This window comes from Flaviaesturariibacter aridisoli (assembly GCF_004343705.1).
GTDB lineage: Bacteria > Bacteroidota > Bacteroidia > Chitinophagales > Chitinophagaceae > Flavisolibacter > Flavisolibacter aridisoli.
Window position 1 is genome coordinate 1 of the sequence record NZ_SKFH01000020.1, and the last position, 44316, is coordinate 44316.

Sequence of the window (44316 nt, forward strand, 5' to 3'; positions counted from 1 at the left end):
CGCCCCCTATGGCCGCACTTTCTTTCCAGCTCCATCAAACCGATGCCCAGAGCGCCGCCCGCGCCGGCACGATCACAACTGACCACGGGGTCATTGAAACACCCATCTTCATGCCGGTGGGTACGGTGGGTTCGGTGAAGGCCCTGTCGCAGCAGCAGCTCAAAACCGAGGTGGATCCCCGCATTATCCTGGGCAACACCTACCACCTCTACCTGCGTCCCGGCATGGAAACGATGGAAGCGGCCGGCGGCCTCCACCAGTTCATCAACTGGGACCGTCCCATGCTCACCGACTCGGGTGGCTACCAGGTGTTTTCGCTGGCCGCGAACCGCAAGATCACCGAGGAGGGCGTCACCTTCCGCTCGCATATCGACGGGTCGAAGCACCTGTTTACACCCGAAAGCGTGATGGACGTGGAGCGCACGATCGGCGCCGACATCATGATGGCGTTTGACGAGTGCCCGCCGGCCAATTGCGAATACCGCTATGCCCTCGACTCGATGAACCGCACCCACCGCTGGCTCGACCGCTGCTTCGCGCGTTTCAATGATACACCGGATAAATACGGGCACACGCAAAACCTGTTTCCCATCGTGCAGGGCGCGGTCTTCCACGACCTGAGAAATGCTTCCTGCGACTACATTGCCGCCAAAGGCGCCACCGGCAACGCCATCGGCGGCCTCAGCGTAGGTGAACCCGAAGCCGTGATGTACGAGATCGCGGCACTGTGCTGCGAGCGCCTGCCGAAAGACAAGCCCCGCTACCTGATGGGTGTGGGCACGCCCTGGAACATCCTTGAGAACATCGCCCTTGGCGTGGATATGTTCGACTGCGTAATGCCCACCCGCAACGGCCGCAACGCCATGTTGTTCACCACCCGCGGGGTCATCAACATCGACAACAAAAAGTGGGAGCGCGATTTCTCGCCCATCGACCCGGGGCTGGACTGCGAAACGAGCCAGTATTATACCAAGGCATACCTCCGTCACCTGTTTAAGGCCGGCGAATACCTGGCCCTCACGATCGCCTCCATACAGAACCTGGCCTTTTACCTCTGGCTCGTGCGCGAAGCGCGCAAGCATATATTGGCGGGTGATTTCCTGAGCTGGAAGAATGAGCTGGTTCCGGTGCTGAAAACACGGCTGTAATCTCTGTGTCCCGCCGCCTCAAAGACGCGTCGTTACCGGAAGTAAAGCCTCCGTGCCTGTCCCGCCTGCGGGACGCTTGAATTACGCAAGGCCACGAAGTGATGCCAGTCAAAGCCAAAAAGCGGGTAGCCCACACGGATACTCCTTTGTAGTCTCTCCTGTCTTTGCGTCAAAATGCTTTCTTCGTTTCTTGGCGTTTAAAAAACGCGGAGACAAAAAGAAAGTCCTTTGGACGCGGAGGAAGCAGAGGGCGCTACGTTCGCTTCCTCAATGGGTGAATGCATTGCCCGCACTGGCGCAACTGCCGTCGTAGGCGGAGCGTTCTGCTACGCAGAACAGGCGCGGAGGCCCTCCTAAACTGCCGGAGCTTTCAGTTGTACGTAAGGTTTTTCACGGCATCCCCGCAAATCCCATCCAGTAATCCACGCCTGTATTGCCGGCGCCATCGGGGTCGATGCGGAAGAATTCGGGGATGATCTCGTAGTCGTGCAGCCGCTGCTTTTCCTGCAGGTAGTGTGTCATGCATTCAAGCAGCTTCGGGAAGGAGGAGAAGATAACGGGGCCGAGTCCCTTCAGGTCGCCGCCGTATTCGTGGTCGTAGATGCGCACGGGGAATTCATTGCCGGGGGCCTCCTTGCGGCCGTCGAACACGAGCGGGCCGGCGTCGTTCCCGTCGTCGCCGAAGGGGTAGATGCGCTGGGGGGCGAGCCGCTCGGCCACGGGCCAGTCGAGGCGGTCTTCGAGCTCGCGGAGCGGCTCAGCGGGGTTGGAGGGCGGCAGGCGCAACAGGCCGCAGTCGGCGTCCATGAAGAAGCAGGAGCGGTGCCATTCGATGAAGCTCTCCGGGTAGCGCACGCCGAAGCGTGCTTCGAGGGCGGCATAATCCGAACGCTGCAGCGTGCCGGGCGCGGGCTTCCAGGCAACCCACCCGTCGGCATCCACTTCCGAAGCTTTCAGCGCGTCGGGGAAACCCGGTGTGTAGACGACTTTATCGAAAAGTGACAGCAGTGCATCAAAAAAAGGCCGGTAGCGTTCGTTCATGGGCTGAAAATTACACCGGTGCAGGCGAACATCCGCGACGGGGCGGTTTAACTTTGCTTGAGAAACCAAGCATATGGAACTCCGGGCCGGGATTTTTCTGCACAGTACGCCGTTGCTCGACGATACCGTTTTCGCGGACGTCGTTCTTTTCCTGAAAGAATACAACGCCAGCGGTGCCCTGGGCGTGATCGTCAACCGACCGCACGGTCGCTCGCTGCACGAGCTGGTGGAGTTCCGCCACAGCCGGCCGTTGCCCCTGTTCTACGGCGGCCCGGTAGCGGAGCAGCACCTGTATTTCCTGCACCGCCGCCCGGATCTCATTGGCGGCGGTGAACCAGTCGTTGACGGCGTTTATTGGGGCGGCGACTTTCCAAGCGCGGTGCGGGCCTACAACAACAAGACGCTGGATCTTTCCGGGATCAAGGTCTTTGTGGGCTATTGCGGTTGGGATGCCGGCGAGCTGGAAGCCGAGGTGGAAGAAGGCAGCTGGCTGCTCAGCGGGTTGCCGGTAGAAGTGGTATTCGAGCCGTAGAAATACGGGTTTTCAGCTCAATATACCCGAACGAAAGGGGCCTTAGTTTTCTTTCGGAACGTCGCCATGAAAAAGGCGCCACTTCCAGGTGCCGTTGCGGCGCACCAGCACGATCGATACCCGGTACGGTTCCTCTGCCACCGATCCGCCGCCGGCCACCCTGATCGTGCCTTCCACAAATACCCAGGCCGTATGGCCATTCCCGTCAATCCGGGCCCGGGACAGGTTGAGCACTACTTCCGAATAGTTGAGAAAGGCACTCAAAACCTTGCGGATGGCTGCCTTTCCCTGGAAGATCTCTCCCGGCGCCGAGCCTACCATGAGGGTTTGCGGGCTGTCGTCGAAAATGGCCAGGGCCTTGTCCAGGTTCTTTGCCTCCAGGGCCTTGTTCCAGGCGCGCAGGGTCGCCTTGATCGCCGTGGAGTCTTTGCCGGCTTGTGCCTGGGCGGACTGAAGGGAAAATGCAAGCAGCAGGAGGAGCAGGAGACGCATAGGCAGGTTTATAGTACAAAGGTGCCGGCTATTTCAACATGCGCTGCCGGCGTTTACCCAAAAACGGCTGCAGTGTCAGGGCTTCCGGATAAAAGCGACAATTGCCGGGATCACCTGTGGCGCCACCGGGAGCGTCGGGTCGCTGTAGCTTTTCTGGTTCGCCTGCGGGTCGTTGCTTTCCACCAGCTTGAGCACATGGTTCATGCCCTTTACCAATACGAATTGCGCTTTGGGCGCGGCGGCCCGGAGCGATTCGGCGTCGCTTACCGATACCTGCAGGTCGTTGTCGCCCTGCACGATCAGCACCGGTACCCGGAGGGCGGCAATCGCTTCGCGCGGATCGTGGCGGAACCAGGACACCAGATAGGGTTGCACGCTCGGCCGGAAGAGGCTGAGCAGCAGGATTGGCGGCTGCTTCACCAGGTGCCCGGCTTTGAGGCTGTCGAGTGTGGTCCAGGCGGCCTCTTTGAGCTTTTCAGGAAGCTGCGGCGCAAGTTGCTTGCGAAGCAGGCTGTCGGCGGGGATGCCCGCTCCGGCGAGCGATATTACGTGGTCGGCGCGGCCGGGTGCGGCCAGCATCCCGATGAGCGATCCTTCACTGTGTCCGATCACCGCGACGCGCGCGAAACGCCGGTCGCTTTTGAGGCGGTCCAGCCAGGCGGCGGCATCGGTTACATATTGATCGAAGCGCAGGTCTGCTTCTTTCACACCTGCTCCTGCCGAGGCCGCGATCCCGCGCTTGTCGTAGCGCAGCGTAGCGATGCCGGCGGTCGCAAGTTCCCGCGCCAGGTACAGCAGCGAGTTGTTCTTTCCGGGCAGCACGGTCGTATTGCCGTCGCGGTCGGTAGGGCCGGAGCCGGCGATGATCAGGGCTACGGGTACCTTGCCTTTTGCCTTTAGCGGCATCATCAATGTTCCGTACAGGTCGCCGGTAGCCGTGTGGAGCGTGTCGGGCCTTTCCGTCCAGGCGCTGTCGGCGGCAAAAGCAGGATGTAAGAGCAGCAGGGTGATCGCGAGCAGCAGGGTTCTCATGAGGTAAAGGTAGTTTCCGGGCAACGCCAAACCTACCGGTAGATCGGACCATACCGCTCCTGGTCGAGCACGGGACTCCATTGCTGGATGAGGCGCTTGAAGGCCTTGCCCACGGGGAGGATGTTGCGGTCGAGGTCAAAGAGCCCCACGGGATGCACCTCGTTCAGCTCTTCGCGCAGCGCCACCTGCCAGTCTACCTGGTGGGTGAGGCTGTACCAGGTAAAGCCGAGGATGGGCACGCCGTCCTGCTTGAGGCGATGGAGGTTGGCCCATTGCCGCCAGAGCCAGTCTTCGGAATCAAATGCCCGGTTCGTTTCCGTGTGCATGATGGGCAGTTTGTAGCGCGCGTAATACTGGTGGGTGATGACGTAATACCCAAAGATGTCGCCGGCGGCCTGCCAGGTGCCGTTGGGCATCACGAGGTGCTCGTTGGTGGCGTAATAGTCGTTGCCCATCACGCAGTGCGCCTGCACCTGGTTGCGGCTGAACCAGTTCAGTTCCTCTTTCGTCATGCCGTTGCTCAGCAGGTATTCATACATCACCACGCGGATGGGATAGCCATACGTCAGGTCGAGGGCCAGGAAGCGCTTCTGGTTGAGAAAGTCGGCCAGCCGCTGCACCTCGGGACGCACCGGGTGAAAATACTCCGACGACTCGCTTTGAATAAAGGTCGCGTTGGGCTGTATCGTCATGATCTCGCGCATCGCCATCACATTGGCTTTGCACAGGTGTTTCAGGGCGCGCACGAAGGCTTCATCGGAAGTAAGGCATTCGTTCCACCAGCCATACTGGGCCGAGAACATAGCGGTGATGAAGATCTCGTTGATGGGGGTATACAGGTGCAGGTCGGGGTAGCGTTTGGAGAAGGCGCAGGCATACTCGGCAAAGAACTGCGGAAAATCGGGGTTCTGGAAATTGCCCAGCCAGTCGGGCAGGCCAAAGTGGAGCAGGTCTACAATTGGGGTGATCTTGAGCGCCCGCAGCTGGGTGATGGCCTCGTCGCAATAGGTCCAGTCGTACTGCCCGGGGCCGGTATGCACCTTATAATAAGGAGGCCCCCAGCGGAGAAAGTCCACGCAGATATCCTTCGTCAGTTTGAAGTCGAGCGCCATGTTCTGGTAATGGCCGCACTTCTCCATTTCGTCGATGCGCTTCCAGCCGCCGTCGGGCGTCTTGATCAGCGGGTAAGAGTTCTCGATACCGGTTGCGAACATGAATTGGGATCCGATCATAAAAAAGCCTTTCGTTTAAAGTATGTCCAGCCGGCCGCCATCGGCCACCAGCGTTGTTCCATTGATAAAGGAAGCCTCGTCGGAGGCCAGGAAGCAGATGGCCGCCGCCAGCTCGACGGGCTCGCCCACGGCCCCGCTGACCATTTCGGCCCCGCTTTTCACGTTGGGGTTGTTCCAGAGCATGGGGGTGTTGACCGCACCGGGCGCCACGCAGTTGATCCGCAGCTTCGGCCAGGGGTATTCGAGGCTGACGCCGCGGGTAAAGGCTTCGAGCGCGCCCTTGCTGCTGGCATAAGGCACTACGTTGGCGGTGGTTTCGTGCGCGTGCACCGAGCTGATGTTGACGATCGCGCCGCGGTCGAGGTGGGGGATGCACTGCTTGCAAAAGAGGAACACGGAGCGCAGGTTAACGTGCAGCACCATATCCCATTCCTCCACGCTGAGGTCCACCAGCTTTTTGAAGGTCATCATCGCGGCGTTGTTCACCAGCACGTCGATGCGGCCCCAGGTATCGAGGGCAGTCTGCACGGCGGCGCGCACCTCCGTTTCCACGCCCACGTCGCAGCGGGCAAAGCCGGCTGAGCCGCCGTCGGCGGTAATAAGCCGCACGGTTTCGTTGCCGCCCGTCTCGTCGCGGTCGATCACCAGCACGCGGCCGCCTTCCTGCGCAAACTGCCGGGCGGCTGCCCGGCCGATGCCGGAGCCGGCGCCGGTTACGAGGCAAACCTTATCCTGAAAACGCATTCCTTTTTTACCGGTGGGGCGCAAACGCCGGGCCAGAGGAACGGCGGTTGGTAGTTTGAAGTTTGTAGTTTGGAGTTGAGAACCCAAGAAAAGCTTAAAACTCCCTTTACTACGGGACGCCCCACTACAAACCACCAACCACAAACTACAAACGGGTTATTTTCGCTATCCCATTCATGAAGAAACTCGACTGGTACATACTGCGGCAGCTGTTCCTGGCCTTCATCACCTGCATGCTGATCTTCACGGTCATTGCGGTGGCGGTAGACAGCTCGGAAAAGACCGACGACTTCGTGAAGTCGGGGCTTACGGGCCGGCAGATCATCCGGCAGTATTATATCGGCTTCGTACCTTATATATGGGGGATGCTGTACCCGCTCTTTGTGTTCATCGGCGTGATCTACTCCACGAGCCGTATGGCGATGCGTACCGAGATCATCGCCATCCTGGCCACGGGCACCACCTACAACCGCTGGCTGCGCACCTACCTCGCCGGCGGACTGTTCTTCGCCGTGGTGCTCTGGTTTGCGGCCCGCTACTACATCCCGGCGGCCAATGACCTGCGCAGCACCTTCCAGGCGCGCTACATCGACGGGAAGTCGCCCGATGAGCTGGCGAAGCCCGCGGCGTACTATATGCGCACCGATTCCAATACCTATATCGGGCTGAAGTATTTCGATACCAGCTCCAGGATGGGCAACAACTTTTTCCTCAACCGCATCAAGGGCCGCGACCTGGAGTTCAACCTGCGCGCCGACATGATCCAGTGGGATTCGGCCGCCCGCAAGTGGCGCCTCCGCAACGTTACCACCCGCACGGTGGGCCCGATGGGGGAAACGATCGGGCAGCAGGCCGAGATGCTGATGGACCTGCACCTGCAGCCCGCCGACCTGCGCCGCGACCAATACATCAAAGACAAGCTCACCACGCCCGAGCTCGCGCGCTACATTGCCGCCGAGGAGCTGCGGGGCAACGAAGGCGTCAATACGCTGAAGGTGGAGCAATACCGCCGTACCGCCACCTCGTATTCGGTGGTCCTGCTGACGCTGATCGGCGCCATCCTCGCCGGCCGCAAAACGCGGGGCGGATCCGGGGTGCACCTGGCGCTCGGCATCATCATTTCCGTGGTATTCATCATGTTCGACCGCTTCTCGACGGTCTTTTCCGTAAAGGGCAACCTGCCACCGCTGCTGGCCGCCTGGGTGCCCAACCTGCTGTTTACGTTCATCGCCATTTACCTGTACCGGAAAGCGCCGAAGTGAGGACGTGAGGCGTGAGCCGTGAGCTGTGAGCCGTGAGGCGTGAGCCGTGCGTGCGCCCGTCGGAAGGGCTTCGTTAGGCGCTCCGTGACGCCGCCGCTGGCGGGATCAGGCAAGCGACGCCTGGGGGCACGGCTCCGGTCTCCGGATCCGGTATGGTAACCCATTGACTGCCAGGTTTTTGTTGTAGCCGCAGCCCGCGGCGAGGGAAAAAACGCGTTTGTCAAGCCGCCGCAGTCCGCTGCGAGGGAAAAAACGCCTTGGAAACGCCGCCGCAGACCGCGGCGGGCAGAAAAACGGGTTCGAAAGCGCGCGGCGCGGCGGAGGCTATGGCGCGCGGTGCGCTGTGCCGGCGGCCTTCCCGGTTGTCCGTCCCCGGGGTTTCGCTAACCCGCAGGCAGATATTCGTTATTCGTTATTCCTCTGCCATGCCCTACCTTTAGGCCGCTTAAAAATCCTTTTCATCTTAAGAAACTTATATTTCTCATGGGTATCATTAAAGACAGGTTCAAAGCGAAGGCGGACAGCGTCGGGGCGGAGATCAAGGAGCTGGTCAAGGAACACGGAAACAAGGTCATCGGCGAAGTGCAGCTGGCCCAGATCTACCAGGGCATGCGCGGTATTACCGGGCTGGTAACCGAAACGTCGCTGCTCGACGCGCAGGAGGGCATCCGGTTCCGCGGCCATTCGATCCCCGAGCTGCAGGAACGCCTCCCCAAATACGAGGGCGGCTCTGAGCCCCTTCCCGAAGGCCTGTTTTACCTGATGCTGGTAGGCGACCTTCCCACCGAGGAAGACGTGCAGCACCTCACGGCCACCTGGCAGCGCCGCAGCCACGTGCCCAACCACGTGTTTGCCACCATCGAGGCCCTGCCCGCCACCACCCACCCCATGACCCAGTTCGTGGTGGGCGTGATGGCCCTGCAGACCGAAAGCCAGTTTGCCAAGCGCTACGCCGCCGGCATGGCCAAAAAAGATTACTGGGAAGCCGTCTTCGACGACTCCATGGACCTCATTGCCCGCCTGCCCCGCATCGCGGCCTATATCTACCGCCGCAAGTACAAGGGCGGCGACCACATCCAGCCCAACGGCCTGCTCGACTGGTCGGGTAATTTTGCCCACATGATGGGCTTCACCGACGACTCCTTCAAGGAGCTGATGCGCCTGTACATGACCATCCACGCCGACCACGAAGGCGGCAACGTGTCGGCCCACACCACGCACCTCGTAGGTTCCGCCCTGAGCGACCCTTACCTGAGCTACGCGGCCGGTATGAACGGCCTCGCCGGCCCGCTCCACGGCCTGGCCAACCAGGAAGTGATCAAGTGGATCTTCGAAATGCGCGAGGAGCTCAACACCGAGGCGCCCACGAGCGAGCAGATCGCCGATTACGTGAAAAAGACCCTCGCCGCCGGTAAGGTGGTGCCCGGCTACGGCCACGCCGTACTGCGCAAGACCGACCCGCGCTTTACCGCCCAGATGGAATTCGGCAAGAAGCACATGCCCAACGATCCGCTGGTGCAGACCGTCTGGAACATTTACGAGACCGTGCCCCCGATCCTGCAGTCGCTGGGTAAGATCAAGAACCCCTGGCCCAACGTGGATGCCCACTCGGGCGCCCTGCTGGTGCACTACGGTATGGTGGAATACGAATTCTACACGGTGCTCTTCGCCGTGAGCCGCGCCCTCGGCGTGCTGGCTTCGCTGTGCTGGGACCGTGCCCTCAACTTCCCGCTCGAGCGCCCCAAATCGGTGACCACCGAGCTGGTGAAGAAGTTCCTGAAGGGAGAAGACAACGTTTGGGGTGAGTAGACGTCCATCCCCAACCCCTTCCCGAAAGGGAGGGGAACAAAAAGCCCCTCGCACTGCGAGGGGCTTTTTGCTGCGCCGCATTGCGGCGGCACTTTATTGCCTCGGGCTTTAGCCCGGGGGCTTAAAAGAAGTTGTCCAGTGCTTTGAGGGAGATCGGTTTTTCCCAGATCGTCAGCTTTGCCTCATCGAGGTCGGGGGGAATGGTGGGGCGGAAAGCGCTGATGAGGTGATAGTTGATCGCCGGGTGCTTCCGGTACATCTCGGGAAGCTTGTCCCAACCGAGGCCGTCGGGCAGGTTGTAGTCGATGAACAGGTAATCGGGGATGATCTCGTCGAGGCGCTGCACACCGTCGTTGAGGGTGTGGGCGATGTATACCTCGTAGTTCTTGCGCAGGAAGTACGACTTCATCAGCAAGCATAAATCCACTTCGTCGTCTATAATCAATACCTTCTTCCGCAGTACCATAAGCTTTGATCCATTCGGTTTAACACTAAAATTATTATACCAATCCGTTGGGAAATTAACGGAAATCCACGTTCCCCCGCCGCGCGGGCTCTTTTTTCCCTAACGGCACAACTTCCGCGCCAGCTGCGCTGGTATGATTATTTCAACCATTTGGGTGCATTTGTAACTTTAAAAACAGGGATGATTATGACAACGAAATCGAAGATGGTCCTCGGACTTGTGGGCGCCGCTGCCGCCGGTGTGGCGCTGGGATTATTGCTGGCGCCGGAGAAAGGCACCGACCTGCGGGCCCGCATCGGCAAGACCGCCGGCGACTGGGGCGACTCGCTCACCGACCTGTTCGCCAATGCCAAGGGTGAACTCCAGAACCTGGCCCGAAAAGGACGCGATGCGGCCGACGATAGCCTTAGCAACGCCCGGGAACGCTTTAGCTAACTCCTTCGGAACAGGCTCCCGGAGCCTGTTCTTTTCTTTATCAACGAACCCCGCTTATGGAAGATCTGAAAACAAAGTCCGGCACCCTGACCCAAAGCGTCAGCGATTACCTCGACACGTATTACAAGCTTGCCCTCGTTACCCTTACGCAGAAGGCGACCAACGTCACCGCCGGTCTTGTGGCCGGTCTTTCGGCGCTGATCCTCACCATTTTCATCCTCTTCTTCCTCGGCATGGGCCTCGCCTGGTGGCTGGGCGGGTTGCTGGGCAGCACCGCGGCCGGCTTCTTTATCGTCGGCGGCCTCTTTATCGTGCTGGTGATCGTAGTGGTAGCGCTGCGCAAAAAGATTGTATTCCCCATCCTGAAAAAAGCCATCCTCAAAAAGATCTATGAGTAAGAAGATTGCCAGCTACGACGACCTGGTGGAGGAAAAGGCCCGCCTGGAAGAACTCCTCGGCCTCCAGAAAGCCGCCATCAAGGGCAGCCTTAACTCGCTGCAGGAAGATGTGCGCCCCGTGACCAACGGCCTGCTGGTGGTCACGCGCATCCTCACCAAGATCGGCAAACGCAACCGCCCCACCTCACCACTCCTCAACGTGGGTCTCGACATCGGTGTGGACATGGTGCTGCGCCGCTACCTGCTGCGCAAAGCCGGCTGGTTTTCGCGCACCTTCGTGCCGCTGGTGGCCAGCACGCTCATTGCCCGCTTCCTCAACAGCGAAAAGGAAACCGCCTTTACCAAAAAGATGAAGAACTTCTTCGCCAACCTGGGCAAGCACCCCGACACGCCGCCCGATATGACCAAGGCGGCCGATATGGAGCACGACGGAACGAACTGACCCTTCACCCAAAAAAAACAACCATATGAGCGATCGACCCCTGACCAACCACATGGGCCTGCCCAACGAGCCCGGTTACAGCAACCCCGCCGATGTGACGCCCCGCCGCGAAGGCGGCGACGACTCGTTGGCCGAAGCCAACCCCAGCGATCCCCGCAATGATGAGAAAGTGCTTACCCGCTCTGAGTCGGAGCGCACCCCGGCACCCGGCGACGCCGGCGCCAACAGCGCCCCGCGGAGCAACGAGGATTCGGACAGCTCGCGCTGAGATCGTGAGGCGTGAGCCGTCAGCCGGGAGCGTTGACACCGGTAACAAAGAAACGGGTGCCTGCGGCACCCGTTTCTTATTTTGTTGCATTGCGAGCTCACGCTGACGGCTGACGCCGCACGAATAAAAAAAGGAACGCAGGTGCGTTCCTTTTTTATTCAAAGGTTCCAGGCTTAGTCCACGCGACGGAAACCGCCGGCGATGAGGCTCAGCACGAAGAGAACCAGGAAAATAAAGAATAGGATTTTTGCGATGGAAGCGGCACCTGCGGCGATACCACCAAAACCGAAGATCGCGGCGATAATGGCCACTACCAGGAAGATTACTGTCCAACGTAACATAACAATAAGTTTTAGGAGTTAATAAATTTTCTGTTCTGTATAATCAAAGAATGGTGCCAAAAATGAATTTTCGGGCGCTCATTATTTTTCCCACGGTTTCCGGCGGTTGAGGAAAATGCTACACAGCGTCCGGGCCGCCCGGATGGACGGCAGGCGCCCCTATTATTGGTGCGGTTTTCGCTCCCGTAAAAGAAGAATTTTTGCTATGTATCCTTCCGATCGACGTACTGCTTTCAACAGCCCCGGCGCCGCCGGCCTGCACGCCCCGAAATCACCCGAGACAGTCCAGGCTTCTGTGGAGCGGCCCCGCCGCTTTGACCCGGCGGCCGCCTGCGGTGGTTCGAGTTACCCCATTCCCGCGCTTTCCGGGTACCGGGTGGAAGCCAGCAGCCGGCACTTTGCGTAAGGCTCCGGCGCACAGTAAGTGATGGGACGTAACCGGAGCGGTTACGTCTTTTGTTTTCCTGGAGGCCCTAAAGCCGGGCTTGTGGGGCCTAAATTCCACAGTTCAGCCGTAAAATCCCATAGCTGAGCCGGTTGCCCCAAACTCAACAGGAAAACGTAATTTTTAAGTGCATGATATTCAACGATTTGAAAAAAGTTGTGTTTTTGGTTCCACACTTGCCGTAGAGAATCCCGTACGCCAAAATCACCACAATGATCAACCAGCGTTTAGCCCAAAAGCAGCGCCTGAAAATTCTGCCCCAGCAGATTCAGTTGCTGAACTTCTTCCACCTCAATACGCTCGAGCTCGAGCAACGCATTTCGCAGGAACTGGAAGAAAATCCGCTCCTGGACGACAACAATTCCGAAATGGATTCGTCCATCGAGAAGTATAGTAAGGACAGCGTGCAGGATTACCAGGACTGGGACGAATACGGATACAACGACGTTCCTGATTATAAGACCGAGTATTGTAATTACCTGGCCGATGAAAAAATGCCGGAGCGCCCGATCACGAGCGGCTTCGACTTCCGCCCGCTCCTGAAAGAGCAGTTCAAGGTCGCCTCCACCGATGAGAAAGAGATCGAGATGGCCGAATTCATCATCGACTCGCTCAACGAGCACGGCCTGCTGGAGCAGGATGTGGAAGCGCTGGCCGAAGACTGGTCGTTCAAGCAGGGCAAATGGGTGGAGTCCGACTTCATCTCCCTGGTGCTGTCCAAGATCCAGACCCTGGAGCCCGTGGGCGTGGGCGCCCGCTCTATCCGCGAGTGCCTGCTGATCCAGCTGCGCCGCTACAACTCGAAGCGCCCCGACGTGAAAATGGCCATGCGCCTGCTCGAGCACCATTTCACGGACCTGCACAACCGCAACATGGACAAGATCAAGCACCAGCTGCACATCGACGACGAGGAGCTGAAGATCGTGCTGCAGCTGATCGCCACGCTGAAGATGAAGCCCGTGTGCGAGCAGGAAGATTCCATCGTGATCAACAAAAACATTCTCCCTGATTTCATCGTTACCCAAACCGGCGACGTACTCGACGTGCAATTGTACCGCAACCGCTCAGAGAACCTCGCCATCAACACCACCTGGAAACAGCTTGCCGAAGGCGGCGGCCAGGTAAACACCGACAAGAGCGCGCTTCAGTATATGAAGAACAAGCTGCAGTCGGCCCAATGGTTCATCAATGCCGTGCAGCAGCGCGAAGCCACCATGCTCAAGATCATGAAGGCTATCGTGCAACTACAGTACGAATACTTCCTCACCGGCGACATCAACCTGCTGAAGCCGATGATCCTGAAGAACATCGCCGAGATCGTAGGCGTGGATATTTCTACCGTGTCGCGGATCACCTGCAACAAATATGTGGAAACGCCCTTCGGCCTCCTGTTGCTGAAAGACCTTTTTACGGAAGGTATTGCTAACGCCGAGGGACAAGTGATTTCCAACAAGGTGATCCAGAGCGCGATCGAGGAGGTGATCGAAAGCGAGGACAAGCACAATCCCTACACCGATCAGCAACTCGTGAATATTCTTGCCCAGCGCGGCTTTTCAGTGGCCCGGCGCACCGTTGCGAAGTACCGCGAGCAGCTGCAGATCCCCGTTTCGCACGTGCGCGGTTTGTGGGCCTAACTCAGGCATAATAATTTTAACTTCGGAGAACAACTGACCTAAACGATATTACGAACCTTAACGACAACCCCTTATCATGCAAAAGATCCTGATTGTTGATGACGACCGTGACATGTGCCTGCTGCTGAAGCGTTTTCTCACCCGCCACAACTTCGAGGTGCTGGAAGCGTACAGCGGTAAAAAAGCGCTCGAGTTGCTGGAGACCGTAGAACCCGATTTAGTGATGTGCGACTTCCGCCTCGAGGACATGGAAGGCAATGTGCTCCTCGCCAAGATCAAGGACATTTACCCGCAGGTTCCCGTGATCATCATCACCGGCTACAGCGACATCAAGATCGCCGTGGAAGTAATGAAGATGGGCGCCTACGATTACATCACCAAGCCGCTGTTTCCCGACGAGATCCTCGTTACGATCAAGAAGGCCCTCGAAGCCGCTTCTTCGCAGGACACCGGCGCCGTGCACCAGCCCCAGCCGCGCCCCGCGGCAGGAGCACCCGCCCCTTCGGTTCCTTCGGTGAGCCGCCCCGCCAGCGCACCTGCCGCAACGGCCGGCGCCGGTCCGGTGGTCCACTCCGGCGACTACATCTTCGGCGACACACCCGTATTCCGCCAGCTGCTCCAGCAGATCGACCTGGTAGGACCAACGAATTACTCCGTGATCATTTACGGCGAAAGCGGCTCCGGTAAGGAAGCCATCGCCCAGGAGATCCATAAACGCTCGAAGCGCAAGAACAAACCCTTCATCGCCATCGACTGTGGCGCCCTGTCGAAAGAACTTGCGGGCTCCGAACTGTTCGGTCACGAGAAAGGCTCCTTCACCGGCGCCCTCAACATGAAGGTCGGCTCGCTCGAGCTCGCCAACGGCGGCACCATCTTCCTCGATGAGGTGGCCAACCTCGGCTACGACATCCAGGTATCGCTGCTGCGCGTGGTGCAGGAACGCAAGATCCGCCGCGTGGGTGGCCTCAAGGACATCGAACTCGACGTGCGCATCCTGGTGGCTTCGAACGAAAAGCTGTGGGACGCCGCCCGCAAGGGTAAGTTCCGCGAGGACCTGTACCACCGCTTCAACGAGTTCTCCATCGACGTGCCGCCGCTGCGCCAGCGTCCCGACGACATCATGCTCTTCGCCACGCACTTCCTCACGATCACGAACGCAGAGCTGGGCAAGCAGATCCACGGCTTCTCCGCCGAGGTCGAGCACATCTTCCGCAACTACGTGTGGTACGGTAACCTCCGCGAGCTGAAGAACGTGATCAAGCGCGCAACGCTGCTGAGCGACGGCGAGCTGATCGAGGCTTCCTCGCTGCCCTTCGAGATCTCGCACTACGACAAGCTGCAGTTCGACAAGGCGCCCGCCGAACCGGCTCCCGCCACGTTTGCACCGGTGATGCCCGCGGCATCGCGTCCGCCTGCCGAAGACATGTTCGACAGCTCCCGCCCTGTAGGCGACGGCACGCTGAAGAGCGCTTCCATCGACGCCGAGTACGACATGATCCTCAAGGCGCTGAAGAAAGTGAACTTCAATAAGAGCAAAGCGGCCAAACTGCTCAACATCGACCGCAAGACGCTCTACAACAAAATGAAGCAATACCAGGAGTTAAACAACCAGTAACATGCATGTAACTTCTGTTCATCCGGCTGAGAGGCTCCGCGGCAACGCGGAGCCTTCCGGCACTACGGACCTGAATACGCTGCTCGCCGGCCTGCTGGCCACGATGCCCGTGCCGGTGTCGCTTCGCTGCGATACGCTGCCGCCTGCCGCCGGCGCCGAAGAAGAATGGTGGCTGCTGCTGCAGTGGATCCTTCAGCCCCTGAAGCGACCCTGCCAGTCGCTCCGCTACGTGCACGTGCAATGCGGCGAAGACCCGGCCTCGCGCGACCGCCGCTATCTGCTCAGCCTGCGTTGCAACGACCTGGAGGGCGCCGCCACTCCCGGCCTCAGCAACCCGCAACTGTCGGCGCTGGCCGCACGCCTGCAAGTGCAGGTGCTCCCGCCCGCTTCCTACGACACCCATTGCCTTTTTATCCTGCAATTTGCCGGAAAGTAAAAACAAACATGCCCAGCAACAAGCCCACGATCCGCATACTCATCATCGACGACGACGAGGACGACTATTTCATCACTTCCGAATACCTGCGCCAGATCGAGGAATACAACCTCCAGATCAACTGGTCGTATAAATTCTCCGACGCCATCGAGCAGGTGCAGAAGCGCCAGTTTGACATTTACTTTGTTGACTACCGCCTCGGCGCCAAAACCGGCATCGACTTTCTCAAGGAGGCTATCCGTCTCGGTTGCGAAGAACCCATCGTGCTGCTGACGGGCAAGGGCAATAAAGAGATCGATATCGAGGCGATGCAGATCGGCGCTACCGACTACCTGGTCAAGACCGACCTCAACGCCGACAAGCTCGAACGCTGCATCCGCTACGCGCTGGAGCGCACGTCTTACCTGAAGGCGTTGCGGGCCAATGAACGCAAGTACCGCAGCATCTTCGAGCTTTCGAAAGACGTGGTATTCATTGCCGACAAGGACCTTTATTTCAAAGACGTCAATGCCGCCACTTCGGAACTGCTTGGCTTTGGTCCGGGCGAACTGCAGCAGCGCACGGTGTACGAGCTTATGGCGGACGATGTCGAGAAGGAACAACTTCGCCGCATCCTCGACGAGGAAGGCGAGGTGAACGACGTTGAACTCGAGATCAACACGGCCAATGGCGACCGCCGCATCTTCATCTTCACGCTGACGGCCCCGGCCGATGCGGAAGGTAATTTCTACTACCAGGGACTCATGCACGACATCACCAACATGCGCCGCGCTGAAAAGGCCAACCTGATGGTGGAGAAACTTGGCGCCACCGGGCGCCTCGTGCGCACGCTGGCCCACGAAGTGCGCAACCCGCTCAACAACATCAACATGTCGGTGGAGCAACTGGTAGGCGATGAGACCTTCAACGAAGAAGCAACGCTTTTCCTCGACATCATCCAACGAAACAGCAAACGCATCGGCGACCTCATTACTGAGCTGCTCGACACGAGCCGTCCCACGGAACTCACTTTCGAGCAAAGCACACTGCAAGCGGTGATCGATGAAAGCATCCAGGAAGCCCTCGACCGGATCACCCTGCAGCATATCCAGTTGAAGGTGCGGTACGAAGAGCAACCCTGCTACATCAACGCCAACAAGGAAAAGCTTCGCATCGCTTTCCTCAACATCATCATCAATGCCGTGGAGGCCATGCCCAACGACGGCAGTGGCCAGCTCGAGGTAACGATCACCCGGGAAGACGACCGCCACATTACCGTCATCCGCGACAACGGCTGCGGCATCCCCGAAGAAAACATCTCCCGGCTGTTTGAGCCCTATTATACGTCTAAGCGAAACGGCATGGGCCTCGGCCTCGCAGCCACGCTCAACATCCTGCAAGCACATAAGGCGCAGATCGACGTCAGTTCGGTGGTAGGCCAGGGCACGACCTTCACCATTTCCTTCCCCGATGCCGGGAATGAAACGAAGTGAACCTGCTGTGTTCTCAACGAACGGCTCGCCCTGGCGAGCCGTTCGTTTGCCGGTACTGCCGGAGCGCAACTGTCGAAGTGCCGTGCGCGTTAGCGCCTTACCGGCGCGCCGTTTTGAACTCGCCGCAGCGGTGTAAAATCAAATGCCCTTTTTCTAACGGTTGAACGAAAAGAGCGAAGCCCCCTGCGGCTTGTGGCCGTTGAACAGTCCGGCAATAATGTCGGCCGCCAGCACGCTGAAGAGGATGCCGTTGCCGCCGAAGCCCAGCGCGTAGACCGTGTGCGGTTGCCCAGGAACGGAGCCGATATAGGGCAGGCCGTCGGTGGTGCCGGCAAAGATCCCTGCCCACGACAGTGCCGGGCGAAACGGCAGGCCGGGCAGCAGGTGCTTCACGGACCGTTGCAGCGCCTTCGCCTTTCGCGACAGTGCCGGAAACCCCGGACGCCCATCGTACGGGTCGTCTTTGCCACCGATGATAAGGCGGTTGTCGGTGGTCGTCCGCAGGTATAAATACGGGTGCGCTGTTTCCCAGAGCAGGGCGCGGTCTTTCCAGAAAGCATCCGGCGGCAAGGGTTCACTCAGTTGCACGTAGGTTACGAACAGTTCCTCCACGGACTTTGGCAGGTAGCGTTGCGACTCGTAGCCGCAGGCGATCACAAGGCGTTGTGCTTCGATATGATGACCGGTAGACGTGCGCACGGAGATTCCTTGAGGGTGCCAGTCGATGTGGACGGCTTCGGTGTGCGTGTATACGGCGCCGCCATCGTCAACGATGCTGGCCAGAAGTCGGTGGGTCAGTGCAAAGGCGTCGATCTGCGCCGCTTTGCGGCTGAACAGGCCGCCGGACTTCTGCAGGAAGTAATCTTCGGCAAGTGCTTTGGTTCCGAGCAGTTCCACGTCGAAACCGATCGCCTTGCGCCGCGCCACTTCTTCGCGCAGTGCGGGCAGGTGTCGCCGTGAGGAAGCCCATTGCACACTGTTGCGCGGCTCAAACAGGTTGGCGGCGCCGCAGTCGGCACATACCTGCTCCAGCCCGTCGATGGCCTCGTAGCAAAGGCGGTAGCTTTCTTCGGCAGCGCGGTTGCCGATGCGGTCGCTCAGCTCGCAGAGCGAGGTGTCGAGCTCGTACTGGAGCAACGAAGTGGAGGCGACGGTGCTGCCCATCGCCGCACCGCGCCGGTCGATCAGGGTACAGTGAAAGCCGGCCTGCTGCAGCTTAAAGGCCGTGAGGGCGCCCGAAATGCCGGTGCCCAACACCAGCACCTCGCAACGCAGGTCGCGGTCCAGGGCCGTGTATCCGGGTACAGGGCCGGCGGCCCTGAGTGAGTAGGTATCGGGAGTGTGCAGGTACATGGAAGCATCACGCAGCGCTACTTTCTATGGAATAGCGGGCATCTGTTTGAAACAAAAAACGAAGGGGCTGGTTCAATTCGGGAGGTGCATTTTTCAGGCAGGTCGTCTCGCAGGTTTTTCTTCTGCTACGTATCGAGGTAAGAGGTGGGCACTTCTTTCGACTCGCGCTTGATAATAAATACCGCTGTGTCTTTGGGGCGGATGCCTTCGCCGTGGTGCAGCGCGTACATCTTGGTGAACTCCGCGCCGTAATACAGTATGAGCGCGCTGTAATAGATCCAGGAAAGGATGATAACGATGGAGGCGGCAGTGCCATAGGTAACGTCGAGATTGGACCGCTGGAGGTAGTAGCCGATGCCGAATTTGCCGAGCAGGAAGAGCAGCGCCGTAATGAGCGCGCCCGTCAGTGCGTCGCGCCAGGCGATGACTGCGTCGGGCAACACTTTGAAGATGACGGCAAACAGCCCGGTGATCACGATGATGATGATCGCTATGTTGATCCAGTTGAACACGTAGACCGTGAAGTGGGGGAACACGCGCGTGAGGCGTTCGCTCAGCAGGTTGAGCAGCGCATTGACCACCAGCGACACGAGCAGCAGGAAGCCGAGGCCCACTACAAGCGAGAAGGAGAGGAGCCGGTTGATGAGAAACTTGAGCCAGCTCTTTTTCGGCTTTGCACGCACCGACCAGATGTAATTGATCGAATCCTGCATCTCGGTAAACACACCGGTGGCGCCGATGATGAGGATGATGGCGCCAATGACGGCGCCGGCCATCGTTGCATGCGTGTGGTGGATGTTGCGGATGATGTCCTGGATCTGCAGGGCAGCTTCTTTGCCCACCAGTCCACTCAGTTGAACGTACAACTTCCCCTGCACGGCCTCGCGTCCGAAGAAGATCCCGGCCAGCGAGATGATGATCAGGAGCAGCGGGCCGAGCGCGAATACGGTGTAGTAGCTCAGGGACGCACTCAGCTTGAAGGCATTGTCGTGTACAAAGCCTTCGCCGGCTTTGTGGAAGAGGGCAAGAAAGCGGCGGATGCGTTGGATCATATTCGGTGGCATGTGGCCGGGGCGGCGCCGGCGCTGTGGAATTCGCTACCCATCACTGCCGGGCTCCGGCGGGTTTTGCCCCGCGAAGCAGCGGCGGTGAAGGGCAAGGGCGCGTGGCACCGGTTTTTTATTACAATCATCAGAGCGAATATAAACTTCTCATATACACGGTCCATTCTATCAGCAAGGCTGCAGTGTCCACTGCGGCCATTTTTTTTAAGCAGGCAAGTCGGGAGCGGGAAGTCGGAAGTACAATTCTGGAAGGAACGTCCGACTTCGCGCTTCTTACTTATTAACTGGTCTTCTGGAGGTCGCGGAGGCGCTTGATCTCGTCGTGGCCTACGCGCAGCTGTGTCTTCTGGCGCACGATCAGGTCGCGGAGGGAGGGCTCCAGGTTTTCATCCGTGTTGAGGGCGAGGTCATAAGCCTTTTGCGCGGCGTCTTCACCGAACTCGCAATTCTCCAGCACCGCTTTGCGGTCTTTACCGGCAACGACTGCTTTGAGGTCCATCCACACGCGGTAGATCTTGCCCGAGTTGGTGGTGCCTTCGCTGGGCGTGCCGCCCAGGCGGGTTACTTCGGAGCTCAGCTCCTGCGCATACTGGCGGCTTTCCTGGGCGTAGCGGACAAACAGCGGGCGCAGGTCTTCGGTCTCGTCTTTCAGTTCGTCGATGGCTTTTTCATAGCCTACGATGCGGTCGTGGTTGATGCGGATGAGATCGTTGAGCAGGTCGGCGACTTTTTCATAATTCGGCATAACAGAGGTTTTACCTAAGGTGGAAAAAATCATACCTCCGATGGTCTGGTACGAAAATTTTGCAACTTCTCCGCATTACTAACCCTAAACTTCAAACATTATGGCCCAGTATTCCAAAGGCGCCGGTTCCAAAGTAAAACGAGCGATGGAAGAGCGCAAGGAAGGCTCGCTGAAAAGCGGCCGCAGTGGCAAGAAGGTCACATCTCGCAAGCAGGCGATTGCCATCGGACTCTCCGAGGCCCGCGAAGCCGGCGAGAAAGTGCCCGCCAAGAAAGGCGCAGCCAAAAAGGCCGCACCGAAGAAAGCGGCGGCTAAAAAAGCAGCGCCCAAAAAGGCCGCGGCAAAAAAGGCTGCACCGAAGAAAGCAGCTGCTTCGAAAAGCAGCCGTTCCGGTGGCCGCAACAGCGCTCCCAAAAAAGCAGCCGCTAAAAAGGCGGCGCCGAAGAAGGCCGCCGCCAAGAAAGCTGCTCCCAAAAAAGCAGCACCGAAGAAGGCTGCCAGCAAGTCTTCCGGCGGCACCTCGGTCAGCCGCGCCGGTGGCTCCACGGCTCGCGGCTCCTCCAAGCGCGGTCTCGCTTCTGCCAGCGCCGCCACGAAAAAAGCAGTGGCGAAGAAGGGCGGCAAGGCATCGAGATAATGTGCTGGCCTGCTAAGGTGCTAATTTGATAAAATGACGAATGCCCCGACAAGGTCGGGGCATTCGTCATTTTAAAACGTCGGTAGCAGAAAAGATTAGCAGGCCAGCACATTAGCCGATCAGCACATTGTTTTCAGAATTTTCATCAGCACCCGCTCTTCGCTGGTCAGCCCGGACAAGTGGTCAGGTGTTTCGATGCTGTCCAGTTCCTTCAGGTAGCGGTGCAGGGCCCGCTCTTCGTACAGGCGGATGACGCCCGGGTGCACGTAGTACTTGCGGCAAACGGTACGGGTGTTGCCCAGCTTGTGGCTCACCTCATCCAGTACGGCGAGCGTATTCTTTTTGCAATCACTTTCATTATCTGCCGGGCCCAGCGCACTGAAGGCGCGCAGTGCGTTGAGCGTGCCCGCCCAGGTGCGGAAGTCCTTGGCCGTGAAATCGCCGCCCGTAGCGTCCTTGATGTACTGATTGACCATCCCCGAGTCGATCGGCTTGCGGTTGCCGTCGGCATCGTAGTACTGGAACAGCTCTTTGCCCGGGATGTCGCGGCAGGCCTGCACGGCCTTCGCCAGGCGCCGGTTGCGGAGCGAAATGTCGTGGTCGATGCCTTTCTTTCCGGTAAACGAGAACCGGAGCTGGTCGCCCTCGATCTTCACGTGCTTGTCTTTGAGCGTCGTGAGTCCATAAGACCCGTTTTGCTTCTCGTAGTCGCTGTTGCCGATGCGGATGTAGGTGCGCTCCATCAGCGAGATGACCGTGGCGATCACCTTGCGTTCGCAGAGCTCCCTGATGGCCAGGTCTTCTTCCAGCTGGAGGCGCAGCGACGGCAGCAGTTTACCGAATTCAAAGAGGCGATGGAATTTCGTTTCGTTGCGCAGGTCGTGCCACAACGGGTGGTAGCGGTATTGCTTGCGCCGGCGGCTGTCGTAGCCCGTGGCCTGGATGTGGCCATTGGCGTGCCTGCAGATCCATACTTCCGTCCATGCCGGAGGGATGGCCAGCTTGCGGATGCGTTCGAGTTCCGGTTTGTCGCTGAGTGGCGCGTCCTTCCAGGTATAGGAAAATCCTTTTCCTTTCTTGCTCCGGCGGATGCCCGGCCACTGGTCGCTTACATAAACCAGGTCGGCGGCGCGGGCCGCTTCGCTGTAGTCGCGGCCCAGCTTCAGGTATTCCTTATGGGTTAAGCTGCTTACTGCTTCCATTGGTCTGTTCATGTTGTTTTTTGCGCTCCAGTCGTTCCTGGCGGCGCTTTTCATGGTAGCTGTGTTTGGCGTGGTTCACGTCGGTGGCATCGTCTACCGAGTGGGAGGTATGCAGGTCGTCGCCCTCCTTGGCCAGCACCGCCAGCTTAACATAGAATTTCTTGAGCACGTCGAGCTCCTCCTGGCTGAGGTCTTCCACATCGATGAGCCGGTTCGATGCGCGCTCTTCGCAGGCAATGAGCTCATTGAGCTTCAGCTGCAAGGCCAGCGAATCTTTGTTCTGCGACTGCTGGATCAGGAACACCATGAGGAAGGTTACAATAGTGGTGCCGGTGTTGATTACCAGTTGCCAGGTATCGGACCAGCGAAAGATCGGGCCGGTGATGCCCCATACCACCACGACGAGCAGGGCCACGAAAAAGGCCACCGGCGTGCCGACGGCGCGGGTAACGGCTTCGGCAAACCGCTCGAATTTGGCTTTCACGCCTTTTTTGTTGGCCTGCAGGATCGATACTTCTTTCTGCAGGTCGCTGTTCAGAGACATATCAATAGGTTTCTACCAAACTATCGAAAAGCCGGGCCAAAAACGCTGGGGATAACCTGCCGGTGCTGCATTAACACCGAAATGACACAAAAAAGCGTCCCGCACGGGGTGCGGGACGCTTCGCAGGACAAAACGGGGCGCCTTATTCAGACTCCTGTTCAGCCGTGATGTTGATGCCCGATACGGCCAGCTCGGTGAGCAGCTGATCGGTTTCTTTTTCTTCTTCGAGTGTTTGCACCAGCAGGTCGGCTACTTCATTCTGACCCATGGTCTTGGCCAGCTGGGCCAGCGAGCCGTAAGCGGCGATCTCGTAGTGCTCAACCTTTTGCGCACAGATGATGAGGGCGGCATCGCGCACCGAAGAACCCTTGGGTGTGTCTTCAATGCCTTGCTGTGCTTCCTGCACGAGGCCTTCCATGGCTTCGCACTTCTTGGCCCGGGCGGGCAGGCCCAGGAGCTGGAACACCTGCTCCACGCGGCCGATCTGCTCTTCGGTCTGGCTCAGGTGATTTTGAAAAGCGCCGCGCAGCTCTTCGGAAGTGGCGGCCTTGGCCATTTTGGGGAGCGCCTTGGTGAGGTGCTTTTCCGCCCAGTAAATGTCACGCAGCTCTTCTACAAAAAGCTCGTGCAGGAGGGTGGCTTCGTCGAAGCGCTGGCCGCCTTTGCTGCTGCCATTGGCGCGTGAAGCGGCGCTTTTGCTGGCGCCGGCGGAGCGGGAGGCCGTGCTGCGGCTGCTGCCGTTGCTGCGTGCGGAGGAGGAGGCTGTGCGGGTGGAGGAAGACGTGGAGCGACCGTTGGATTTAGCGGCAGCTTTGGTAGCCTGACCACCGTTGCGGCCAGCAGCCGATTTTGTTGCTTTTGCCATAATTAAGGGTTTGTGTGGCCGGGATAAATGAAAAAATTAGGCCAGCCCGGCGGCGCGCTACGGCCGGGTTGTAGCGCATATTCCCCAATAGCAGAGGTGCATTCGGACGGGCAAAGCGGATTTTTTTGTGGTATTCTATTTGGTGCTTTATCCCTGAGTTCTTTTCGATTTCGTTAACAAAACTCTGTGTATGCCACTAAGTCAACACGCTCCGCAACAGCTGGCCTTCCTCCAGGAGAAAATTCGTCTGATCGGCAGCGCTATTTTTTTCAATCAGAGCGATGCCGTACTCAAGCTTCCCACCTCGCTGGTATCGATCCTGAAAACGGATGAATACGGCTACGTATGGTTCTTCGTCAAGAAGCCGAACCAGGAAGTAAAGCAATTTGAGCAGGACATTCCCGTGCGCCTCGACTTTTTCCGCAAAGGCGTCGACTGTTTCCTTCAGGTTTCCGGCAAAGGCTGGATGGTCACCGACCCCGAAGAGATGTATGCCTTTCTTGAGATGAACGAGGACATCAACCCGCAAGTGTTCCAGGACATGGTGCTGGTTAAGGTGAAGATGCAGAAAGCGGAATTTTACGAAACGGCGCCCGCCCGTCATTCCTGGTGGCAGCACGCGCTCAACTACGTCACCGCCCTGTTCCGCCCCACCGGCAGCGTCGGCTCCAACACGTTTTTCCCCGCTTCTTAAAGTCCATTGGTTCCTATGGCAACCGCGCGTTCCATCTGGTCCGGCACGATCTCGTTCGGACTGGTCAACATCCCGGTAAAGCTCCAGAGTGCCGTGCAGTCGGAGGAGTTGCCCCTGCATATGCTGGCGAAGAAAGATATGGCGCCGATCAAATACGCGCGCATCGACACAAAGACCGGGAAGGAAGTCGATTGGAAAGACATCGTCAAAGGCTACGAATATGCCAAGGGCAAGTTCGTGGTCGTGGAGGATGAAGACTTCGAAAAGGCGAGCCCGCAGAAATCGAAGTCGATCGACATCGTGCAGTTTGTCAAAGCGGAAGAGATCGACCCGATTTATTTCGAAAAGCCTTATTACCTGCTGCCCGCAAAGGGCGGTGAAAAAACCTATCGCCTCCTCGTGAAGGCGTTGGAAGAAGCCGGCACGGTGGGCATCGCAGAATTCATGCTCCGCAACCGCGAGCACGTATGTGCCATAAAGCCTTACAAAGGACTGCTGCTGCTCGACCAGATGCGCTACGATGAAGAGATCAAGGAAGTGCCCCAGCAGGAAAGCGGCCGCGTGGCGGAAAAGGAGCTGCAGCTCGCGCTCAAACTGATCGAACAGCTTACCGAAAGGTTCGACCCGGCCGCTTTCAAAGACGATTATACTGCCTCGCTTAAAAAAGTGATCAAGGCCAAAGCCGCCGGCAAGCACATCCGCATTGCCGAGCCCGAAGAGCGCAGCGCCACCGTAAAAGATCTCATGGAAGTGCTGAAGCAAAGCCTCGAAGGCAAGGGCAAAAAACGAGCATAGCATGTCGGATGGCTGATGTGAAAACGGATCGCAACGCGATCCCTTTTTGTTTTACGTACATCCGGGATCAGACATCCTACTTCCGAGATCCTACATCAGTCATTCTCCTTTCTCTTTCTGGCACGGGCTTTTTGTTTCATCCCACATGGGCCTGCAGAAGTATAAAGAAAAGCGGCACTTCAACGAAACGCCGGAGCCGGAGGGGAAACGCAAATCGTCGAAAGGCGCGCTGCGCTTCGTAGTGCAAAAGCACGACGCCTCGCATCTGCATTACGACTTTCGCCTGGAACTCGACGGCGTGCTGCTCAGCTGGGCGGTGCCGAAGGGGCCTTCGCTGAACCCGGCCGACCGGCGGCTGGCCATGCACGTGGAAGATCATCCGTTCGACTACCGCACTTTCGAAGGCATCATTCCCGAAGGAAACTACGGTGCCGGCACCGTGATCGTTTGGGACGAGGGCACCTATGAAGCTTTCGGACTTGAAGGGGCGGACCGTAGAACTACGGAAGCCGAGCTGCGCCGGCAATTCCAGGCGGGCAACATGAAGATTGTGCTCGAAGGACAGAAGCTGAAAGGCGCCTACAGCCTGCGCCGCATGAAGGACGAGCGCGCCTGGCTGCTGCTCAAAAGCCGCGACACAACGGCCTCCACCCGCGACATTACCGAAGAAGACCGCTCCGTAAAGTCTGGTAAAACGATCACCGAAGTAGCGCTCGCGAACGGAACGACGCCCAATCATCCCGAACAGGAAAAGGCAACGAAAAAGGAAGCGAAGAAGATCGCGGCGACACCCGAAGATGCCGCTGGCACGGGCGTCAAAGTGCATGCGGAAAAGGCCGCTTCGGCTCCGAGGGAAAGCGTGGCGAAGAATAGCAAGCCTGTCTCTAAGAAGGCTGCCCGTAAATCCCCTAGCCTCAAAGCGCTCCTTGGCGAGCACTTCGCATTGGCGAAGCAGGCTCCGATGCCGCAGCTCCTTCCGCCCATGATGGCTACGCTCGTCGACGCGCCCTTCGACGACCCGGCCTGGCTGTATGAGATCAAGTGGGACGGCTACCGTTCGGTGGGATATGTGCAGGACGGAAGCACGGAGCTCATTTCGAGAAACGAGAAACCCTTTACGGAAAAGTATCCACCCGTTGCCGATGCCCTGCGCCGCCTGCCCTTCGACGCCATCTTCGACGGTGAAATCGTGGCCGTGGACGAGCACGGGCGCGCCAACTTCCAATTACTTCAAAACTGGCAGAACGCACCGGTCTCGCTCCGTTACTACATTTTCGACATTATGTGGGTGGCCGGCTACGATATTACAGCGGTGCCGCTGCTGCAACGCAAGGCGCTGCTGGAGGCGCTACTGCCCAAGAAAGACGAAGTGCTGCACTACAGCGACCATGTGCTGGGTAAAGGCACAACTTTCTTTAAGGCAGCGCTGAAGCACGGACTCGAAGGAGTAATGGGAAAGCGCGCCGACAGTATTTATACGGTGGGCGCCCGGTCTGCCGACTGGCTCAAAATCAAGGTGAACCAGCGGCAGGAAGTGGTTATTGCCGGCTTCACGCAGCCGCGCAACACGCGCAAATTCTTCGGGGCGATCCTGCTCGGGGCCTACCACAACGACGAGTTGGTATACGTGGGCCACTCCGGCTCCGGCTTTACGAAGAAAAGCCTCGAAGACTTGTACCATCGCATGCAGCCCCTGGCCACGGAGCGCTGCCCGTTTAAAACCTGCCCGAAAGCCAACATGCCCGTGACCTGGGTGAAGCCCAGGCTGGTGTGTGAGATCAAGTTTACCGAGTGGACACGGGAAGGCATTGCGCGGCACCCCATCTACATGGGCCTGCGCAGCGACAAGAAACCCAAAGACGTGCACATCGAGATCAGTAAAAAGACAAAAGCCATGGTGAAGAAAGCGGCTCCCGCCAAAGCAGCAAAGACAGCCCCTAAGAAAGCAGCTCCGAAAAGGGCGGCTGTAAAAAAAGCGGCGCCGCGCGCTAAGAAGTCGGCACCGGCAAAGAAGACCGCAGCGAAGCCGGCGAAGAAATCCGCAGACGGGCCCGCGCGGCAACTGGCCGCGGCAGAGGGAACAGGAGTGGAGCTGACGCTGAATAAACACACGCTCACCCTCACCAGCCTGGACAAGCCTTATTGGCCGAAAGACGGACTGGTGAAGCGCGACCTCATCAACTACTACCTGCGGATGGCACCGTGGATACTTCCCTACCTGAAGGGGCGGCCCGAATCGCTGCACCGCCACCCCAACGGCATCAGTGGTCCCAATTTTTTTCAGAAAGACATGAAGGGTAAGATCCCCGAATGGATCCCGACGCACACCGACTTCAGCGAGTCGACGGGAAAGGATGTACACTACCTGGTGTGCAACGACGAAGCTACGCTGATCTACATGGCCAACCTCGGATGCATTGAACTGCACCCCTGGCACTCGCGCACCGAACGCTGGGAGTACCCCGACTGGTGCCTCATCGACCTCGACCCGGAAGGTGTAGGCTTCGACAAAGTGATCGAAACAGCGCAGGTGGTGCGACAGGTGTGTGACAGCATCGGGGCGGCCTGCTATCCCAAAACCTCGGGCTCCACGGGCATTCACATCTTAATTCCGCTGGGCGCCAAATACCGGTTCGAGCAAAGCCGGCAATTGGCCGAGCTCATCGTGACGCTGGTGCACCGCGAGCTTCCCGATCTCACCAGCCTCGAACGCAGTCCTTCCAAACGCCCCAACCGCATCTACCTCGACTTCCTCCAAAACACGGAAACGCAAACCGCCGCCGCACCCTATTCGCTGCGGCCCAAGCCCGGCGCGCCCGTCAGCACACCGCTGCATTGGGAGGAGGTAACAGCGGGGCTCACGCCGCAAACCTGGCATATGAACAACGTCTTTGAGCGGGTGCAGGAAATGGGGGACCTCTTCAAGCCCGTGTTGGGAAAGGGAATCGACCTGGCGAAAGTGCTGAAACGGGTGGAAAGTTTGTAGTTTGTCGTTTGATGTTCGTGTTTGTCCGGAATCCGCCGGGCTACGCACGAGCCAACACCAAACGGTATGGTCAAGATGTTTCATCCTGGTGCGCAAAACTATTTCAATGCCGGCTTCAGGCTGGAACTTTGGTCCGGTAACAACGAGTTTACCGAAGGGCCGGTATGGAACCCGGAGGGCTATTACCTGTACAGCGACATTCCCGCAAACCTGATCTGCCGGATCGACGGGCCTGGCCGGAGAACCGTATTTATACGGGACAGCGGATGTACGATCGCGGACCGGACTTTTCTCTCCGGTCAACCCGGTTCCAACGGCCTGGCTTACGATGCGGCCGGCCGGCTGTACATCTGCCAGCATGGCAACGGCGCGGTGGCCCGCTACTACCAGGGAAAGCTGGAGACGGTTCTCGCATCGCCCAACGAAAAGCCCTTTAACAGTCCAAACGATATCGTCGTCAGCAGCGACGGCGCCGTGTTTTTCAGCGATCCTCCGTATGGGTTAAAGGACCAGCAATTGCGTCCCGACCTGCGCCAGCCGGGTGCCGCATTCTATTGCTGGCGCGGAGGTGCGTTGACCGCATTTTGCAGCGAGTACCGGTATCCCAACGGGCTGTGTTTATCGCCCGATGAGCGTACGCTGTACGTATGTTCGAGCAAACCGTCCGAGCGCAAACTGCTCGCATACGATGTGGCCACGTTGCAATTGCAGCGCACGCTTGCCGAAGAAAACTGCGACGGCCTCAAGTGCGACCCGCAGGGCAACCTGTGGCTGTGTACGAAAGAAGGCTTGCTCCTGCTGAACCGGGAGGGAGCGCGCCTGGCGCTCATCGGGCTGGAAAAAGTTCCCGCCAATTGCTGCTGGGGCGGTGCCGGCGGAAAGGACTTGCTGGTGACGGCCCGTGAGCATGTGTATTGCCTGCGTGGTTTGCTACTTTGATCGTTGGTTTTTTGATTATTCGATAGTACCTGGGTTGCCCGAGTTGCTTTCTTCTTTCTCTTTTTTAAATTCCAGCTTTCCAAATTTCCAGGTGAAGTTGACGCCGATCGAGCGCACGGGGATTTGGCGCAGGCTCGAAAGTTCGAAACCTATGCCTTGCAATTCGGTAAGCTGGTCTGAATAGCGCGAAAAGAGATTGGTGGCCACAAAGGCAAGGCTCCCTTTTTTGTTCCAGAATTGTTTGCGAAGCGCAAAGGTGTACGTAGTCCATGAGGGGTAGCGCCCCTGCACTTCATTACGCGCTGAATTGAAGTTGCCGAACAATTCCGCAACGACGGACGACGCGAACTGGTAAGTCGTGTTGATGTTGAAACGGTAGTTCCAACTTCTCAGGTTCGCACCGGCATCGATGCTGTTGAGAATGTGGCGGTGAAATACGAAGGCATTACCACGGATATTGAATTTCGTCGTGGGTCGCAGGTCCGCAAACAGGTTGATACCCGTATTATTTTCCCGGCCGATATTCTCCCGCGTGCTGAGCGAAACGTTGGTGTACAATGTATCGCCAACGCGCAGACTGGAATAAAACGCCGTGTATGGCTGGATGTCGTGGTTGTTTGTCCGGTAGAAAAAAGTGAGTGTGGCCGACCCGGCTTTGCTGAATTCGTTCGTGTAGCTTAGCTCGTAACGACCGCCGATTTCGGGCAAAAGGTATGGGTTGCCACCGGTGAAATTCTTGGGGTCGCTTGTATTGATGAAGGGATTGAGGTCACGGTAATCGGGGCGCTCAATCCGACGGGCATAACTCAGCTTAAGCTGTTGCCGTTCACCAAGCCGGCGGAGGAAGAATACCGAAGGCACTAACGTGTTATAGCCACGAAATGGTTGATTCGTTTGGGCGTTGGAATAATAGGAGCTGCCATCCGTGCGTTCGTAGCGGGCTCCTAACTTGGCTTCCAGCCGTTTTGCCAGGGGAAAGCTGCCTTCAGCATACAATGCATAAACCTGCTGCCGGTAGCGAAGGCTGTTTGAGAGGTATGCATCTTGCGCAAAAGTGCCGGTGGCAGGCTGAAAGCGATCTACGCCGGAATTGCTCCCGATCGAAGTAAAACTACCCTTGCCGCCGAAGCCGAGCTGTACCTTCTCACGTAAGGGAAGCGTATAGTTGACCTCAAGCTCCGATTGGTTTTCAGTTCCTGGATTGTCACCGTTGTTGCCAAATACCAAGGCCTCGGTTGCCTTCAGGTACTGGCGGCTTTCCGCCGACGAGAAGCGGCTGCCGAAACTCGAGTTCACTTCGATGTCGAGCTCTTCATCCTCGCGCGCAAATTTCCGCTTGTACACAAGCCCGGCATCAATATCGTGAAATCGATAGAGCGAGCTGCCGTTTGAGCGCTGGTAGGTACCGCCCGTAAGAGCGCCATTGCTGTCGAAGCTTTCCTGTGCCTGTTCATAGCGGTTACTGCCTGAAAACCCAAACCGGTTAAAGGTTAGGTTGCCACTAAAGCTGTTGCGGGTGCCAGGCGACCAGTCGAAGCCGGCACCGGCCTGGTAGCCGTAGCGTCGGATCTCACCGCCCCCTTCCTGCCGAAGGATCGTAGTGCCGGTACCGTCTGCTGCGCGGCGCAGCGAACTGGCGGGTGTAGCAACATCAGGACGCAGGTTGCCACTTACAAAGGCGTTGGCGCCCAGCTTTCCACGGCGGGCATTGACATTGAGCGATCCGTTTTCCATGCGCGTGCCGCCCGTCAGCGAAAGCGATCCGTTCATGCCCCTGGCAGTGCTTTTTTTCAAGATGATGTTGATAATGCCGCCCAGGCCTTCGGCATCGTAGCGGGCGCCGGGTGTAGTGACTACTTCAATGCTTTTGATCTGGCTGGCAGGGATCGTTTGCAGCACATCGGCGATGTTACTGCCAAAGGCTGACGATGGCTTGCCGTCAATGAGAAAACGGATGCCGGAGTTGCCCGCCAACGACACGTTTCCATCAGCATCTACTGACACCTGCGGCACCTTGCGCAGCAGGTCTGTAGCCGAGCCAACCTGGGACGTCAGGTCTTTTTCGGCGTTGAATACGAGCTTGTCGATTCTATTTTCAACGAGCCTGGCCTGTGCTGTAACCACGACCGTTTCGAGCGTTTTGGCGCTCTTCCTGAGGCGAATCGTTTTCAGGTCGAGTACAGCTTGCGCGCCCAACGAGATTGGCCCTGTCCGGTGCGCCTGGTACCCGATCGATTCCACAAGTAACTCGTAGTCGCCGGCTCCTACGCCCGTCAGCGTAAAGCGGCCCTGCGCATCGCTGGTCGTGCCGTTTTTGGGTTGTTTGGATTCGCCGCTAACGTACAGGGAAAGGGTTGCATATTCGATCGGAGCGCCACTGGCGTCATCGACTACAGTGCCCGACAGGGATACCGCTTTCTGGGCATACACGGTCTGCACGAAAAAAAACAGGAGAAACAGTACAGGTAGCTTCGCTTTCACAGGTTGCATTTCGTGCACAAAATTGCTACTTAATTCTGTAGGTATTCTGAACGATCGACGCTTCTTCGAAGCCGTCCGCCGATTGCTTACGGACGCAGGTACGGTGCGATGATGCGCTGCCAGATCGTGTAGCCTTCGGGCTTCATGTGCAGGCGGTCGCCCACGTACAGATCCTCGCGCATCGTTCCATTGGCGTCGAGCATTGCGTCGTAGATATCGATGAAGGCTGCGTTGCGCTGCCGGCGTATGAATTTCCGGATGAGGCGGTTGGCCGCGCGCACCTTCGGCTGGATCGATGCCCGCACCGGGCTCGGCTTGATCGACACGTAGGAGAGCTGCGCGTCGGGGAGGTTGGTGCGGAGGATGGCGAACAGGGTTTTAACGCGCAGCAGCACTTCTTCCGCAGAAATACTGTCGGCCGAGGCGAGGTCGTTTTCCCCGCAATAGATCAGTACCTGCTTCGGATGATAGGGTAGGACCACGTCGTACGAATACCGGATAACGTCCTTGAGCGTGGAGCCGCCAAAGGCGCGGTTGAGAATCGGGTAGCCGGGAAAAGCCGCCTGCACGTCCGTCCAGCGCGTAAACGACGAAGAGCCGATGAGCAGGATGGGATGCTCGGGCGCCTTCGCTGCGCTGTCGGCTTTTTTGAAGGCAAGGATATCGTTCCAGAAGGGCGGCTCGGTCTGCGCCTGCGGGCGCGTAGCGGCGAGCAGAAAGAAGGCAAGGGAAAGGGTTCGGAGGAACGGCTTAATGGGCATGGCGGGAGGTGCGTCTTTTAACGGCGTGCCGCTATGTTACGACATAATCCGACAAGGCCCTCAGGCTGGGCTGTATCTTTGGCGCCACCCGTATGAAGTCGCTCAAGGAACTGTTTGCCGATTTTTTTCACAGCGAGAAGACCGCCGGCCTGTTGCTCGTGTGCTGCACGGTCGTGTCGCTTTTCCTGGCCAACACAGGCGCCGCGGAAGGCTACCTGCACCTGGTGCATGTTGACGTCGGGCCGCGAGCGCTGCACCGCAGCGTGGAAGGCTGGATCAACGACGGGCTGATGGCGGTCTTTTTCCTCATGGTGGGCCTCGAGGTGGAGCGCGAGCTTTACGTGGGGGAGCTGTCCGATCGCCGTAAGGCGGTGCTGCCGCTGGCGGCGGCGTTGGGCGGCATGCTGGTGCCCGCGCTCGTGCACTTCGCCCTCAACCGGGGCACGCCCACGCAAAGCGGGTTTGCCATCCCCATGGCCACCGACATTGCCTTTGCGCTCGGCATCCTGTCGCTGGCGGGCAAACGGGTGCCCGTATCCATCAAAGTGTTCCTGGCTGCGCTGGCCATCATCGACGACATCGGCGCCGTGCTGGTGATCGCCTTTTTTTATACGAAAAAGCTGGGCGTCGGCTACCTGCTGGGTGCCCTGGGCATCTTCGGGGGGCTGCTGCTGCTGAACCGCCTGCGGGTGCGCTTCCTTTGGATATACCTGCTGGCCGGCGTTGGGATGTGGTACTGCCTCCTGCAATCGGGGGTGCATGCCACGCTGGCGGGGGTGCTGCTGGCCTTTGCGATTCCTTTCCACGAACGCGACGAACGGAATATTTCCCTCCGCCTGCAGCATTGGCTGCACCGCCCCGTGGCCTTTGGCATCCTGCCGCTGTTCGCGCTGGCCAACACCGCCATCGTGCTGCCCGCCGAGGGGTTCACGGCGCTCGGAAACCGCAATGCGCTGGGCATTATGCTGGGTCTTTTCCTGGGCAAGGTGACGGGGATCCTGCTTTTCACGGGGCTGCTGCTGCGCCTGGGCCTCGGTCGCCTGCAGGAAGGCCTTAACTGGGGCGGCCTCGTGGCTGCCGGCTTCCTCGGTGGCATCGGCTTTACGATGTCGATGTTCCTTGCCAACCTTTCCTTCGACGACCCCGCGCTGGTAACGGCTTCCAAACTGAGCATCCTGCTGGCTTCCACGTTGTCGGCGCTGCTGGGCCTGCTGCTTTTGCGCCTGCAATGGGGCCGCCGCCAGAGGATATATGGCAAAATATTTAAATAATGGTATTTTCGCAGGAGCAACCAGCCTGTGAAAAAAAACTCCACGTCCGTCCTTTGGCTTCTCGCCGCCCTGCTGTTCCTGTCTGCCGCCTGCGACCGGAAGCACCAAAGCCCAACGACGGAAGCGGGGGAGCGCCGCTGGTGGGACGCCGCCCTGGTTCCCGGCTATCGCTCCATCGACAGCCTGCGGCACACGGGGTACATCCGGCAGCAATACGATTCGCTCCGGCACCTGGCGCCCGAAACGCCTTTCAGCCGCTCCATACCGTTCGAGATCAGTGCCAATTACCACCTCTTTTTTACACATAACTGGGCGGCGGGCTTCGCTGCACTCGATTCGGCCCTGGCCGGATTTTCGGAAAAAGAGCAGCGCCACTACCCGAAGACCTATTTGGGCTACCTCCTCTTTGCCGGCGATATGGCCTATCGCCTTGGTCATTACACGCAGGCCAACGAGCTTTATTTCCGCGCCAAGCGCCAATCGGACCGCTACCTGCCGCTTTGCGACCGGAGCGCGTATACCTATGCCATCGCCATGGTGCTGTATCGCCAGCAGGCCTTCGAGCAGTCGGCCGGCTTTTTCAGGGAGGCATTTACCGAGCAGGCCACCTGCGGGCGGGTCAGTGGTGCCATCGCCCTTCAGCAACAGGAGATCCTGAGCAATACCGGCCTTTGCTACCTCCGTCTGCAGCGCCCCGATTCGGCCCTGGCCTATTTCGACCAGGCACTGCGCTACGCCGAGGCGCACCGCGATTCCCTCAGCCCGCTATCGATGCAGCGCATCCGGGGTGTTATTGCCGGCCACCGCGCCGCCGCCTGGCTGCAGTTACGCAACTATGCCGCGGCGGAGCCCCTACTCCGCTATAGCCTGGCGCTGATTGCGCCGGCTGCCGCCGACCCCGGCTTCGGCCAGGGCGTGCGCCTCAACCTGGCATCACTGTACCGCATCACTCACCGCTACACCGCAATGGCCGCCGAGCTCGACACGGCGCGCCGCGCCCTTGATACGATCCCCGATGCTGTGAACGAGCAAAAGTGGAACGACCTGCGCGCCGCGCTGGCGGCCCATAGTGACGACGCTCTTTCGGAGCAGGCCTACTACAGCCGCGCCGAGGCGCTGCGCGATTCGCTCAACGCGGTGCAACGGGTGCTGGCGAGCGTCAACGTATCGCGGCAGATCCGCGACAAAGAGCGTGACATGCACGTAACGATGCTTGAAAAAAGCCGTCGCTTCGACCGCATCGTGTTCGGGCTGCTGGCGGCAGTGATCGTACTGGGCGGCCTCCTGCTCTGGTTTATCCTGCGTGGCTACCGGCGCAACCAGCAGAACCTCGAAAAGGTAAAGGCCCTCAACATCCGCATCCGGCGCCAGCAAAAAGAGCTCGACGCCGAAGCAGCACGGCGCCAGAAGCTGGTGATGGAGGCAGTGATCCAGGCGCAGGAAGCAGAGCGTACCGCCATCGGCCTCGAACTGCACGACAACGTCAACCAGATCCTGACCACCGTAAAATTGCACAACGAAATGGCGATCGACGGCATCGGCGACCGGGAGCTGATCCTGCGCCGCGCCGCGCAATACTTACAGCAATCCATCAACGAGATCCGCAGCCTTTCCAAGCGGCTGTCGGCACCGACGCTGGGTAAGATCAGCCTCCACGACTCGGTGGCCGAACTCGCCGAATCCATTAACCTCACCGGCCGCCTGCGCGTGCGCTTTGAGGGTATGGAGCCGCTCCCGGTGCGGCAGGACGCACACCTGGCGTTGTACCGCATCATCCAGGAAGCGCTGAACAACACCGTGAAGCACGCCGGTGCGCAGGAAGCATTCATTCACATTGAAGGCACCAACGACGGTGGCCTTCGCCTCGTGTATACAGACAACGGCGCCGGCTTCGACCCCGCCCGCGCCCGCGCCGGCATCGGCATGACCAATATGACTACGCGCGCCGAAAGCCTCGGAGGCACCTGCTCGCTGCAAAGCCGCCCCGGCGCGGGTTGCCGCATCGAAGTTCGCCTTCCCAACGCGCTCGTGCCGCAGCCCGACACGGCAACGCTCTGACCTTCCGTTCTGCGTTTGGGCAGATATGGCTACCTTTTCCGGACAATCTAACTGCATGAACCAAGGAGCATCCTCCGCAACGGCGCCCGCTGCGGTGCCTGCATTCGATACCTGGCCGGGTATGGACCTCACTTACCACTACAGCGCCGGCCCGCGCCTGAACCTTTCCTTCCGCCTCGATGTTAGCCGCTACGACGCCGCTACAGACACCATGTGGCGTGAGCAGGCCGATCGCGATAGCGAGACCTATGCTGCCCGGTTGCGCCAATGGGAAGAGCAGGCGGAAGCGGTGCTCCACCTGCGCTCCACCCTCAATCCCGAAACGGAGCTGCCCTTTGCCGTCGGCCACAGGGAACAGATCGCCGGCTTTCTTCGTTCGATCGTTGCTTACCTGGAAGAAGTGTCGCGGGAAGCAGCAGGAACTGCGCCCGGAGCACTGCTGCTTTCCTGGGAGGTGGCCGCCGGTGCCGCCAACGCGGCATCGCTGTTTGAGCTGCAGGTGTCAGTTGAACGTAGTGTTACCACGGCGGAGGAGGATGGTGAGCCTTCCGTAGAAATACAGGAGCCGCTTTCTTCAATGGCGATTTTGCCAAGGATAGATGCGGACGCTGTGGAGGCGGAAGCGCTTTGGGGTTTTTTTGCAGCCGGTTTTGCGGAGGCGTTTCCCGCCCGTGAAGCGGAAACGCTGCTGCCCGCCACGGGCGGTGTTCCGGAAGGATCAACAGATGGCGAGCTCGGGGGGCTCTGGGTACTGCGCCTGGGCACCGATCGCAGCCGCGATGCCTGGGTAGAAATCGGGGCGCCTGCGCCCACCCTGATGCGTCCGCCACTATTGCGCCTGCTCTTATCGGGTGCCGTGAATGTGCCCGTTTATGTACCGGGCGAAGGACTGCTGCCAGCGACCGTTGAAGGCAGGTTTTCGGCGATCGACGGCAACGTGTGGGCGAATAATTTCCTGGATGCGCTGGACCGGGTGATGGGAGATGGGGCGGGGCGGAAAAGGCTGGCTGTCGCCTGCGATGCATCCCTCTTTAACGAATACAGTACCCTGCGCGAGCGGCTCGCCGAGTTACTCTCTGCTGGGCACGAAGCCGTTTATGGGGACGAAACCCCGGAGGCGGATGCACTGGCTTCAGCCCGCAAAGCGTTGCGCCTGCGGTTGGAGGAATGCCTGTCGGCTGCTCATGACGCAGTGATAACTTACCCATTCACTGGCGGAGGGAACTTCCCCGATGGCGCGCAGGCCTGGCTGGCCGGTACGCGTCAGGTTCCGGGTGATGGCTTTTTAACGAACCACGCTCCCCACCATTGGCAACTGCCCCTGCGGCCCTTGGGACAGGAAGCCTGGCTGGCGCTGCTCCTGGCACCGCCCGCCGATGTTACGCGATCGTCTGCGGCAGTGGCGCCCCTTCATGACCTGACGCACATCGGGCTCCAAAGTGCCGGTGGAACGGGCGCTATCGCCTGGCTCCGTTTATTGAACAAACCGGCAGGTGCTGCTCCTTTCAACCCCTTGCACCTGGCGCCCGGCGAAACGATCCTGCCGCTTCCGCAACGCGTGTATCCCTCCGCCATTGCCCTGCACCAACAGCAAGCCCTGGCCGGCCCGTTGGCGCCACTGTCGGTCGCAAGCGCCTGTTCCTGGCGCTACGCCCTGGCCTATGGCCACGAAAAAGGGCCGCAGGACCGCTTCTATGCAACGCTTCAGCTGGACCGGCCGCTGGCTCCGTCGGCGGTAGCACCCCGCACGCAGGGTGGCGCTTTTTTTGAAGCCCTGGCCTGCTTCAACACCTGCCAGCCGCAGGTGCAGGCCGATATCGAAAATTTTCTCCAAAAGCCTGATGAAGAAGCGTCTTCGCCCGAAGCGCTGCGCATGGCGCGGGTTGCATTGGAGGCCTTTGTGCGGCTGGCCGCCGATGTCGTCGCTGCCTGGCCCGCGCAACCCGGTGCCGGCATCGTTCCGGACCAAACGGGTAGTCCCGAATATTCGTTTTCCATAGCGGAAAGCAGAGAAGCCGACGGCACACTCAAAGTGACGGCAAAGGGGGGAGCCGCTGCACTCTCGCTGCAGGTGGAGATTCCTGGTTATAAAAGCCGGCCCGTCGCCGACCAACCAGGCAGCTGGACTTTTGCCGGTGGTGCCGGTGACCTTTCTTTCGAAGCGGCACGAACGCTTTCGCGGCAACTGGTATGGGACGGGCTCCGAGTACCCATGAACCGCCAGGCCACGGCCACTCTTCGCATGCGCCGCAACGAGCAGGTGGAAGGCCGCGCTTTGAACCCGAAATTTGTCTTCGATACACCGCTCGTTACCTTCAAGCACACGGTAGCTCCCTCCCTGGATGAGCAAGAGACGATCGGGGCCGCCAGTTGGATGACAGGTCAGGGACCCTGGACGCTGGACGCGGTTTTGGAAGCATTGTTCCGCACGCTGCTGCCGGCCGGCTTCGGCAGTTGCCTGATCCGGGTAGGCTGCAGCTATCGATACCCGTTAGCTGCCGGGGGTGTGTTGCCGGATGTTGAGCTGCCCGTGCTGCTGCTGCCTTTGCGACAGTTTGAAGAGCAAAGTGATTTTGCGCCCGCTGCCGGGTGCAAGGAAACGGCTGCCGGACCTGGCGGACCGTTCGTTTGCGCGCTGGCCCAAGGCTGCCGCACCTGGCTGGCGCAAACGGCGCCGCCACGGGAAGGCGGTTCTTTCGTGCTCGATGTGACGTTGCTTTCCGACAACGAAACGCAGGCGCCGCTGCTGCACCTGCATTCCCTCCGCATCGCCCTGGCGCTGCTGCGCGACCTGCCGGTTTAGGATTACGCTCCGACAATTGGGGCGGCCCTCCTCCCAATTCATTCGCTGACCCGGCGCGGTTGGTGCGGGATGCTGTTTGCCGCTGCGCAGGCAGGTGCATTTTTGCAGCGCCGGAACAGTCGCATCCCCGGGCCTGTACCGTATTTATACGGTGCGCCGACCTGGAAAAACACCCTTGTTGCTGCTCCGCTTTAAACCCTGCAACATGAAACCAAGCCTGCTTCTTGTGGCAGTGCTCGCCTTCCTGCGCGTGCACGCCACTGACCCCGCTACGTCGGCGTCGAACGTTCAATTTCCCGCCGCGAATATTGATGGCGGCCAGTTCAACCTCACCTTCAGCACCGGCTCCGGTAACGGGCGCATCGTGGTGATCAAAGCCGGCAGCGATATCACCGGCACACCGGTGGATGGGGTTACGTACAATGCCTCCACCACCAACAGCAATGCTTCGCTGGCTTCGGCCGCGGCCTTTACGGCTCCCAACGAATGGGTGGTATACCGCGGCACTTCGGGCAACATTACGGTAACCGGACTTACGCCGGGTACCACCTACTACGTGGCCGTATTCGAATACAGCACCGTTGGTACGCCCAACCCCGATTACTCCAACGTGACGCCCGCCAACAAATTCGTTACCACGAAGTCGGCCCCCGTCACCAACGCTACCATCACCTCGGTGAATACGGTAACGGGCAACTCGGTGCGCGTGACCTTTACCAATGGCAGTGGCACCGGTCGCATTGTGGTGGCCCGCAAAGGCGCGTCTGTCACCGCGCTGCCCGAAGACCTGAAGGCGTACAATTACAACAGCTCCTTCGGCTCCTCGGTGGGAAGCTCGTTTGTGCTCGATGCTGAGACATTCGTGGTGTACAAAACCACCAGTGGGTCGCAGGGCAATACGTCCAACGCCGACATCAGCAACCTGGAGCCCAACACCCCATACAGCTTCGCGGTTTTCGAATACAACGGCACGAGTTCGCCTGTGTACAAAACCCCTGGTGTGAGCCAGAGCGTGAGCACCAACGCCGGGCCGAGCGTAGCCAGCGGCGGCGTCAGCTTCGGCACCATCGACGGCAATGCCCTCAGCACGAACTGGGGCCGCGGCAACGGCTCGCGCACCATCGTTGTAGTGAAAAAAGGCAGCGCCGTCGCCAACCTCCCGGTAAACGGGCAGACCTACACAGCCGATGCGGCCTTCGGCACAGCTGCCGCTGAATGGGTGCCGAACTCCGGCGAATACGTGGTCAGCGCGGGCACGGGTGTCAGTGTCACCGTCACGGGGCTGGAAAAGTTTACCACCTATTACTTCGCCGTATTCAGCTACGATGCCGATGCGGCCAACAACACTTATTACCTCAACACTACGGTGCATAAGAGCCAGAGTACGGCACTGGCGCCCACCTCCAACCGTACGATCTCGGCCACGTCGGTTACGGGCAGCACGGCGCAGCTCGCCTTCGGAAATGTGAATGCCAACAACGGTACGTATCGGCTCATGGCCATCCGCCGCGACGATCCGATCACGTGGACACCCCAGGACCTCGTGAAGTACAACAGCTCCACTTCGGCCTACGGCAGTGGCGTGCTCGTGGCGCCCGGCACTTTCCTGCTGCACAGCCAGAGCAACGGCGGTGCGCCGAACATCAGCAACCTCCTGCCCGGCCACGTGTATTACGTAACCAGCTGGGATCTCAACGGCACGAATGCGCCGGTGTACGGAGCGGGCAGCGGCACGCAGTTCACTATTCCCAATGAGCCGGCCGCCGGCCCCACCAATCCTACTTTTCCCACCATCGACGGCAACCGCCTGCGCATCGACTGGCAGAACGGTGACGGTGCCAGGCGCATCGTGATCATCCGCAAGGGCGCACCCGTAAGCACCCTGCCGGCAGACGCGGTGGATTACACCGCGGATGCCGATTGGGGCGAAGGTTCCGAGATGGGCAACGGCCTCGGCGAATACGTGGTTTTTAACAACAGCGGCAGTTCCGTCACCGTGAGTGGCCTGGATGCCGGTACGACCTATCACTTTGCCGTTGTGGAATACAACGCCACGGCCGGCAGCGCCGACTACCTCGTGACCACCGGCTCCTGGCTGGCGGCGGCGCGTGCTACCTATTCGGCGCCCGTGACGCAAACGAACATTACGGGCACCAACAGTATTTCTACGACAACGGCAACGATCGCCTTCAGCCTCGGTAGCGGCACCTCGCGTCTTTTTGTAATGAAAGCGGGTAGCGCCGTGGATGTGTTGCCTGCCGACCTGCAGGTGTACAACGCAACGTCGCTCTTTAATGCATCGGGCAGCCATATGGGCAACGGCAACTACGCCGTTTCCAACAGCAATTCGGGCCAGTTCAATGTGACCAACCTGCAGCCCGGCGTGACCTACCACGTGGCAGCTTTTGAATTCAACGGGACGACCGGTCCGGTTTACCTGAAACCGGCGGCTACTTTTTCCTTTACCACCAACAGCGTTATCGTAGCACCGGCCACCGGCGCCACCGCGCCGTTGGTAGAGAACGCCGACGGAAACAAGCTGACCTTCCGCTGGAGCCCCGGTGGCGGCGCTTCCCGGATCGTGCTGGCCCGCAAGGCGGCCGCTGTGGACTTCGTACCGGTAAACGGAACGGGGTATACCGGCAATGCCGACTTCAGCAGCGCCACCGACCTGGGCAGCGGCAATCGCGTTGTGTATAACGGCGCAGGTAGCTTCGTATCCATTACCGGGCTCGAGCCTTCGGTTACCTACCACTTTGCTGTGGTGGAATACAACGGCTCCGGGGCCACATCCGTGTACGCGCAGAGCCTGACGCTTGCCGCTTCCGGAAGCACGGCCACGGCGCCCGCCAGCAAAAGTTCCGCACCCGTCCTGACGCCCACGGCGACCACGATGCAACTGGCCTGGAGCGGCGGCAGCGGCAGCGGCCGGATCGTGTTGGCACGTAGGGGCGCGGCTCCCGTGGCCGATCCGTCGGACCTCACAAAATACAGTGCCGACGCCCGCTTCGGCAACGGACCCCAGTTGGCGGCTGGTGAATACGTGGTGTTCGCCGGCACCGGCAACAGCGTGACCGTCACCGGGTTGACGCCGGGCGTCGTGTATCATTTTAAAGTCGTTGAATACAACGGTGTGGATGCGCCGGTATACCTCAAGAGCGACGTGCTGACGATGAGTGCTGCCACGACGGCGGGGTCGCTTCCGGTGAGCTGGTTATACGTGCGCGGCAACCGCCAGGGCGATCGGAACGAGCTGCAGTGGGCTACTGCGCAGGAGCAAAACAGCGATCATTTTATCGTGGAGCGTGCCCTGCCCGGTGGCGTGTTTGTTGCCATCGGCACCATAGCGGCTGCCGGCAACAGTATAGCGCCGCGCTATTATTCATACACCGATGCATCGGCACCTGCCGGCCTCGCGCTGTACCGGCTCCGCCAGGTGGATAGCGACGGTCGCTTCCGCTATTCGGTAACAGTAACGCTGCGCGGCGAGGGTGCCGGAGCGGTGCACCTCCTGCAGAACCCGGTACAAGGCGCGTTGCTGGTAGACAATGCGGCCACGGCCGGCGCCGCCTGGCAGATCGCCGACGGGCAAGGGCGCATCGTGGCTGCGGGTACATTACAGGGCGGCCTGCAGCGCCTCGCCCTGCGCCCGCTGGCGGCAGGACGGTACCTGCTGCTGGTAACGCCCCGGCAGGGCTCCGTGCAAAGCCTGCCGTTCCTGGTGCCCTGAACTGCGCCGGCGCGCAAGAGAAAGCCCCGCCATCGGCGGGGCTTTCTGTATCCGGGTAAACCCGGGTACAGGCGCAACGGCTGTTAACGGCTGGCTACCGCCACATGGGTGCTTTGCTGCAGCTGTGTATCGATTTCATAGGTTTGTTTCCGGGTTCCTTTGCGGGCGCCGAGCCGCAACACGAGCTTTACATTCGGGCTGGGGATGTCGATGAGGAAGAAGCGGTCGTAGTGCGCGCCGCGGATCGTTTCGGAGAAAAGCACTTCACCTTCCGTGTCGGCGATGGAAAGTTCCATAGCTTCCTGGTCGCGCTTGTCGATGCGCACCTGGAAGGTAGGACGGCCGTCGGGCGAGGTAACGGGAATGATGCTTACATCGGGCGTGCCGCCGTCTTCGGGGCCTTGTGCGATGACCTGTGCCGGCAGGCTCAGGGTGGCGGAGAGCAGGGCCGCTAAAAACAGGGTGGTGCGGGCAAACTTGCTGGACTGAATGTGCTTTTTCATGTGTATTTCATTTTAAGGTTGCAAAATGGACATACAGCAGGCAACCTCATATGAGCAAGCAATACAGCAAATGGTTGTTGTCGTTGTGAACACCGGCGATCCGGCTTTCTATAGCACAAAACTAGGGACGTTTTTAGCCGCAGCACTGCTCAATCCGAAGCCGTTCTGCGTTCGCCAACGGGCGCGATGTCGCCGCAAAGCCCCGCCCTGCAAGGCTTTTGCCATTATGGATCCGGAGCGGCCAAGTGCGGAAAGGAACAAAAAAGCCCCCTAGTGGAGGCTTTTTCTTACTGGTATAAAAGGATGCGGGTTTTATCCATTCACAATCTCGCCTCCGTTGGGATGCAGCACCTGGCCGGTAAAGTAGGCGCCGTCTTCCGAGGCCAGGAACAGGTAGGCAGGCGACACGTCGGAAGGTTCGCCGGCGCGTCCCATGGGTACGTCCGAGCCAAACTCCGCTACCTTCTTGCCCTTGAACGACCCGGCGATGAGCGGCGTCCAGATCGGGCCCGGCGCTACGGCATTGACGCGGATGCCCTTCTTCGCGAGGTTTTGGGCGAGGCTGCGGGTGAAGGTGAGGATGGCGCCCTTGGTGCTCGAATAGTCGATGAGCGATCCCGAGCCGCGGTAGGCCGTTACCGACGTGGTGTTGATGATGGAAGCGCCCTTCTTCAGGTGCGGCAGCGCCGCTTTCGTGACCCAGAACATAGAGAAGATATTCGTCTCGAAGGTCTCTTTCAGTTGCTCGGTCGTGATGTCGAGCAGCGACTTCTGCTCGGTCTGCGTAGCGGCGTTGTTGACCAGGATGTCGAGGCGCCCCAGTTTCTTCACGGTGTCGTCGACGATCTTCTGGCAGTGGCGCTCGCGTCGGATGTCGCCGGGCAGCAGGAGGCAGCGGCGGCCGAATTCCTGCTCGATGGTCTGTCGGGTAACTTCGGCGTCTTCCTGCTCGTCGGGCAGGTAGGCAATGGCGACGTCGGCGCCGTTGTGGGCGAACAGCAGGGCCACGGCCCGGCCGATGCCCGAGTCGCCGCCGGTAATGAGGGCCACCTTTCCCGCCAGCTTACGCTCGGGCTGTCCCTTGATGTCTTTCGGGTGCGGCTTCATCTTTTGTTCCAGGCCGGGCATCGGCTGGGTCTGGTGCGGGCGCACCTTCCGGGAACGGGCTCCTTTCTGCATAGAAAATATTTTTCCGCAACGACAAAAAATTTGTGCCGGGAAATAGTCGGGTTCCCTATATTTGCAACCCGTTCGGGGGTAAAAGCCTGGCGGACAGTTCTTAAATGTTGTAGTGGCGACAAGGTGGTTCTTCCGCCTTCGCTAAAGCTACAGCGGACAGAGGGGGGATTAGCTCAGTTGGCTAGAGCGCTTGCATGGCATGCAAGAGGTCACCGGTTCGACTCCGGTATCCTCCACGCTTTAAAGAAGCCTCGCAGAAATGCGGGGTTTTTTTATGCCCCTACCTGAAGGTAGGGTGGCTAGCGCGTCCCGCCTGCGGGCGGGAAGGTCACCGGTTCGACTCTGGTTTCCTCCACGCTTTAAAGAAGCCTCGCAGAAATGCGGGGTTTTTTTATGCCCCTACCTGAAGGTAGGTTGGCTAGCGCGTCCCGCCTGCGGGCGGGAAGGTCACCGGTTCGACTC

The 44316-nt window shown here is 59.3% G+C and carries 39 protein-coding genes and 1 tRNA gene; 23 read left to right on the plus strand and 17 right to left on the minus strand.

The features are described 5' to 3' along the window. Positions 1-1148: tRNA guanosine(34) transglycosylase Tgt (gene tgt / locus E0486_RS12135; RefSeq protein ID WP_243697434.1), on the plus strand; the 1148-nt coding region annotated here is incomplete at its 5' end. A 390-nt stretch (positions 1149-1538) separates the two neighbouring features. On the opposite strand, the gene E0486_RS12140 is transcribed toward tgt, so the two are convergent. Beyond that, on the minus strand, positions 1539-2189 hold the full coding sequence (locus E0486_RS12140) for an SMI1/KNR4 family protein (protein WP_131852452.1): 651 nt from the start codon (positions 2187-2189) through the stop codon (positions 1539-1541). A gap of 73 nt (positions 2190-2262) precedes the next feature. On the opposite strand from E0486_RS12140, the gene E0486_RS12145 reads away from it, so the two are divergent. After that, a complete protein-coding gene (locus E0486_RS12145) occupies positions 2263-2721 on the plus strand; it encodes a YqgE/AlgH family protein (RefSeq protein WP_131852453.1) in 459 nt (152 codons plus the stop codon). A 42-nt stretch (positions 2722-2763) separates the two neighbouring features. Here the strand turns inward: E0486_RS12145 and E0486_RS12150 are convergent, their stop codons facing one another. The 4 genes from E0486_RS12150 to E0486_RS12165 form a co-directional block, all read right to left on the minus strand. Then, positions 2764-3213: an SgcJ/EcaC family oxidoreductase gene (locus tag E0486_RS12150; protein WP_131852454.1), complete on the minus strand. Its 450-nt coding sequence runs from the start codon at positions 3211-3213 to the stop codon at positions 2764-2766. A gap of 75 nt (positions 3214-3288) precedes the next feature. Next, the gene (locus E0486_RS12155) at positions 3289-4245 is read right to left on the minus strand and encodes an alpha/beta hydrolase (protein ID WP_131852455.1); all 957 of its coding nucleotides are present in this window, start codon (positions 4243-4245) and stop codon (positions 3289-3291) included. A gap of 32 nt (positions 4246-4277) precedes the next feature. Next, on the minus strand, positions 4278-5477 hold the full coding sequence (locus E0486_RS12160; RefSeq protein WP_131852456.1) for a family 1 glycosylhydrolase: 1200 nt from the start codon (positions 5475-5477) through the stop codon (positions 4278-4280). 15 nt (positions 5478-5492) lie between these two features. Further along, the gene (locus E0486_RS12165; RefSeq protein WP_131852457.1) at positions 5493-6221 is read right to left on the minus strand and encodes an SDR family NAD(P)-dependent oxidoreductase; all 729 of its coding nucleotides are present in this window, start codon (positions 6219-6221) and stop codon (positions 5493-5495) included. A 176-nt stretch (positions 6222-6397) separates the two neighbouring features. Here E0486_RS12165 and E0486_RS12170 point away from each other — a divergent pair, with 176 nt between their 5' ends. Both E0486_RS12170 and E0486_RS12175 read left to right on the plus strand, forming a co-directional pair. Further along, positions 6398-7483, plus strand: coding sequence for an LptF/LptG family permease (locus E0486_RS12170; RefSeq protein WP_131852458.1), 1086 nt, complete (start codon positions 6398-6400; stop codon positions 7481-7483). A 483-nt stretch (positions 7484-7966) separates the two neighbouring features. Further along, positions 7967-9292, plus strand: coding sequence for a citrate (Si)-synthase, eukaryotic (locus tag E0486_RS12175; RefSeq protein WP_131852459.1), 1326 nt, complete (start codon positions 7967-7969; stop codon positions 9290-9292). Between the two features lie 121 nt (positions 9293-9413). Here the strand turns inward: E0486_RS12175 and E0486_RS12180 are convergent, their stop codons facing one another. Continuing rightward, complete coding sequence (locus E0486_RS12180; protein WP_131852460.1) at positions 9414-9758, minus strand: response regulator; 345 nt, start codon at positions 9756-9758, stop codon at positions 9414-9416. Between the two features lie 186 nt (positions 9759-9944). Here E0486_RS12180 and E0486_RS12185 point away from each other — a divergent pair, with 186 nt between their 5' ends. From E0486_RS12185 to E0486_RS12200, 4 genes are read left to right on the plus strand one after another with little or no spacing between them, the layout of a single operon-like run. Beyond that, a complete protein-coding gene (locus E0486_RS12185) occupies positions 9945-10193 on the plus strand; it encodes a YtxH domain-containing protein (RefSeq protein WP_165917310.1) in 249 nt (82 codons plus the stop codon). A 56-nt stretch (positions 10194-10249) separates the two neighbouring features. Beyond that, positions 10250-10591: a phage holin family protein gene (locus tag E0486_RS12190; RefSeq protein WP_131852462.1), complete on the plus strand. Its 342-nt coding sequence runs from the start codon at positions 10250-10252 to the stop codon at positions 10589-10591. Beyond that, positions 10584-11033, plus strand: coding sequence for a hypothetical protein (locus tag E0486_RS12195; protein ID WP_131852463.1), 450 nt, complete (start codon positions 10584-10586; stop codon positions 11031-11033). The genes E0486_RS12190 and E0486_RS12195 overlap by 8 nt, the downstream gene beginning before the upstream one ends. A gap of 25 nt (positions 11034-11058) precedes the next feature. Then, positions 11059-11301: a hypothetical protein gene (locus tag E0486_RS12200; protein ID WP_131852464.1), complete on the plus strand. Its 243-nt coding sequence runs from the start codon at positions 11059-11061 to the stop codon at positions 11299-11301. A 173-nt stretch (positions 11302-11474) separates the two neighbouring features. Here E0486_RS12200 and E0486_RS12205 read toward each other — a convergent pair whose 3' ends face one another. Beyond that, positions 11475-11642 (minus strand): DUF1328 family protein, encoded by a 168-nt coding sequence (locus tag E0486_RS12205; RefSeq protein WP_131448019.1) that lies wholly within the window; start codon positions 11640-11642, stop codon positions 11475-11477. A 205-nt stretch (positions 11643-11847) separates the two neighbouring features. On the opposite strand from E0486_RS12205, the gene E0486_RS12210 reads away from it, so the two are divergent. The 5 genes from E0486_RS12210 to E0486_RS12230 all read left to right on the plus strand — a co-directional run bounded on the left by E0486_RS12210 (position 11848) and on the right by E0486_RS12230 (position 17244). After that, positions 11848-12048, plus strand: coding sequence for a hypothetical protein (locus tag E0486_RS12210; protein ID WP_131852465.1), 201 nt, complete (start codon positions 11848-11850; stop codon positions 12046-12048). A gap of 251 nt (positions 12049-12299) precedes the next feature. Further along, on the plus strand, positions 12300-13721 hold the full coding sequence (rpoN, locus tag E0486_RS12215) for an RNA polymerase factor sigma-54 (protein WP_131852466.1): 1422 nt from the start codon (positions 12300-12302) through the stop codon (positions 13719-13721). Positions 13722-13797: 76 nt separating this feature from the next. Then, positions 13798-15336, plus strand: a complete 1539-nt coding sequence (locus E0486_RS12220) for a sigma-54-dependent transcriptional regulator (protein WP_131852467.1) — start codon at positions 13798-13800, stop codon at positions 15334-15336. 1 nt (position 15337) lies between these two features. After that, a complete protein-coding gene (locus tag E0486_RS12225) occupies positions 15338-15772 on the plus strand; it encodes a hypothetical protein (protein WP_131852468.1) in 435 nt (144 codons plus the stop codon). An 8-nt stretch (positions 15773-15780) separates the two neighbouring features. Next, complete coding sequence (locus E0486_RS12230; RefSeq protein ID WP_131852469.1) at positions 15781-17244, plus strand: hybrid sensor histidine kinase/response regulator; 1464 nt, start codon at positions 15781-15783, stop codon at positions 17242-17244. Between the two features lie 153 nt (positions 17245-17397). On the opposite strand, the gene E0486_RS12235 is transcribed toward E0486_RS12230, so the two are convergent. The 3 genes from E0486_RS12235 to E0486_RS12245 all read right to left on the minus strand — a co-directional run bounded on the left by E0486_RS12235 (position 17398) and on the right by E0486_RS12245 (position 20406). Further along, positions 17398-18597, minus strand: a complete 1200-nt coding sequence (locus E0486_RS12235) for an NAD(P)/FAD-dependent oxidoreductase (protein WP_131852470.1) — start codon at positions 18595-18597, stop codon at positions 17398-17400. 125 nt (positions 18598-18722) lie between these two features. Next, positions 18723-19649: a YihY/virulence factor BrkB family protein gene (locus E0486_RS12240; RefSeq protein WP_131852471.1), complete on the minus strand. Its 927-nt coding sequence runs from the start codon at positions 19647-19649 to the stop codon at positions 18723-18725. A gap of 292 nt (positions 19650-19941) precedes the next feature. Beyond that, entirely contained in the window at positions 19942-20406 is a 465-nt protein-coding gene (locus tag E0486_RS12245) for a ferritin-like domain-containing protein (protein WP_131852472.1), read from the minus strand. Between the two features lie 100 nt (positions 20407-20506). On the opposite strand from E0486_RS12245, the gene E0486_RS19225 reads away from it, so the two are divergent. Continuing rightward, positions 20507-21043 carry a DUF6496 domain-containing protein gene (locus E0486_RS19225; protein ID WP_243697435.1) on the plus strand — a complete coding sequence of 179 codons (537 nt, stop codon included), beginning with the start codon at positions 20507-20509 and terminating at the stop codon, positions 21041-21043. Positions 21044-21162: 119 nt separating this feature from the next. Here the strand turns inward: E0486_RS19225 and E0486_RS12255 are convergent, their stop codons facing one another. The 3 genes from E0486_RS12255 to E0486_RS12265 all read right to left on the minus strand — a co-directional run bounded on the left by E0486_RS12255 (position 21163) and on the right by E0486_RS12265 (position 23654). Further along, a complete protein-coding gene (locus E0486_RS12255) occupies positions 21163-22245 on the minus strand; it encodes a DNA topoisomerase IB (RefSeq protein WP_131852473.1) in 1083 nt (360 codons plus the stop codon). Beyond that, positions 22217-22789 (minus strand): low affinity iron permease family protein, encoded by a 573-nt coding sequence (locus tag E0486_RS12260; protein WP_131852474.1) that lies wholly within the window; start codon positions 22787-22789, stop codon positions 22217-22219. Before E0486_RS12260 ends, E0486_RS12255 begins: the two co-directional genes overlap by 29 nt. Before the next feature lie 142 nt (positions 22790-22931). Next, on the minus strand, positions 22932-23654 hold the full coding sequence (locus E0486_RS12265) for a YciE/YciF ferroxidase family protein (protein WP_131852475.1): 723 nt from the start codon (positions 23652-23654) through the stop codon (positions 22932-22934). A gap of 190 nt (positions 23655-23844) precedes the next feature. On the opposite strand from E0486_RS12265, the gene E0486_RS12270 reads away from it, so the two are divergent. From E0486_RS12270 to E0486_RS12285, 4 genes are all read left to right on the plus strand, one after another. Further along, on the plus strand, positions 23845-24348 hold the full coding sequence (locus E0486_RS12270) for a pyridoxamine 5'-phosphate oxidase family protein (protein ID WP_131852476.1): 504 nt from the start codon (positions 23845-23847) through the stop codon (positions 24346-24348). A gap of 15 nt (positions 24349-24363) precedes the next feature. Then, entirely contained in the window at positions 24364-25143 is a 780-nt protein-coding gene (gene ku / locus E0486_RS12275; protein WP_131852477.1) for a non-homologous end joining protein Ku, read from the plus strand. 145 nt (positions 25144-25288) lie between these two features. Then, positions 25289-28129 carry a DNA ligase D gene (ligD, locus tag E0486_RS12280; RefSeq protein WP_131852478.1) on the plus strand — a complete coding sequence of 947 codons (2841 nt, stop codon included), beginning with the start codon at positions 25289-25291 and terminating at the stop codon, positions 28127-28129. Between the two features lie 66 nt (positions 28130-28195). Beyond that, positions 28196-29068 (plus strand): SMP-30/gluconolactonase/LRE family protein, encoded by an 873-nt coding sequence (locus E0486_RS12285; protein ID WP_131852479.1) that lies wholly within the window; start codon positions 28196-28198, stop codon positions 29066-29068. A 15-nt stretch (positions 29069-29083) separates the two neighbouring features. Here the strand turns inward: E0486_RS12285 and E0486_RS12290 are convergent, their stop codons facing one another. Both E0486_RS12290 and E0486_RS12295 read right to left on the minus strand, forming a co-directional pair. Continuing rightward, positions 29084-31498, minus strand: coding sequence for a TonB-dependent receptor (locus E0486_RS12290; protein ID WP_165917311.1), 2415 nt, complete (start codon positions 31496-31498; stop codon positions 29084-29086). 137 nt (positions 31499-31635) lie between these two features. Continuing rightward, entirely contained in the window at positions 31636-32310 is a 675-nt protein-coding gene (locus tag E0486_RS12295) for a GDSL-type esterase/lipase family protein (RefSeq protein WP_131852481.1), read from the minus strand. Between the two features lie 92 nt (positions 32311-32402). Here E0486_RS12295 and nhaA point away from each other — a divergent pair, with 92 nt between their 5' ends. The 4 genes from nhaA to E0486_RS12315 all read left to right on the plus strand — a co-directional run bounded on the left by nhaA (position 32403) and on the right by E0486_RS12315 (position 42172). Further along, on the plus strand, positions 32403-33581 hold the full coding sequence (gene nhaA / locus E0486_RS12300; protein ID WP_131852482.1) for a Na+/H+ antiporter NhaA: 1179 nt from the start codon (positions 32403-32405) through the stop codon (positions 33579-33581). A gap of 27 nt (positions 33582-33608) precedes the next feature. Then, complete coding sequence (locus tag E0486_RS12305; RefSeq protein WP_131852483.1) at positions 33609-35639, plus strand: tetratricopeptide repeat-containing sensor histidine kinase; 2031 nt, start codon at positions 33609-33611, stop codon at positions 35637-35639. Between the two features lie 55 nt (positions 35640-35694). Beyond that, positions 35695-38442 (plus strand): hypothetical protein, encoded by a 2748-nt coding sequence (locus E0486_RS12310; protein ID WP_131852484.1) that lies wholly within the window; start codon positions 35695-35697, stop codon positions 38440-38442. Positions 38443-38647: 205 nt separating this feature from the next. Further along, complete coding sequence (locus E0486_RS12315; RefSeq protein WP_131852485.1) at positions 38648-42172, plus strand: beta strand repeat-containing protein; 3525 nt, start codon at positions 38648-38650, stop codon at positions 42170-42172. Positions 42173-42255: 83 nt separating this feature from the next. On the opposite strand, the gene E0486_RS12320 is transcribed toward E0486_RS12315, so the two are convergent. Together E0486_RS12320 and E0486_RS12325 are read right to left on the minus strand one after the other, a co-directional pair. After that, positions 42256-42675, minus strand: a complete 420-nt coding sequence (locus E0486_RS12320) for a hypothetical protein (protein ID WP_131852486.1) — start codon at positions 42673-42675, stop codon at positions 42256-42258. A 312-nt stretch (positions 42676-42987) separates the two neighbouring features. Next, the gene (locus E0486_RS12325) at positions 42988-43854 is read right to left on the minus strand and encodes an SDR family oxidoreductase (RefSeq protein WP_131852487.1); all 867 of its coding nucleotides are present in this window, start codon (positions 43852-43854) and stop codon (positions 42988-42990) included. Between the two features lie 162 nt (positions 43855-44016). On the opposite strand from E0486_RS12325, the gene E0486_RS12330 reads away from it, so the two are divergent. Then, a tRNA-Ala gene (locus E0486_RS12330) sits at positions 44017-44090 on the plus strand. Positions 44091-44316: the final 226 nt, after the last annotated feature.

Excerpts from the sequence above, each read along its gene's own strand:
- E0486_RS12140 (WP_131852452.1), bottom strand. The coding sequence starts at position 2,189 with ATGAACGAACGCTACCGGCCTTTTTTTGATGCACTGCTGTCACTTTTC.
- E0486_RS12145 (WP_131852453.1), top strand. The coding sequence starts at position 2,263 with ATGGAACTCCGGGCCGGGATTTTTCTGCACAGTACGCCGTTGCTCGAC.
- E0486_RS12150 (WP_131852454.1), bottom strand. The coding sequence starts at position 3,213 with ATGCGTCTCCTGCTCCTCCTGCTGCTTGCATTTTCCCTTCAGTCCGCC.
- E0486_RS12155 (WP_131852455.1), bottom strand. The coding sequence starts at position 4,245 with ATGAGAACCCTGCTGCTCGCGATCACCCTGCTGCTCTTACATCCTGCT.
- E0486_RS12160 (WP_131852456.1), bottom strand. The coding sequence starts at position 5,477 with ATGATCGGATCCCAATTCATGTTCGCAACCGGTATCGAGAACTCTTAC.
- E0486_RS12165 (WP_131852457.1), bottom strand. The coding sequence starts at position 6,221 with ATGCGTTTTCAGGATAAGGTTTGCCTCGTAACCGGCGCCGGCTCCGGC.
- E0486_RS12170 (WP_131852458.1), top strand. The coding sequence starts at position 6,398 with ATGAAGAAACTCGACTGGTACATACTGCGGCAGCTGTTCCTGGCCTTC.
- E0486_RS12175 (WP_131852459.1), top strand. The coding sequence starts at position 7,967 with ATGGGTATCATTAAAGACAGGTTCAAAGCGAAGGCGGACAGCGTCGGG.
- E0486_RS12180 (WP_131852460.1), bottom strand. The coding sequence starts at position 9,758 with ATGGTACTGCGGAAGAAGGTATTGATTATAGACGACGAAGTGGATTTA.
- E0486_RS12185 (WP_165917310.1), top strand. The coding sequence starts at position 9,945 with ATGACAACGAAATCGAAGATGGTCCTCGGACTTGTGGGCGCCGCTGCC.
- E0486_RS12190 (WP_131852462.1), top strand. The coding sequence starts at position 10,250 with ATGGAAGATCTGAAAACAAAGTCCGGCACCCTGACCCAAAGCGTCAGC.
- E0486_RS12195 (WP_131852463.1), top strand. The coding sequence starts at position 10,584 with ATGAGTAAGAAGATTGCCAGCTACGACGACCTGGTGGAGGAAAAGGCC.
- E0486_RS12200 (WP_131852464.1), top strand. The coding sequence starts at position 11,059 with ATGAGCGATCGACCCCTGACCAACCACATGGGCCTGCCCAACGAGCCC.
- E0486_RS12205 (WP_131448019.1), bottom strand. The coding sequence starts at position 11,642 with ATGTTACGTTGGACAGTAATCTTCCTGGTAGTGGCCATTATCGCCGCG.
- E0486_RS12210 (WP_131852465.1), top strand. The coding sequence starts at position 11,848 with ATGTATCCTTCCGATCGACGTACTGCTTTCAACAGCCCCGGCGCCGCC.
- rpoN (WP_131852466.1), top strand. The coding sequence starts at position 12,300 with ATGATCAACCAGCGTTTAGCCCAAAAGCAGCGCCTGAAAATTCTGCCC.
- E0486_RS12220 (WP_131852467.1), top strand. The coding sequence starts at position 13,798 with ATGCAAAAGATCCTGATTGTTGATGACGACCGTGACATGTGCCTGCTG.
- E0486_RS12225 (WP_131852468.1), top strand. The coding sequence starts at position 15,338 with ATGCATGTAACTTCTGTTCATCCGGCTGAGAGGCTCCGCGGCAACGCG.
- E0486_RS12230 (WP_131852469.1), top strand. The coding sequence starts at position 15,781 with ATGCCCAGCAACAAGCCCACGATCCGCATACTCATCATCGACGACGAC.
- E0486_RS12235 (WP_131852470.1), bottom strand. The coding sequence starts at position 18,597 with ATGTACCTGCACACTCCCGATACCTACTCACTCAGGGCCGCCGGCCCT.
- E0486_RS12240 (WP_131852471.1), bottom strand. The coding sequence starts at position 19,649 with ATGATCCAACGCATCCGCCGCTTTCTTGCCCTCTTCCACAAAGCCGGC.
- E0486_RS12245 (WP_131852472.1), bottom strand. The coding sequence starts at position 20,406 with ATGCCGAATTATGAAAAAGTCGCCGACCTGCTCAACGATCTCATCCGC.
- E0486_RS19225 (WP_243697435.1), top strand. The coding sequence starts at position 20,507 with ATGGCCCAGTATTCCAAAGGCGCCGGTTCCAAAGTAAAACGAGCGATG.
- E0486_RS12255 (WP_131852473.1), bottom strand. The coding sequence starts at position 22,245 with ATGGAAGCAGTAAGCAGCTTAACCCATAAGGAATACCTGAAGCTGGGC.
- E0486_RS12260 (WP_131852474.1), bottom strand. The coding sequence starts at position 22,789 with ATGTCTCTGAACAGCGACCTGCAGAAAGAAGTATCGATCCTGCAGGCC.
- E0486_RS12265 (WP_131852475.1), bottom strand. The coding sequence starts at position 23,654 with ATGGCAAAAGCAACAAAATCGGCTGCTGGCCGCAACGGTGGTCAGGCT.
- E0486_RS12270 (WP_131852476.1), top strand. The coding sequence starts at position 23,845 with ATGCCACTAAGTCAACACGCTCCGCAACAGCTGGCCTTCCTCCAGGAG.
- ku (WP_131852477.1), top strand. The coding sequence starts at position 24,364 with ATGGCAACCGCGCGTTCCATCTGGTCCGGCACGATCTCGTTCGGACTG.
- ligD (WP_131852478.1), top strand. The coding sequence starts at position 25,289 with ATGGGCCTGCAGAAGTATAAAGAAAAGCGGCACTTCAACGAAACGCCG.
- E0486_RS12285 (WP_131852479.1), top strand. The coding sequence starts at position 28,196 with ATGGTCAAGATGTTTCATCCTGGTGCGCAAAACTATTTCAATGCCGGC.
- E0486_RS12295 (WP_131852481.1), bottom strand. The coding sequence starts at position 32,310 with ATGCCCATTAAGCCGTTCCTCCGAACCCTTTCCCTTGCCTTCTTTCTG.
- nhaA (WP_131852482.1), top strand. The coding sequence starts at position 32,403 with ATGAAGTCGCTCAAGGAACTGTTTGCCGATTTTTTTCACAGCGAGAAG.
- E0486_RS12310 (WP_131852484.1), top strand. The coding sequence starts at position 35,695 with ATGAACCAAGGAGCATCCTCCGCAACGGCGCCCGCTGCGGTGCCTGCA.
- E0486_RS12315 (WP_131852485.1), top strand. The coding sequence starts at position 38,648 with ATGAAACCAAGCCTGCTTCTTGTGGCAGTGCTCGCCTTCCTGCGCGTG.
- E0486_RS12320 (WP_131852486.1), bottom strand. The coding sequence starts at position 42,675 with ATGAAAAAGCACATTCAGTCCAGCAAGTTTGCCCGCACCACCCTGTTT.
- E0486_RS12325 (WP_131852487.1), bottom strand. The coding sequence starts at position 43,854 with ATGCAGAAAGGAGCCCGTTCCCGGAAGGTGCGCCCGCACCAGACCCAG.